This window comes from Robertkochia sediminum, assembly GCF_016786255.1.
Lineage (GTDB): Bacteria > Bacteroidota > Bacteroidia > Flavobacteriales > Flavobacteriaceae > Robertkochia > Robertkochia sediminum.
Map to the genome: position 1 here is coordinate 115,344 of NZ_JADMKT010000062.1, position 57,671 is coordinate 173,014.

A 57,671-nucleotide genomic window follows, 5' to 3' on the forward strand; every position below is an offset into this window, starting at 1 on the left:
CATTGAGCACATGCAGGTCGGGAGCTGCAGCCATCATCTTTTCGACGATCTCCTGCGCACCTAATTGCTTGTTGGTCACCAAAACCTCATCGAGTTCGGTCACCTCTTCCTTAAGCACATACACTTGCTTAGTAAGATCCGTCAAAGGGATCTCCAGGGTGGCATACCCCAAATAGGAGATGGTCACAGGATCGGTTATGCCTTCCGGAAGGGTGAGGGTGAACTCCCCTTCGGTATTGGTCACTACCCCGGTATGATCGCCCAACTGAACGGTAGCATAGGGTATTGGTTGCTGCTGTTCGTCGACCACCTTGCCCGAAACAGTTTGTCCGAAAGCATAAAAACAGGAAAAAATAAAAAATATAAAGGTGAAGGATAACTTGTTCAAAGTCGTGATTTTGATTGATTTGTGTAAATATACTCCTACTTATACCAATGTCCGGGTTAAGTATTTGTGAAAATTTCAGGATTCGAAGGGGTAAACAAGAAAGAGTGAGTTGTTATAATAATAAGAGGCACTCATGAATAATCATGATAGCGTCCAAAATAAGCAATGAGTGAACTTAGTCAAGCTGTGGACTTGTTCACCACCGACCACGAAACTCAAGTGGTTTTTTCCTTGTTAAAGGGGAATAGTTACATGTTGATCGTCCTTTCATCTTACCCATGGAGGACATAAACCGCAGGCCGGACACCTGCGGTTTTTTTTTTGCGCGCTCTTTGCGTTTCGCGCAACAGGGCTCAAAAAGCAAAAAAGGTCGCCTACGGATTGCTTGCTACGCAAGCCTTCCGATGCAACCCCAACCTGAAAATACAGCACCGACTCCTTCAACACAACAACTCAGAAACAAAAAAGGTCGCCTACGGATTGCTTGCTACGCAAGCCTTCCGATGCAACCCCAACCTGAAAATACAGCACGCCCCCTTTGCGCTCCGCGCAAGAGGGCTCAAAAACAAAAAAGTCCTTTCAAGTAAACTTGAAGGACTTTCTTTTTGTTTTTTCGCACCGGCTACGCCGTGGCGCGCTTTACTTATGTGTGGAGAAGATCGGATTCGAACCGACGACCTCTTGACTGCCAGTCAAGCGCTCTAGCCAACTGAGCTACATCCCCATGATTTCGGCAGCGAATATAATTATTTTTTTTGACTTAAAACCAATAAAGGAATCGAACATCTGAATTCCTGCTTCAAAATAATATCTTTTTCCCAAAGCTTCTTAAAGAATCCGCGTTTCCTTCTGAATACCACAAGCAGATCAGGGTTATTTTTCTGGAAATGTTCCAGCACCCCCTCAAAGGTGGTCGAGTTCACCGTGCGCTGCACATCATCACCCAACGCATCAAGAGCAGGGTCGATCACCCCATCAGGCTCTGTGAACATCGGCGTCTTTACGAACAACAGGGACAGCTTGGTCTTGAATTTCTCCTTGAACAAGGCCAGGGTATCTAAAAGTGAGTTATCTTCTACGATCCCCGACTTAAAAGCTACGAGTCCGCTCTCATACGGACTAAACGTATTGCCTTCCGGAACGATGAGCGCAGGGATATGCGATTTTTTAACGATACGCCCTGAGGTATTACCCAGGAAAACCTCTTCCCTGATATCGGTACTCTTAGGTTCGAGAACGATCAGATCGATACCGTATTCCTTATCGATCGCATTCACCCCTTCTTCAACAGTCCCCTTATAGGTCGCCACCCGTACCTGCACCCCTTTCGTATCAACCTTTTTGATAAGGTCTTTCAGAGACGACATACTACTTTGAGCTACCTTACCCTCGACATTCCCAAAAGAGCCTGCCCGCGAAATAAGTGTATACGCCTGCATCAGGTAGATATCGCTGCCAAAGACATCGGCAAGGTCGATAGCATACTGCAGGGTATTCACGGCATTCGGGTTGATTCCAATAGGTACAAGGATATTTTTCATAACTTCCGGCTTCAGATTTAAACCTTAAAAATACAGAAAAAGACTAATTAAACGTGAAGATCAGGCTGGCAGTTTCTAATGACATTCCCGAAATACTGAAGATCACCCGCGCATGCGCTCAGAAAATGCGCCTACAGGGTATCTATCAATGGAACGGATATTACCCATCTAAAGAGGCCTTCGAGCAAGACCTCGCCAGGGAAGAACTCTACGTATTGCAACAGGGACGCTCCCTTAACGGATGCATCGCGATCTCTACGCATTACGACGATTTTTACAAAGAAGTATCCTGGCTCACCCCGGACGGGGAGCACTTTTTTATTCATCGCCTTGCCGTTCATCCGAATCACCAGGGCAAGGGCTACGCCCAAAAGCTGATGGATTTTGCCGAAAATATGGCCCGGGAGCGCAAGCTCACCTCCATCCGCCTGGACACCTTCAGCAAGAACGAACGCAATCAGCGGTTCTATGAAGCCCGCGGATACCAACGACTGGGAGAGGTGTTTTTCCCCCGTCAGAGCAAGTTCCCGTTTTACTGCTATGAACTACCTTTGCAGCCCTAATTCCAACTGTCTATGTCAAGGGTAAGCTTTAAAGAGATCAATCGCCTGGCCATTCCGGCCATCGTCGCCGGGATCGCTGAACCCCTGATCTCCCTTACCGATATTGCCGTGATCGGAAATGTAGACGAAAATCCGGTGGAAGCCCTCGCTGCTGCCGGGATCGTAGGCTCCTTTCTGTCGGCCATCATCTGGATCGTGGCCCAGACCAAGACGGCTATTTCTGCTATAGTATCCCGTCACCTCGGCGCCAACAGGCTTACTGCCGTAAAGACCCTGGTGCCCCAGGCCCTGGCCTTTAACTTTGTCTTTAGCCTGGTGATCTATTTCACCACGGCCTTTGCGGCCGAAGCTATTTTCAAGCTCTACAACGCCGACGGACTCATCCTGAACTACACGGCGTCTTATTATAGGATTCGCGCCTTAGGCTACCCGCTCACCCTGGTAACCTTTGCTATTTTCGGGGTCTTCCGGGGCATGCAAAATACCGTCTGGGCTATGAAATGCAGCCTTACCGGCGCGGCCATTAACGTGGTGCTCGACTACCTTTTGGTGTACGGCTGGGGCGATGTGATCCCTCCCTTTCACCTGGAAGGGGCCGGCTGGGCCAGTGTGATCGCCCAATTGGTCATGTTGCTCATGGCTTTCTGGTTCTACTTTAAGAAAACCCCTTTCGGCCTTAAAATAAGCACGAATATCAATCCGCGAATGAGAGAACTCCTCCTCATGAGCGCCAACCTTTTCGTGCGTACTGCCGCCCTGAATTTTGCGATCTACCTCGCCAATGCTTATGCTACCGACTACGGAAAGAACTATATCGCCGCCCAGAGTATCCTGATGAACATCTGGCTGTTCTTCTCCTTTTTTATCGACGGTTACGCCAGTGCCGGAAATGCCATTTCAGGAAAGCTACTGGGAGCCAGAGACTATACCCGTCTATGGAATCTCAGCAAGGATATTAGCAAATACGCCATAATCGTAGCCCTCATCCTGATGGGCGTTTGTGCCCTTTTCTACGACCGTATAGGATGGATTTTCAATAAAGATCCGGAAGTACTGGCCCTTTTCGGCACCGTATTCTGGATCGTTTTGATCATGCAACCCGTAAATGCCATCGCCTTCATGTTCGACGGTATCTTCAAGGGACTGGGCGAAGCGGCATACCTGCGTAATGTACTGCTGGCCGCCACCTTCCTTGGCTTCACCCCGGCACTATTACTTGGCGATGCGGGCGGATTAAAACTCCACGCGATCTGGATCGCCTTCTTTATCTGGATGCTCATCCGGTCTTCTGCCCTGGTCATCAGGTTCCGCCAAAAGTACCTTCAGGGGAAGGGATAGAATACGTACATTTGAATAAAACTACCGAGTTATGACCACAGACAGAGCAGACGGAAGCCTATACACCCATGTACAAAACGGGGTCGCCACCATAGAATTTGGCCATCCGGCGAGCAATTCCTTTCCGGGAGTACTCCTGGAAAGACTTTGCAAAGCCCTCGACGAATGTTCTGAAAACCCTGAGGCCAGGATAGTGATCTTAAAGAGTGAAGGGGAAAAGGCCTTTTGTGCCGGGGCTTCTTTTGATGAGCTGCTCGCAGTAACCGATGCTGAAAGCGGCAAAGCCTTTTTTAGCGGATTCGCCAATGTGCTTTTAGCCATGCGCCGTTGTAAAAAACCCATTGTAGGGCGCGTTCAGGGAAAAACCGTCGGTGGTGGCGTAGGGATCATTGCGGCCTGCGATTACGCGCTCGCTACTGAAGCGGCCAGCGTAAAGCTGTCGGAACTAAGCATTGGGATAGGTCCCTTTGTGATCGCCCCGGCAATTGAACGCAAAGCGGGGGTTGGCGCCCTTGCCGAGATGAGCCTGGCACCCACCGAATGGAAAACCGCCTACTGGGCACAGGAGAAAGGACTCTTCGCCAAGGTACTGCCCAATATTGCCGAACTGGATAAGGAAATGGAACTTTTTACCGAAAAACTAGCCTCCTGTAATCCGGAAGCCCTGGTAGAAATGAAAAAAGCTCTATGGGAAGGCACTCCCAATTGGGATCCTTTGGTATATGACCGCGCCGCAGTATCCGGAAGGCTCGTCCTCTCCGATTTTACCAAAAACGCCCTGGAGAAGTTACGCAATAAATAGCCTATCGTGTTTTTAACCACCCGGTAATACTATAGCGTTCACCGGCCTTTACAGGTTTCACCTCATGTTCGAGAACCTGGCTTTCAAAGATAACCACCCGACCCGGAAGCGGATAAATATCCATTGCGACCTCCCCATCTTCTCCCGGTAAGTACAGGGTTAATTCCCCTCCGTTAGCAGGATCCCAGGAGTCGTCGTTCAGGTAACAAACGATCGAAAGCTTCCTTCGGTCATCATTGCGAAAGGTATCGAGGTGACGCAGATAAAAAGTACCCTTAGGGTAAACGGCATAGTGAAATTCCCGTTCCAGGATCCCCATAAAACAGGTGCGGTTCAGATAGGTGATCAACTCCCCTATGCGGTCAAAAAAGATTTGCTCTGCAGGCCCGGCCTGGCCTTCCGGTATCCAGTGAATAAAATCGCCCCTTACCGATTTGATCACCTGTTCGTTGAAATGGTCGCCAATAGCCGACTTACGAAACTTATCGTCTTCGTATTTTTCAAGCAAGGAATCCCGTAGTAAGGTTACCGCCTGGTCGTTAAAAAAATGATCTGAAATACTGTATCGTTGAACACTAAGGTCTTCGATGATCCTCTCGAACAGCGGCTCCTCCCGAAACCCACTCTGTTCCAACACCTTACCGGATAACATCTCGCTGAGAATAAGTGGCCCCAAGATAGTTCAAAAACTCACGTGCAGGCGAAAAAAATACAAACCGGTGAAATAGCGTATCTTTGCCAAAAATTATCACAAACCATGTCGAAGATCCGTATCACCAAGATGTTCAATTTCGAAACCGGTCATGCCCTTTATGGCTACGACGGAAAATGCCGTAATGTACACGGGCATAGTTATAAGCTTTCGGTTACCGTGATTGGGGAGCCCATTCAGGACAAGAGCCATGTAAAGTACGGGATGGTGATCGATTTTGGCGACTTGAAAAAGATCGTAAAAGAAGAGATCGTCGACGTTTTTGACCACGCTACGGTCTTTAACCGCAACACGCCTCATATCGAGCTCGCCAGGGAACTGGAAGAACGCGGTCACAATATCATCCTCGTCGATTACCAGCCTACGAGCGAGGAAATGATCATGGACTTCGCCCAAAAGATCAAAGTACGCCTCCCTGAAAATATCGCGCTGTTCTCCCTGAAGCTCCAGGAAACAGAAAGCTCTTTTGCCGAATGGCATGCTGCCGACCAGCAAGCATAGGGCGCACCGCTATTAATTTTCTATATTTATACTTCAATCTAACCTATGGAAGTACCTCACGGAAAGAAGGTATATTTTGCCTCCGACAATCACCTGGGAGCTCCGACCACGGCCGAAAGTGCCGGGCGTGAACGCAAATTCGTGACCTGGCTGGATCAGGTCAAAGACGATGCTGCTGCTATTTTCCTTTTAGGTGATCTTTTCGATTTCTGGTTCGAATACAAAACGGTAGTCCCCAAGGGATTTACACGTACCCTGGGAAAACTCGCTGAGATCACCGATGCGGGCATTCCGGTATATTTCTTTGTGGGCAACCACGACCTTTGGATGGATGGCTATTTTGAAGAAGAACTGAACATTCCGGTATACCACGAACCGCAGGAATTCGAATTCAACGGCAAGAAGTTCTTTATTGGTCATGGTGACGGATTAGGCCCCGGGGACAAGGGCTATAAGCGCATGAAAAAGGTATTTACCAATCCGTTTTCCAAATGGCTATTCCGATGGCTACACCCCGATCTGGGGGTACGCCTTGCGCAATACCTGTCGGTAAAGAACAAGCTTATTTCCGGAGATGACGACGTGCATTTTCTGGGAGAAGACAACGAATGGCTGGTACAGTATTGCAAGCGCAAGCTCGAACAGGAACACCGAGATTATTTTGTCTTTGGCCACCGCCACCTGCCTATGGAGATCGACCTGGGATCGGGATCCCAATACATCAACCTGGGCGACTGGATAGGGTATTACACCTACGGCGAATTCGATGGCCAACAGTTAGAATTAAAAAAATACACCCCCGAAAAAGAAAAAGAGGCTTAAAAAGCCTCTTTCTTCTTTACTGCCGGTTTCAACCGGTATACATTGCCTTGCATTGAAGTCTGCCACACTTGACAGCGCGCATTTTTCAGATCGCGCTTATTTCTTTATGATGCTTATCGCAGCTCCGCCTCCGGGTGCGAGTTTAAGCGACAGCATGGTTTCACTGTTCACCTCCTCTATTCGTATCTCGTAAGCTTCCGGATTCATATCCCAATGCGCATCGCGGGCATCGGCATAGATCGTTGCCTCATAGGTAGCACCGGGTTCCAGGAAGTCGAGGGTAATATTCATAGCCCTGCTCTCCTCATCGGTGATACTCCCCACGAACCAATTTCCGGTTTCTCTTTCCTGGCGGGCGATGGTCACAAAATCTCCGGGTTCCCCGTTGAGCACTTCGGTACGCTGCCAGTCTACCCCAACATCGCGAATAAACTGCATGGCGGGTTTCCCTTCATAATATTCCGGCAGATCGGCTGCCATTTGTATCGGACTATAGATCACTACGTATAGCGCCAGCTGGTGTGCGAGGGTCGTATTCACCTGGTTGTTCTCCTTCCAGGGTTTCAGTTTAATATTAAAGATTCCCGGGGTATAGTCAATAGGCCCTGAAAGCATACGGGTAAAGGCCACCAGTGGCAGGTGTTCCGGCGGATTCCCTCCGTCTGAAGCCCAGGCATTAAATTCTTGTCCGCGAAGCCCTTCCCTGGCGATCATATTCGGATATGTTCTGCGCAACCCGGTGGCTTTAATAGGCTCATGAGCATTCACCGCTACCTCGTATTCGGCCGCCTTGATCACAGCATTGTTATAATGGTTCACCATCCATTGTCCGTGGTGGTATTCCCCTTTCGGGATCAATCGGCCAACATAACCCGATTTTACCGAATGGATCCCCAGCGATTTCATCAGGGCATAGGCGGTATCCATTTGCTGGTCGTAGGTACGGGGTGCCGCAGAGGTTTCGTGGTGCATGATGATCTCCACACCTTTTTCCTTTCCGTAGCGCACCACCTCTTTTAGGTCGTAATCGGGATAGGGCGTCACGAAATCAAACACCCCTTCACGATCTTCAAAGCCGATCCAATGCTCCCAACCTGTATTCCAACCTTCCACCAATACACCTCCAATATTGTTCTTAGCAGAAAAATCAATGAACGCCTTGGTGTTTTTTGTGGTTGCCCCATGGGTACCTTTGGCATCTTCGAGGGTTAGGGTTTCCCCGCCCTTTTGGGTATTGGCAAAATCCCATGACGATTTCCCCAGATGCATCTCCCACCAGATACCGGTGTATTTCATAGGCTTGAACCAGGACACATCACCAATGGCATTAGGCTCGTTAAGATTCAGAATGAGTTTTGAAGCGATAAGCTCCTTAGCCTCATCGGCGATCTGAATGGTGCGCCATGGTGTCGTAAATGGCAATGTGCGTTTCACTTTATGATCGGTGTTATCACTACCAACGAGTCCGCTGGTCAGCTTAAGCGAGGTAGTATCTACCCTCAGGGTCATTCCGGCGTAATCTACGAGAGCGGCCTCATGAAAACTAAGGTAGTATTTTACATCCCCTTCGGCCCTCATGGTCACCGGGGTATTCACCGAATTCTCCGGAATATAGGTAGCCGCAAGGTTGGGGTGGTTTTGTTTTTCCAATGCATTGATCTCAGAGACCTTACTGGTATTGTACAGGTGTTCATAGATATCCCAATCTCCGGGGATCCACCAGGTGGTATGGTCACCGGTAAGCTGAAATTCGGTAAGCTCATCGGCAATAAGGGCTTCTTTCATACCTTCCTGCTCCGGAAACTCATACCGAAATCCGAGTCCGTCGTCATACATCCTGAATCGCAACACCAGGGTTCTTGTCGGAGCCTCCTTTTCTTTAAGCACGACTTCCAGCTCATTGTAATGGTTGCGCACTTCCAGTTGTTCACCCCAAGGCATAGGCCAGGTCTCATCGAAGGTGCTTTCATTCACAGACATGATCTCCATCCCCGTTTTCAGGGGCGGCATATCGACAAATTCAAATCCGAAGCCCGAAGTATCGATCACGACTGTTCCGCTATGTACTGCGGTATAGGCGGGTTGCCCATCGGGTAACAAGAAAAAATTCAGGGTATTTTCTCCCGAAGGTGAATTCACCACAGCCTGCTGTGGTGTCGTTTCCTCCGTAGCACATGACCCTGCCAGCACTCCGGCGATCAAGGCAATGGCTACAAATAAGATACGTTTCATATGTTCTGGTTTTTGGTTATTCTGTTTTCGATCTGACGTCCTTTACTTTGAGTTGCAGGGACACATTGCCCTGCCATTCATTCTCATCGATAGCAAAGACGGCGTCAAATTCTTTTGCTGTTTTAATGTCGTCAAGTTTATGCCCCAGGGAGAATCCGATCCCGTCGATCCGCTTCCCTCCGTTTTGGGAAACGCTGAATTTAAGGTGTTTGTTCTTTTCGCCCACTGCACGGGAGCCGGCATCTTTAAGTCCTTCAGCCATAAACACCGGCGACAGGTTACCGGGACCAAAGGGCGCGAATTGCTTGAGTATGCGGTAGAGTTTAGGGGTAATATCTTTAAGGGCAATACGGGCATCGACGGCGATCTCCGGGGTAAGCATTTGCGGATCGATGGTCTGAGCCACCACCGCTTCGAACTTACGCTTAAAATCTTCATACTGCTCCTCCAGCAGGGTGAGTCCCGCTGCGTATTTATGGCCTCCGAACTGCTCAATATGATCCTTACAGGCTTCCAGGGCATTATAGACATCGAACCCCTTCACCGAACGGGCAGAGGCCGCGAGCTTCTCCCCGCTTTTGGTAAACACCAGGGTAGGCCTGTAGTAGGTCTCGGTAAGTCGTGATGCTACGATCCCAATAACTCCCTTATGCCATACCTCATCGTATACTACGGTGGTAAAGCGCTCTTCTTCTCTATTGAGACGGATCTGCTCAAGGGCACATTCGGTGATCTCCTCGTCCAGCTGACGGCGATCGCTGTTGTAGGCTTCAATATCTTCAGCCAGCTGGGCGGCGATATTAATATCGTCAGAAGTAAGCAGGTTCACCGCATGCTGGCCGTGCTTCATGCGTCCGGCCGCATTGATACGGGGAGCAATGGTAAAAACTGCATCGGTAAGGGTGAGCTTTCCTTTCTTACGCGCCGCCAGGGCACGCAGTCCCGGTCGTGGAGCGCTGTTGAGCACTTTCATGCCGTGAAAGGCGAGAATGCGGTTCTCCCCGGTAACGGGAACAATATCGGCACCGATGGCTACGGCCACCAGGTCGAGATAGGGCTTAAAGTGCGTAAGTCCTTGCCCCTTTCGCGACCCCAGGGCCTGAATAAGTTTAAATCCGACGCCGCATCCGCACAGTTCTTTATACGGATAGGCGCAATCCTCTTGTTTGGCATCGAGTACGGCCACTGCATCGGGCACCGTATCGCCGGGGCGGTGGTGATCGCAGATCACAAAATCGATCCCCTTTTCTTTGGCATAAGCCACCTTTTCGATAGCCTTGATCCCACAGTCCAGCGCAATGATCAGGGTCATATCGTTATCGGCAGCAAAATCGATCCCCTGGTAAGACACCCCGTATCCTTCGGCATAACGATCCGGGATATAGGTCGCCACCTGATCGTAATCTTCCATCAGGTAAGACGACACCAGGGATACTGCAGTGGTCCCGTCAACATCGTAATCGCCATATACCAGGATATTCTCCCCATTGGCTATAGCTTTTTCGATGCGCTCCACTGCCGGCTTCATATCTTTCATAAGCCACGGATCGTGAAGTTCATCCAGGGAAGGTCGAAAAAAGCGCCTGGCCTCCTCAAAGGTCGTCACCCCGCGCTGCACTAAAAGCCCGGCAATAATAGGGTCTACCCCCAGGGCTTCAGCAAGCGGAATTACCAAATGTTCTTCAGGTTCCTGTTTCAGGGTCCAGCGCATAGAAAACTAATTTATGATTCAGGTTCGTTGTGTGATCAGGCAGGTGTTATTATCGGTCTATTGATGGTGAAAAACCGTTTCCACCTCCACATCGGCAAATTTTTTAAACATGGCCATCACCCCGCAGTATTTTTCTATGGAAAGGTCTACCGCCTTTTGCAGTTTTGCCTCATTCAGGGCACTGCCGTAAAAGTTAAACACCATATATACCTTATGGTAATACCTGGGATGCTCATCGGTAAGCTCGGCTTTGATATCGATATTGAAGTCGGCTACGTCCAGCTTCATTTTCTTCATCAGGGAAGCGACATCCAGGGCCGAACAACCGGTCAGGGAAGACAGCATCAGGGCTTTAGGACGCAATCCTGTTCCTTCACCTCCGTGTTCAGGAGACGTTTCGATATAAAGTTCACCCGCCGGATTGGTCGTGTGAAAAAGCATATTTTTTTTCCAGGTAGTTACAACGTGATCTGTTTGCATGATATCCTTAATTTATGAATCTCAAAATTACCAATAAAAATATTCAGTACCCTTCCGCTCATCGATTAATGGAAAGGGAAAACCAAAGATAATGGCGATTGTTGTATTTTGAAGGCACCAAAAATTATCCAACCATGCCATTAGTACATCCTTTAAGTGCCGATCATGATAAGCAAACTGCAGAGCTCGCCGAATTTTTCAATGAAACCCTCGGATTTTGTCCGAATTCGGTACTCACCATGCAGATCAGGCCCGAGATCGCACGCTCATTCATTAACCTCAACAAGGCCGTAATGGCCAATCACGGTCGTGTTACTTCGGCCCTAAAACGTCTTATTGCCTGGGTGAGCAGTAACGCCACCGGTTGCCGATATTGCCAGGCCCACGCCATTCGCGCTGCCGAGCGTTACGGGGCGAGCAACGAACAACTGGAACATATCTGGGACTACCGAACCCACCCTTCTTTTAGTGAGGCCGAAAGGGCGGCCCTTGATTTTGCATTAGCTGCATCGGTGATCCCCAACCAGGTGAATGAGACCATCAAAAAACACCTTCATGAACACTGGGACGAAGGCGAGATCGTAGAAATGCTGGGGGTGATCTCCCTGTTCGGATACCTCAACCGATGGAACGACTCCATGGGTACCACTTTGGAAGAAGGCGCTATTGAAAGCGGAGAGAAACACCTGGCCGAAGGTGGCTGGGAAGTGGGGAAGCATCAATAAAAAAGAACCACTCCTTTTGGGAGTGGTTTAGTTAAACATGCACCGTGTAGCGGTCGGTCCCGTCTTGCGGGATATATCATGAATTCTGTTTTTTCAGCTCGTCTCTGATCTCCATAAGCAGCTCTTCCTGGGTGGGCCCCTTTGGCGCTGCAGGTGCCTCCTCTTTTTTCTTCTGTGTCTTTTCGTAGGCTTTGAGCACTGCAAAGATACAGAAACCAATGATAATGAAGTCGATAATGGTTTGCAGGAAGCTTCCGTAGTTAATGGTTACCGCTTCGGCTACGACCTCCCCGTTATCGACAACGGCATCTTTAAGGACAAATTTTAAAGCGGCAAAATCGACCCCTCCGATCAGGAGCCCGATAGGCGGCATAAGCACATCATTGGTAAATGAGGTTACGATCTTACCAAAAGCCCCACCAACGATCACCGCAGTGGCCAGGCTTACGATATCTCCTTTGAGGAGAAACTTCTTAAAATCAGCGAAAAATCCCATGAGGTATTGTTTTAGTTCAACCTCTAATGTAAGAAATTTATTGATGTAAACCACTAGTAATGAACACCCTGTAGAAATCAGCCCCTTTTAAGATAGCTACTTAGTCTACGATCACGCGCTTCACGCGTTGAGAGATCGCGGTAATAAGCTCATAACTTATGGTACCGGCAGCTGCGGCCAGGGTGGCAGCAGTAGTTTCTTTGCCAAATACCAGCACCTCATCACCTTCCTCACAATCGATGCCGGTAATATCGACCATAAGCATATCCATGCACACGTTCCCGATGATCGGGGCGCGCTTTCCTTTTATGGTGAGAAATCCTTTTTTATTTCCGTAGATCCTTGAGATCCCATCGGCGTGCCCCAGGGGAATGGTTGCGGTCTTTACCGGGGCATGAGCCTGGTACTTTCGGTTATACCCCACCGACTGCCCTTCCGGCACGTGGTGAATCTGAGAGATCACACTTTTAAGGCTTACCACCGGCTGAAGGTCCAGGTCGTATTGCAGTTCATTCCCAAAGCCGTAGAGTCCGATGCCACTGCGCACCATCTCATACTGCGCCCTTTTGGCGTAGTTAAGAATGCCCGAAGTATTCAGCATATGGCGCATGGGTGTATACCCAAGAGCCTTTGTCATTTGTCGGGCTGCAAGCTCAAAGGTATCGATCTGCTGCAGGGTAAATGCCTCCTCTGCGAGATCTTCTGAAGCTGCCAGATGAGAGAATACCGACCTCACCTTAATGGCAGATTGCCCGAGAATGACCTCGGCGAGGGCTTCAGCACCTTCCTGGTCAAATCCCAATCGGTTGAGTCCGGTGTTAAACTTAATATGTACGGGGTAATCTTTCGTATTCTTTTGGGTGGCTACCTCGGCAAACTCACCAAGTACCTTATGATTGTACAAGGCCGGCTCCAGGCAGTTATCGATGATCTCCTCAAAATGCACGGGTAGCGGATGCAGCACCAGGATGGGTTTGGTGATCCCGGCCGCTCTGAGGGCCATACCTTCTTTGGTATAGGCCACCGCGAAATAATCGGCGCCGAGCTCTTGTAGCTTCAGGGCTACCTGCTGGGACGAACTGCCATAGGCATAGGCTTTGACCACGGCCAGAAATTTGGTGTCTGCAGCAATTCTGGACCTCAGGTAGCGGTAATTGGCTTCCAAAGCTCCGAGATCGATCTCGAGAACAGTTTCCCGAACCTTACTCATTATCTTGGGGAGTTGTTGTTCGCTTGTTGACCTCCTGAGGGGCATTTACCTCCAGGGATTTGGCCTTCTCACGCTGCATGGCGCGAAAAAAAGCAGCCCTGCTCAGAGGTTCATATTCGGCCGTTTCACCCAGCATCACCAGGTCGTCGTTGGTCGACTTCCTGAAGCTGTAATTGGCCAGGTTCCCGGTACGTGTACAAACGGCGTGTACTTTGGTAACATACTCGGCAGTAGCCATCAGGGCAGGCATGGGCCCGAAAGGATTGCCTTTAAAGTCCATATCAAGACCGGCAACGATCACACGAACTCCTTTATTGGCCAGGTCGTTACATACCGATACGATCTCGTCGTCAAAGAACTGGGCCTCATCGATCCCGATCACATCGCAACCATCGGCCAGCAGCCTGATATTGGCAGCGGCAGGCACCGGGGTTGATCGGATCTCGTTCTCGTCGTGAGAAACCACCTTTTCCTCATCGTATCGAATGTCGATAGCGGGCTTGAAGATCTCCACGCGCTGACGCGCGAACTGAGCTCTTTTAAGTCGGCGAATGAGTTCCTCGGTCTTACCCGAGAACATGGAACCGCAGATCACTTCGATCCATCCAAACTGTTCTTCATGGTTGACTGTATTCTCGAGAAACATGGTGTATGACTTAAAAAAATAGCGGAGAAAAAAGCTTCTCCTTCAAGACGCAAACTTAAGGAATTATTTCTTGCGGGAATCCCGGGACCTTCATTTTTAGCAGGAAGAGATCGGCAAAGCAGGGCCTTTAAAGGCACGATAAAGTTTTAACAAGATCATAAGCGTATTTAAAACAAATTCTTGCAAATATTTTTTACCTTTTTGCATAAGTTTGACAAACACAACCCTCCCCGTTTCGGGAGACACCAAAAGCAATAATGATGAAAAAGAAAGTTGAATCGGAACTGGTAAAGATCGCTCACCGAATCCTCTCACTCCAGGGTCAGGAAGACCTTGTAGCCTTGCAAAGGGAAGCCCGCCTGGCCTATGAGAATCTTACCCTTTTGCGATTTATGGAAACGCATTTCGGCGCCAGCAAGCAGGAGGAGATACGTCATGAGATCGCAGACCGGTTCGAGGCCCTTGCAGGAAATGTGCTACGAGGCAATTCCAACGTTCCGGAAACCAATCCGCATGAGAACGACCTGGTAACCCCCGGCATGCAAACCATTCGCGATATGGTTAAAGAAATGCCCGATGAAGAAACCCTGGACGATATCCTGGCAGGTTTTGGAGTGGAACCCGATTTTGTAAAACGCGACAAGGAGGTGCTTACACCCGAAGTAGACACCAAACCAAAAAGAAAAGAAGCCCAGGCCCCTCCCGCCCAGCACTCGCTAAACACCCGACTGACCAACAGCCTGAACTTGGGACTTAACGATAAGATCGCATTTATCAAGAACCTGTTCGACGGCAGTGATGAAGATTTTAACCGCGTGATCTCCATGCTCAATACGAAGACCAGCTTTGAAGATGCCAGGGAATTTCTCGATGAGATGGTAAAACCCGACTACAACCATTGGGAAGGTAAAGAGATCTACGAGGTCCGTCTATTAAAAATTCTGGAGGCGCGTTTTTCGTAACTCCCGGTAAAGTTATATATCTCCGGCCGTAGCTTTATTGCTGCGGCTTTTTTAATTTTATAGTATGGCAAAACTGTACATTGTTCCCACGCCCATCGGGAATCTCGAAGATATCACCCTGAGAGCGATCAGGGTATTAAAGGAGGCCGACCTCATCCTGGCCGAAGATACGCGCAACAGCGGCAAGCTCTTAAACCACCTGGAGGTAGACACCCCCATGCAGAGCCATCATATGCACAATGAACACAAAACCGTAGAAACCATCGTGAAGCGTATTGCTTCGGGGGAGACCATCGCCCTCATAAGCGATGCCGGAACACCGGCCATTTCCGATCCCGGATTTCTCCTTACGCGAGCCTGCCTGGCCGAGGGGCTGGAGGTAGAATGCCTGCCCGGAGCCACGGCCTTTGTACCTGCATTGGTGAATAGCGGACTCCCGAACGATAAATTCGTATTTGAAGGATTCCTTCCGGTGAAGAAAGGACGACAAACCCGCCTGAAATTGCTGGCAGAAGAACCACGAACCATGGTGTTCTACGAATCGCCACATAAGATCCTGAAAACCCTGAAAGATATTATCGAACACTTCGGTGCCGACCGCCAGGTAAGTCTGTCCAGGGAACTCACCAAACTCCACGAAGAAACGGTTCGGGGTACTGCAGAAGAAGTGCTCGCCCACTACGAAAAACACCCTCCTAAGGGAGAGATCGTCCTCATTGTTGGAGGGAAGAAGTGATTTTAGGGAATGGGGAATAGAGAATCGGGAATCGAAAGTCAAAGTCCCATGGCATAAATGGCGTTGTCGCAACCTTAAACAAACCCCTTCCGCTTTTGCTCCGCAAAACCACCTTCCCCTGCAAGTGGAAGGAGAACGTTGTCTTAGTAAATATTGAACGTTATTTTGATTCTAACCTCTTCACCGAATCACTGCATCACCGTCTCACCCTTCGTAGCTTTAGCGAAGGAGGGCATAACTGCATAACAAAAAAAGGGACAGCCCCTGAGGTCCATCCCTTTATTACATTTTTATTTTTTCCGTTCGCTTTACACCAGCTTATGCTCCATGAGGTATTCTGCGATCTGCACTGCATTAGTCGCGGCTCCCTTTCTCAGGTTATCGGCAACGATCCACATGTTGAGGGTATTGGGTTGTGATTCGTCACGGCGAATACGCCCAACGAACACCTCGTTCTTACCTTCGGCGAAGGCCGGCATCGGATACGTATTGGTGTCGGGATTATCTTGTACGGTGATCCCCGGGGTATCGTTTAACAATCCGCGAACCTCATTGAGTTTAAAATCGTTTTCAAACTGAATGTTCACCGCCTCACTGTGCCCTCCCACTACGGGAATACGCACCGCAGTTGCGGTTACTGCGATATGCTTATCTACGATCTTCTGGGTTTCGCGAACCAGCTTCATCTCTTCTTTGGTATATCCGTTCTCTTCGAACACATCACAATGCGGAAGGGCATTACGGTGTATCGGATAGGGATAAGCCATTTCGTCTTTTACACCCGCGTACTCATTCTCCAATTGCCTTACCGCTTTCACCCCGGTTCCGGTAATACTCTGGTAGGTAGAAACCACCACGCGTTTAGCGCCGTACTTTTTGTGCAGGGGCGCCAGGGCCATCACCATTTGTATGGTTGAACAGTTCGGATTCGCAATGATCTTATCGTTTGCAGTGAGGTCGGTCGCATTGATCTCCGGCACTACCAGTTTTTTGGTGGAATCCATACGCCATGCCGATGAATTATCGATAACGGTGGTGCCCGCTTCAGCGAACTTAGGAGCCCACTCCAGAGAAGTGCCTCCCCCGGCAGAAAACAGGGCGATATCCGGTCGTGCAGCAACGGCATCCTCCAGACTAATGACCTTATAGGTACTTCCGTTAAATTCGATCTCTTTGCCTACCGAACGCTCTGAAGCAACCGGTAGCAGCTCGCTCACGGGGAACTGGCGCTCGGCCAATACCCTGAGCATTACCTGGCCAACCATTCCGGTGGCACCAACTACTGCTATTCTCATATGTAGGGGTTCAATTATTCATGAACAAATGTATGCTATTCCGACTTGAAAACAAGCACTTAAAATGATAATTGCAGAATTATAACATTTTGTTTCAAATATGACAAAGCTGTAAGGAAAGAGGGAAGTGGGGAAAGAGGGAAGTGGGGAAAGGGGGAAAGGGGGAAGTGGAGAATCGAGAAGCAAGAGTCAAGAGTCAAGAGGAAAGAGTCAAGAGGAAAGAGTCAAGAGGAAAGAGCAAAGAGCAAAGAGCAAAGAGGCAGGTAGACAGGTAGGTAGGCAGTTAGGGAAAGTTAAAAAGGCCACCCGAAGGCGACCTTTTTCTCATCATGCTCATTCAATATGCTTAAGCTCCATTACCATTCACGATTATAGGGTCTGCGTTACCATCGGGATCTCCGGCTACCGTACCATCGGTAGTGGCATTCCCCAGTAGCAATACTCCGGCGGCGTGTGGCGATGCCATGGAGGTACCACTTATGGTATTGTATCCACCGCTTTTCCAGGTAGACTTAATACCCACTCCCGGCGCACAGTAGTCAACCGGCGGATTCGCATAGTTGGAAAAGCTCGCCCATGAATCGTTAATATCCATGGCCGAAATGGTAAATACATTAGGCCCTTCGGCCCTTGCCGGCGAATAGTTATTGGCATTGGCACCACTATTTCCCGCTGCGATCACGAACTTCACCCCTTGGGATGCGGCGTTGATCACAGCATCATCAACCGCCTGAGAAGCACCGCCTCCAAGACTCATATTGGCCACATCTCCCGGCGAACCGTTGGCAGCCACATGATCGATCCCGGCGATCACCCCGGAATACGAACCGCTTCCGCGGGAGTCGAGTACTTTAACAGGGATCACAGTAGCTCCGGGAGCTACGCCTACCACGCCAATATCGTTATTAAGTGCCGCAATGGTTCCAGCTACATGCGTACCATGACCATCCCCATCGTCCAGGCTTTTACTATCCCTTCCGGAAGTAAAGGCATTGAATCCGCGGGAAGCATCTACATTAAGGTCCGGATGATCAAGGTCAATACCTGAATCCAATACCCAGGCCACCCCGGATCCGGTATAGGCACTCACCCCATTAACACGGGCGATCCCATAAGGCGTTTCTTGTCCGGTCGATCCACCCCCGTCATCACCTCCTCCGCCGGGACCTCTTCCAGGAGGTGGGGCCAGGGCGATCATTTGGTCTTTTTCGATATAGGCTACCCTTGGGTCATTCTCGAGTATGGCCACTTCGGCAGCATTCATACGAACTGAAAACCCATTTAAAGCCCGGGCGTACACCTGCTCTACAGAAGCATCGGTGATCTGCGCATCAGACATTAGTCGTTGAGCGACATTGCTTACCGCATTCTTGGCAGCCGAATAATCGGTGAACTTCTGCCCGAGATTCCCGGTCTCTTTGGTGTTAAAAACCACGATATAAGATTCCGGTGATGCTGCTGTTAATTCGGTTTCCGGATTGAGGGAATCGATCTCACTGGTGGTGTCGTGAGAACAGGAGATCATAAAGGTGGCAGCACACCCAAAGACCATCCATTTTGTTGCGTTCAAATAATTCATCATAAACTAATTGGTTAATGTTAAAGACTTTAAATTATATCCTTAACACCTTTTTAACAAATTTGAGGGTGTTATTTTCGATGAAATGACATTTCAAATGTTGAGTGTTTAATTTTATGAGGTGTTTGTTGTGATGATCTCAATTGTAAAAACCATAAACCCTTTCCGATTTTGCTTCGCAAAACCACCTTCCCCTGGCAGGAGAAGGAGAACGTTATCATAGTAAATACTGAACGAAATTTTAATTCAAACCCCAGCTTCTTCCTACCATGGGGAACCACCCTGTCCTATGCCAGAGCGCCGGCTGGCTCCCCTGTCTACCATCAGGCAGGTTCGATAAAAAGGTCCACCGGACCTTTTCTTTACGCTTGGCCCTCCTTAGAAAGTAGGGGAGAAATTCCGACCTTCAAAAGATTGCCGCGTCGACCTTCGCCCTCCTCGCAAAGACATAGGTTACCAACCTCACGATACGATTGCTGCGCAATCACCATACCTTCAGTATGCGAGCATATTTTCGGTAGACAAGCTCGAGATGACAATTCCCAATTTCCCCACTTCCCATATACCCACATACCCCTTTACCCCACATACCCATATCCCTACATAACCCTTTTACCTACTCCCTACTCCCTACTCCCTTAACCAAATCCCCCTTTAACGAAACCCTAACATAGTTTTCTGTATTTTTGGTGGAAACTTTTTATTCCATGTACCAACGAATTAGCATTTTTGCCGGAGCGTTACTCGCTTTAACCTCCTGCAAGCAGGAATCAACATCAGAAATAACTTTGAATTATCCTGAAACCAAGAAAGTAGACACCGTAGACACCTACTTCGGCACCGAGGTAAAAGACCCGTACCGATGGCTAGAAGACGACCTCTCAGAAGAGACCGCTCAATGGGTAAAGGCCCAGAACGAGGTTACCGGTTCTTACCTCGAAGAGATCCCTTACCGCAAGCAGCTCGAAGAGCGCCTCAAGGAGATCTGGAACTACGAAAAGATAGGCGCCCCATACAAGGAAGGCGACTACACCTATTTCAGTAAGAACGACGGACTCCAGAACCAGTCAGTGATCTACCGCAAAAAGAACGACTCAGAAGTCGAAGAGGTATTCCTCGACCCGAACACCTTCTCTGAAGACGGAACCACTTCGCTTGGCGGACTCAGTTTCTCCAAAAGCGGGAACCTCGCCGCTTATTCCATCTCTGAAGGCGGAAGTGACTGGCGTAAGGTGATCGTGATGGATGCCGCAACTAAAGAGATCGTAGAAGACACCCTGGTAGACGTGAAGTTTAGCGGGATCTCCTGGAAGGGGGATGAAGGCTTCTTCTACAGCAGCTACGACAAGCCTGAGGGTAGTGAGCTTTCAGCAAAGACCGACCAGCACAAACTGTACTACCACAAGATCGGAGCTCCTCAAAATGAAGACCAGCTCATCTTTGGAGGTACCGATGCCGAAAAGCACCGCTATGTTGGGGGTTATGTTACCGAAGACGACAGCTACCTGATGATCTCGGCGGCAGTTTCAACCAACGGAAACAAGCTTTTCCTCAAAGATCTTAACGATGCCAACGGCAAGCTCGTTACCATCGTAGACCATACCGACAGCAATACCAACCTGCTCACCAACGAAGGGAGCACTCTTTACCTGGTGACCGATCTCGACGCACCGAACCAGCGTGTGGTGAAGACCGATGCCGCCAACCCTACTCCCGACAACTGGGAAGACTTTATCGCAGAGACCGAGAATGTACTGTCTCCTTCCACCGGAGCCGGATACTTCTTTGCCGAGTATATGGTAGACGCTGTATCTAAAGTAATGCAGTACGACTATGACGGTAACCTGGTTCGCGAAGTAGATCTTCCGGGGATCGGAAGCGTAGGCCGTATCGGTGGAAAGAAAGAAGACACCACCCTGTACTATTCCTTCACGAACTACAAAACACCGGGAAGCAGCTACGCCTTCAACCCTGAAGACGGAACTTCTGAGGTGTATTTCAGTCCGGAGATCAGCTTTAACCCTGACGACTATGTGTCAGAACAGGTATTCTACACCTCTAAGGACGGTACAAAAGTACCTATGATCATCACGCATAAAAAAGGTCTTGAGAAGAACGGAAAGAATCCAACCATGCTTTATGGTTACGGCGGATTCAACATCAGCCTGACTCCTTCGTTCAGTACTGCCATGGCCGTATGGATGGAGCAGGGAGGTATCTATGCCGTTCCTAACCTTCGCGGGGGTGGAGAGTACGGAAAAGCATGGCACGATGCCGGGACAAAGATGCAGAAGCAGAACGTATTTGACGATTTTATCGCTGCAGGAGAATACCTGATCAAAGAGGGCTACACCTCATCAGACTACCTGTCGATTCGCGGTGGGTCTAATGGCGGACTCCTCGTTGGAGCGGTGATGACCCAAAGACCCGACCTTATGAAGGTAGCGCTTCCAGCCGTTGGAGTACTGGATATGCTGCGTTACCACACCTTTACTGCAGGAGCAGGATGGGCTTACGATTACGGTACTGCAGAAGACAGCCAGGAAATGTTCGACTACCTGAAAGGGTACTCTCCGGTACACAATGTAAAAGCAGGCACTCAATATCCTGCGACCATGGTAACCACCGGGGATCATGACGACAGGGTGGTACCTGCACACAGCTTTAAGTTTGCTGCAGAGCTTCAGGACAAGCAAACGGGAAGTAATCCTACCCTGATACGTATTGAGACCAATGCAGGTCACGGTGCCGGAACCCCGGTAAGCAAGACCATCGAGCTGTATTCAGACATCTTTAGTTTTGCCCTGTACAACATGGGCTTCAAAGAACTTCCTAATCCGGAAGTAACCAAGAAAGAGATCAAGGGATAATTCCCGATCGCACATATCATCCTAAGAACCCGGGGCATGGCTCCGGGTTTTTTTGTTTTATAGTATCTTCGCAACCCGGAAAGGTTCATAATTCACAAACCAATATTGTTATGCTTCAGGTCCACAAACTTACTTTTGCCTATCGTGAAACTCCCGTTCTTCAGGACATCAGCTTTACCCTTGCCCCCGGGGAGCAACTTTCTGTGATCGGAGAAAGCGGCTCCGGAAAAAGCACCCTGCTCAAGTTGATCTACGGACTCCTGCAGCCTAAGAGCGGTAACATGCACTGGAAACACCAGCCCATGCTTGGCCCCGACTACAACCTGGTTCCCGGGGAAGATTTCATCAAATACCAGGCGCAGGATTACGACCTGATGGCACCCCTTACCGTAGCCCAGAACGTTGGTAAATACCTTTCGAATTTTTATCCGAGACGCAAAAAGCAGCGTATTGCCGAGCTGCTCGAACTCGTAGGCATGAGCGACTATGCCGACCGTCGCCCCGATGAGCTCAGCGGCGGCCAGCAACAACGTGTGGCCATGGCGAGGGTACTGGCCAGGGAGCCGGAACTCTTACTTCTGGACGAGCCCTTTAGCAATATCGATAACTTTAAGAAGAGTCAATTAAGACGCAGGCTTTTCGAATACCTTAAAGAAAAGAACATTGCCTGTATCGTAGCTACCCACGACAATGCCGACAGCCTTTCCTTCTCAGACCAGACCCTGGTCATGAAGAACGGCAAGGTGGTACAAAGAGGCACGCCGGATACGCTTTACCAGCACCCGCGCACCAAATACATCGCCCGGCTTTTCGGGGAAGTCAATCAGCTGCCTTTCTCCTGGTTCGATCCTGAGCTAAAAGGCCTTGCCCTGATCTATCCGCACGAACTCGTTCCGGATCCTGATGGGCCGCTAAAAGCTATTGTAACGGCCTCTTATTTCGAAGGTCACTCCTACCTGGTCAAAAGCCGTATCGGGCGAAGAGAAGTGTATTTCAGAAGTGAGCACCCGGTGAAGAACGAATATGCGATAAGCCTGCAACTCAAAGCGGGCGTTTTGGAGAAGCGTCTTAAACGATAGTGGGATAACATGCCAACAAACACTAAGTCGGCAATTTAAGGAAGGTATATCAGGGCAGCGCACTAAACAATGGCGGTAATACGCGCGGGGTTGCCTTTAAACTCAAAGACCTCCCCTACCTTTTTGCCTTTGAGCAACTGCCCTATGGGCGACATGGGAGAAAGTACCGGCACCATATGCCCCAGCACTGCGACAGGCCCCAGGGACACCGCGATAAAATACATACCCTTATCGGTAACTACAAGACAACCCGGAGCTACGATAGCCCCATGATCATTTCTTGCAGCAACCTGGCGTTCGAACACCTGCAACTGGTTTTCCTGCTGCTCCATACGTGAAGCCGTGCGTTCCATCTCCAGTTGTATCATGGCGCGCCCGGTCTCATGCTTATCTCCCGCAGAGCTCTTTACCTCACTCCCCAATGCGGTTCGTAAGGACTCCATCTGAGCATTGCTTTTTTGATAAGCCTCGTGTAAACGCTCCCGGCAAATACCAATGAGCGCTTCCTTAATTTCCTGAGGGCTGTTTTCCATAGACCCTAAAAATAAAAAAAGCCTTCGTCTGAAGGCTTTTTTAAGAACAAATTAATTTGATCGTTCTGTTTGATCTGTATAGGTATAGGTGACCTGCATGGCCACGACATCGCCTTTAAAATTCACCACCTGCTCGTAAACCGTATACGAAAAACTTCGGGCCTCCTCATCAAGATCGAGCTCGAATCCGCCAACGGTACAACCGGAAACGATACTTACGATATTCCCTTCCAGCCTCCAGGTACCACCAAACAGCAGTTCCTCTTCGCATACATCTTCTACCTCGCGGGAACCGAAATACGCCAATTCGCGGTTTTCAGAGAACACATAACGCGCCTCGCGAATGCATTCACTTATCTGTCCGTATAGATCGGTAGTGGCATTATCCATTTCATCGTCGGTAAGGTCTATGGCAATAGATCCTTCCAGGCCTGATAACTTCCAGTCACCTACCAATATTTCTTCATCGGCACTAAGCGCACCGGTATAGGCTCCAGGGCATTCAAAATCGTCGTTCGGGGTACATCCGGCCAATAAAAGCACTCCGGCTAAGGCCATCCATAACATTTGTCTCATGATATCAACAGGTATATTTTTTAACCCGGCAATAGTAGACAAAAAAAAGAAATGAAAAGTTGTAAAAAATCAGTTTTTTAAAGGATTTTCAGAATAAATGGCTGAGTTCCTTTCCGGTATGGCTGCCAATGGCCACTCCCATACCACCAAGGCGTACACCACAGGCCACATGATCAGAAAGCAACCTGATCACAGGTGCTTTAGAGTCGCCTACCCCCATGATACCACTCCATCGGGCTTCGATCCCAACCGGGGTCCCCGGAAGTATCACTTTTTGCAGCAGTTCTTCCAGTTTATCCTGAATAAGGGGGGTGGTACCGAAGGCTGTGGTTTCTTCTCCGGAAAGATCCAAATTGCGGCCGCCACCAAACAGAATACGGCCGTTGATATTGCGAAAGTAGTAATAGCCGCGATCCATATGAAAGGTCCCTTTGAACGGAAGATCTTTAATAGGTTCGGTAATGAGCACCTGGGCACGGGCCGGAGTCACCGACTCTCCCATGACCTCTCCGGCAAAGGCATTGGTAGCCAGCAGAAGCTTACCGCAATCAAATTCCCCCACATTGGTTTTGAGCGTCACCTTATCGTTACCCTGGGTATAGGACTCAAGCTGCACACCGTAAAGTATATTTATCCGCTTCTTTACACATTTCGTATACAAGGCCTGCATCATCTTGCCGGTGTCGATCTGACCCTCATAGCGATTAAGCATCATATGGTCCTGAATACCTTCGAATCCGAAATCATTACGCACCACCTCAAAGACCTTCTTACCCAACACAGGTTTCAGGAGCTTATTAACGCGTTTGCGATGTTCCAAACAGGCCATAAAAAAATCGGGGTCGCCCTTGAGAAAAACTTCATATCCTCCATGAGACTTATACCCGATCGCCTTATCACCTAAGGTAGAACGCAAGAGCCTAATGCCTTTATAGCGCTTTTCCACCAGGGCGAGGAGCTCTTCTTCGGTCATGGTATTCATATCGTCAAGCAGTTCAGAAATACTACCAAAGCATGCGAAACCGGCATTCTTGGTACTGGCGCCCTGTGGCATGAGTCCGCGTTCCAATACCAACACCGAGGCTTTCGGGAATCGCTTTCGCAGGGAAAGCGCACAACTAAGTCCTACGATACCGGCCCCCACGACCACAAAATCGGGGGTATTAAAGAACTGTTTGAGCTCCCAATAAGAAAACCCCGAAGTATGGGGGGTTTGAACCGGAATCTCCGGCAGGGAAATGGTGTCGTGGTTGGCATTCATATTTTAAAGATATAGAAATCAGCTGACTGACAATGGAAAATTAAAATTATTTTCACCTATGTTATTGCATTTCAGCGAATTAAGAGGATATAGATCACGCCATAGGTTATATCACCACTTGCTGTAATTTCAGTCATTATCGCTTTCAAATCTATAACAATGATCACCAGGTGTATACCTTTGGGAAGGTATTATTCGAATGAGCTATCATCTGGTTTACAGCGGCAATAATGAGATCTCCATCCCTACTCTTCCAGCCGTATGGCAGCGATCTCCAGGCAGAAGTCCTGTTCTTTCTTATTCCCTACAAGGATCCCGAACTCTGCCATTTGCTGTCCGGGATAATCAGGCAGATCCAGCTGACGCCCTCTGTAAACAGGGCTCATCTTATCCAAAGACAATATGACATCCTGCCAGGTACCATCGGCCTCGAACCAGGCCACATAACTCTGCGGTTCGTTAATCTCAGAACGGCACCGCACCTGATAGCGTCCCGGTGTTCCTTTTACCTTAAGATACAGCACGCTGTAGGCCGAAACCGCTATTGGAGCGAATCGCAAGCGAACTGAGGCGAATCCGCCATTATTCGCAAGAGATACGTGTCCGCAGAATTCGCCATAGCCTTCCTTATTGATCTCCAGGGACGATCGGGACCGGCCACCCATGACCCCATCGTTTATAATGAGCCAGTCGCTTGTGTCGCCATGTGCTTTAAAATCGTAGAGGGTGAATGATGATTGTGCGTTCATAATGGTGATGCATAAGGTGAATAAAAGAGTTAGTGGTTTCATAGCTATAAGATACGGGGAAATGGGGAAAGGGGAAGTGGGGAAATGGGGAAGTGGGGAAATGGGGAAATGGGGAAATGGGGAAATGGGGAAGTGGGGAAGTGGGGAAAGGGGGAAGTGGGGAAATGGGGAAAGGGGGAAGTGGGGAAGTGGGGAAAGGGGGAAGTGGGGAAGTGGGGAAGTGGGGAAGGTAAACCGGTAGGCTGGTAGGCTGGTAGGCTGGCAGGCTGGTAGGTGGGTAGGTGGGTAGGTGGGTAGGTGGGTAGGTGAAAAAAAGAAAAAGCCCCGCTACAATAGCGGGGCTTTTTATATTATTCCATTTCCTCTTCAGGTTTCATCTCGAAGTCCTCCATGAACTTAGTGGTGTAGTTCCCAGCGATATAATCAGGGTGATCCATAAGTTGACGGTGGAAAGGGATCGTAGTCTTGATTCCTTCGATCACGAACTCATCGAGGGCACGCTTCATCTTGTGAATCGCTTCCTCTCTGGTTTGTGCGGTGGTAATAAGCTTAGCGATCATCGAGTCGTAGTTGGGCGGGATAATATATCCGCTGTACACGTGGGTATCGAGACGCACTCCATGTCCGCCCGGAGCATGAAGGGTTGTGATCTTCCCCGGTGACGGACGAAAATCGTTGTACGGATCTTCGGCGTTGATACGACATTCGATAGAATGCAGCTTAGGGAAATAGTTCTTTCCGGAGATCGGCACACCTGCTGCCACGAGGATCTGCTCGCGGATCAGGTCATAATCGACCACCTGCTCGGTGATCGGGTGTTCTACCTGGATACGGGTATTCATCTCCATAAAGTAGAAGTTGCGGTGCTTATCTACGAGGAATTCAACCGTTCCCGCACCTTCGTACTTGATGTACTCAGCAGCCTTAACAGCAGCCTCACCCATAGCCTCGCGAAGTTCTTCGGTCATAAAAGGCGAAGGGGTCTCTTCGGTAAGCTTCTGGTGACGACGCTGTACAGAACAGTCTCTTTCAGAAAGGTGACATGCTTTCCCGAACTGGTCGCCCACGATCTGGATCTCGATATGGCGAGGCTCTTCAATAAGCTTCTCCATATACATACCGTCATTCCCGAAGGCCGCACCCGCTTCCTGCTGGGCACTTTCGAGGGCTTTCTGAAGGTCTTCTTCTTTCCAAACGGCGCGCATTCCTTTTCCTCCACCCCCTGCAGTAGCTTTCAGCATTACGGGATATCCCATTTCTGCAGCGAGTTTCTTAGCTTGCTTATAATCTTTTAGCAGTCCGTCACTTCCCGGAACGGTAGGTACTCCGGCCTCTTTCATGGTTAACTTGGCCGTAGCCTTGTCTCCCATACGATTGATCTGCTCGGGAGAAGCCCCGATAAATTTTATTCCGTGTTCTTCACAGATCCTTGAGAAGTTCGCATTCTCAGAAAGGAATCCGTAACCCGGGTGAATAGCATCGGCATTGGTGATCTCTGCCGCTGCAATAATATTAGCGATCTTGAGGTAAGAATCCTTAGAAGGAGCAGGGCCAATACACACGGCCTCGTCTGCAAAACGCACGTGCAAACTCTCCTCATCGGCTTTTGAATACACAGCCACGGTCTTAATGCCCATCTCCTTACAGGTTCGGATCACACGAAGGGCGATCTCTCCTCTGTTAGCAATCAGTATCTTTTTAAACATATGATTTTAAGCTTTAGATTGGTACTTACAACCTTATTGTCCGCTGTACACCTCTTGATGCAGTGCCACGGGACAACGGGTTAAAAGCGCTTATTTATGATGGGTCTACCAGGAATAATGGCTGATCGAACTCAACGGGAGACGAATCGTCTACCAGTACTTTTACGATCTTACCACTTACCTCACTTTCGATCTCATTGAAAAGCTTCATTGCTTCGATCACACAAAGCACATCACCTTGAGAGATGGTAGAACCAACCTCAACGAATACCGGCTTATCAGGAGACGGCTTGCGGTAGAAAGTTCCGATGATCGGCGATTTAATAGTGATGTATTTACTGTCGTCTTCCTGAGCAGCAGGTGCAGCAGCTTCAGTTGCAGCAGGCGCCGAAGGAGCAGGAGCTGCAGCAGCAGGAGCCTGAGCCATAGGGATCTGTTGAACAAAAGTGGTGGTTTCACCCTTCTTCTCGTCAGAAGCCGTTTTGATCGTGATCTTCACGTCCTCCATCTCGAGACTAACTTCGCTAGCTCCGGATTTCGCCACGAATTTGATCAAACTTTGAATTTCTTTTAAATCCATGATTACTCTGTTAGATTAGTGTGTTTGTTATGCGTTATATGCCCATTTCAGGTAGATCGACCCCCAGGTAAATCCACCGCCAAATGCAGCAAATATTAAGTTATCTCCTTTTTTGAGTTGTTTCTCGTAATCGGCCAATAGTAAAGGTAGGGTAGCCGAAGTAGTGTTTCCGTATTTATGGATGTTGATCATGACCTTGTCATCATCTACACCCATTCTTCTTGCGGTGGCATCGATAATACGCTTATTGGCCTGGTGAGGTACCAGCCATTGCACATCGTCTTTGGTCAGGTCGTTGCGCTCCATGATACGCGCCGATACATCGGCCATATTCGAAACGGCATATTTAAACACGTTCTTTCCGTCCTGGAAAACATAGTGTTTCTTGTTTTTCACGGTCTCTTCGCTTGCCGGCATGATAGACCCTCCGGCTTCGATCTTCAGGAATTCCCTTCCGACCCCGTCGCTTCTCAGGTATTCATCCTGCAGTCCGAGTCCTTCTTCATTAGGTTCAAAGAGCACAGCACCGGCACCATCACCAAAGATGATACAGGTGGTACGGTCGGTGTAGTCAATAATAGACGACATCTTATCGGCTCCGATAAGCAACACCTTTTTATAGCGCCCGCTTTGGATGTAAGCCGCCGCAGTAGACATCCCGTATAAGAAGCTTGAACAAGCTGCTTGCAGGTCGTAAGAAAAAGCATTTACTGCTCCGATCTCACTCGCCACATAGGTAGCTGTAGCTGCTACGGGCATATCGGGAGTAGCCGAAGCTACAATGACCATATCGATCTCTTCGGGGTTGAGTCCGCTTTTAGCGATCAGATCCTCGGCCGCTTTGATGGCCATAAAGGAGGTCCCTTTTCCTTCTCCCTTGAGAATGTGCCTTTGCTTGATCCCCGTTCTGGTGGTGATCCACTCATCATTCGTGTCAACCATGGTTTCCAGTTCCTTATTGGTTAACACATAGTCGGGAAGGTAACTCCCCACAGCAGTGATCGCTGCATTAAGTTCACTCATAATCCGCTGGTTTTGATCATAAAAACACGCAAAGCCGATAAAAATTTGTTGAAATTACTAATTTTTATCTGAAACAGGCCGCAAAATAAACGTTTTGTGACCGATAGAAAAATTTTGATAAAAAAAACTCTCACGTGCGTGAGAGTTATAAATATCGTATGATATGTGTTCCTTAAGCTACTTCTTCGGCAGCGTTATCGATAAGGACCTGGCCTCTGTAATAAAGCTTACCTTCGTGCCAGTGAGCTCTGTGATATACGTGCGCCTCTCCGGTAGTAGGATCAACAGCAATCTGAGGAGCAGTCGCTTTGTAATGCGTTCTTCTCTTATCTCTTCTGGTGCTGGACTGTCTTCTTTTAGGATGTGCCATCTTTAATTCTTATTTATCCGTTAATAGTTTCTTCAGTGTATCCCAACGCGGATCTGTATCCCCGTCATTATTGTTATTCTCTTCTTTTGGTTGAAATTCTTCAAGCCTTTCCAATACATCGCTTGACAAACTTCCGTCTTCGACCCCGGGATGAACCCTTTTGGCCGGCACCGCCAATACGATCATTTCATAAACGTATTGTGCGATGTTGATCTGGTGCTCGCCGTGAGGAATAATGAGCATTTCTTCATTCTCATCGTTATACTCCTCCCCGAATTTTACTACCAGGTGTAAATCGCCTTCCACAGGAAGATCGAACGGTTCATCCGTAAGATCACAAGGCACATTTACGCTCCCTTCCGTAGAAAAACTCAGTTCCAACATATTGTTTTTCTTCTCCAGAACGACGTCTACCTGCAGGCTGGCTGCGGCAAACTCGTCATAGTTAAAAGCTTCAAAGAACGACTTATCTAACTGATAAGCAAACTGGTGTTTTCCGAGCTTCAACCCAACAAAAGGAATATCAAACTCCTTTAACTGCTTCATTTTAAACATCAGTTTTAATAGCCATCTCCTTAAGGATAAGGCGGGTGCAAAGATATAAATTTTTTAGAATCATGGTAATGTTATCAACTTTTTTTTGTTCATAACTTGCCTTTGGACTTTTTTAGCACATTCGCATGCAGCGATTCCCAGTCTTTTCGGTTCCTGTACATGGATATGGCAGCAAAAACAGCCTCCTCGAAAGAGCTGTGATCGGCCTTGCCCTGACCGGCGATCTCATAGGCCGTACCATGGTCCGGAGAGGTACGCACCTTATTGAGTCCGGCAGTAAAGTTCACCCCCTTACCAAAGCTCAGGGTCTTGAACGGGATAAGCCCCTGGTCGTGATAGGCCGCAACCACGGCATCAAACTGCTTATGGGTGCCACTACCAAAGAAACTATCGGCAGAATACGGCCCATAGACCAGCACGCCTTCATCGTGAATAGCCTTAAGTGTTGGACGAAGCACCTCGTCGTCTTCCTTACCTATAACCCCCTGATCGCCCGAGTGCGGATTGATACCCAGCACGGCGATACGCGGCCTGCGAATACAAAAGTCCTTTTGAAGGGATTCGTTAATGATCCCGATCTTTTTTCTAATGAGCTCCGGTGTAATATGAGAAGCCACATCTTTAACCGGCACATGGTCGGTAAGGAGACCCACACGCAGGTCGTCGCTCACCATGAACATAAGCGCTTCTCCCTCCAGCTGTTGGGCGAGGAAATCGGTATGCCCGGGAAACTTAAAATCGTCACGCTGGATATTGGCCTTATTAATAGGAGCGGTAACCAGCACATCGATATGCCCTTGCTTCAGGGCATCTACTGCAGCCTTGAGCGACTCCAACGCGAACTCTCCGCCCTCTTCGGTTTCTTTACCGGGTTCTATATTAGGCGCATTCTTCCATACGTTCACCACATTACACTTTCCGGGAACCGCCTTATCGGCACTATCGACACCCTGGTACGTCAGGTTGTTCTTCAAAGCCTTGCGATAGTAAGACATCACCTTGGTAGACCCGAAGATCACCGGGGTGCAGAAATCGAGCATACGATTATCTTCAAAAGTTTTGAGAATGATCTCGGTACCGATCCCGTTAAGGTCGCCCATGGAGATCCCCAAAATTATCTGTGATTCACTTTTCATGTCAGGTAGTAGTTTTTCTATTGTTCAGGTCTGCGACCGTGGTGAGTTCTTGACAGCATTCCTTATCTTTACACCATATTCTCAAACACGCTGCCACCATAGGCAAATTTAACCAAATTATATAAGAATGTTCACAGGTATCATCGAAGAATTGGGCACCATCACTGCATTAGAAAAGGAACGCGAAAACCTGCACATCCACGTAAAAAGCGGCATTACCCACGAGCTGAAGATCGACCAGAGCGTTGCCCACAACGGGGTTTGCCTAACTGTGGTAGCCATAGAAGGCGACACCTACACCGTCACAGCCATCAAAGAAACCCTGGACAAGACCTCCCTTGATCATTGGAAGGTTGGAGATGAAGTGAACCTGGAGCGTGGTATGAAAATGGGCGCCCGTCTCGACGGACATATCGTTCAGGGGCACGTAGACCAAACCGGAACCTGCACTGCCATTGCTGAAGAAGACGGCAGCTGGCGCTATACCTTTACTTACGACCCTGCGCAGAATAACGTTACCATAGAAAAAGGATCTATTACCATAGACGGCACCAGCCTGACGGTAGTCGACTCCGGAAAAGACCACTTTAGCGTAGCCATTATTCCTTATACCTACGAGCATACCATTTTTCACACCTATAAGGAAGGTACTACGGTTAACCTGGAATTTGATGTGGTTGGGAAGTATGTGGCAAGGATTATGGGGAATAGGGAGTAGTTAGTAGGGAGTAGTTAGTGGGGAGTAGGGAGTAGTTAGTGGGGAGTAGGGAGTAGTTAGTGGGGAGTAAGGAGTAGGGAGTAGGGAGTAAGGAGTGAAATCATGTAGATTATTTTCTATATATTTATAAGAAAATACAATACATGTTGCATAAAGACTTAAACGTATGGAAGCAGAGCATGGATATGGTTACCCATGTTTACCTGATTACAAAAAAACTTTCAACAGAGGAAACCTATGGATTGATCTCTCAAATTCAACGAGCCGCTGTATCCGTCCCTTCAAACATAGCTGAGGGCGCTGCCAGAAAAAGCACAAAAGATTACATTAAATTCTTAAATATCGCCAATGCGTCTCTAACAGAGCTGGAGACACTTTTGATCCTATCAGAACGAATCTATGGAGTCACTACAAAAGGATTGATAGAAAAGGACATTACCGCTATAAAGAAAATGCTTAATCGTATGCAAAGCGTCCTAAAGCAAAAGATTTTATAAGCTACTCTCTACTCTCCTACTCCCTACTCCCTAAATTACGGCATCGTCCCTGCAGGAGCGAGGGTTTTCACGAACCCGGCATAGCCGCGTTTTTTGAGGTCTTTAAGGTGGGCTTTGGCAGCTCCGGCATCCTGGAAGATCCCTGAAAGCAGACGGGTATAGCCGTCGTTACCTTTTTCGAGCACCAGGTCGTCAACTCCGGAGAAGCGATCGAGATCAATATTATCCTGGGCCCTGTATGCTGCAAGCTGCACGGCATAAGCTTCCTGTGTTCCGGTATTGGAGATCGCGTCGATCTCGGGGATCATAGCCCCGCGGGTCGGCAAGCCGGAAGCAGCAGGGCTGCGACCGGAACTACCCGATACGGCAGCAGAAGATTCATCGTCGTCATAGAAGTCATCTTCCGCCATGAGGTATTCAATACTCTCGCGATCAGGATCGCTGGAGATAAAGAATTCTGAACGGCGGTTAAGCTGATGCTCCTCGAGGGTACACTTGGCACCATCCGGACAATCGGTTACCAGGTGGCGCTCACCAAGACCAAGGGCCTTAATACGCTCTGCGCTCACCCCTCTCGATATGAGGTAATTTGCGGTACTCTGAGCGCGGCGCTCCGAAAGCTTTTGATTGTAGGCACGGCTACCACGACTATCGGTAAACGACAGGATCTCTATCGTAAGTTCACTATTCTTCAGCAGGTATTCGGCGATCTTATCGAGTTCGACCTGGGCATCCGGACGAATATTCGAACGGTCAAAATCAAAATAGATATCGTTAAAGTCGAGCACCTCAAGAAGGTCGCGTTTTACAAGGTTTTCAAGGGCAGGCTTCAGGGTAATATCGTAGAACTTATCATCGGTATCAACATCAACCAGCTCGGTGGCGTAGTTCTCCTTATCGGCTTCCACCCAAACTTCCCCATCGTTCACTACATCTTCGAAAAGATAAGCTCCCTTATGGTCGGTTTGCATGGAATCAATGGCTACACCATCTTTATATAAGGTTACGGTAGCATCATCTACCGGCTCTCCACTTTCCAGGTCCACCACGATACCCTCGACATCGATCAGGTCGTCATTAGCGGTGATGGCATAAATATCATCTCCCCCTCTTCCGCCCCAGCGGTTACTGGCAATATATCCTATTTGGCCGGTAGTATCCACCAGCATGCTAAAGTCGTCTCTTCTACTGTTTACAGGAGCACCGAGGTTATTGACACGCCCTACAATAAAGGGATCCAGCAATTCGGCCTCGTAAATATCGAGACCTCCAAGTCCGGGATGTCCGTCACTGGCAAAGTACAATTTCCCGTTAGCCACATAGGGGAAAGTTTCGCGGCCCTCGGTATTGATCACCCCCTGAAGTGGTTGTGGAATTCCATAGGTGCCGTCATCCTTAATGGCAACAGCAAAAATATCAGACCCCCCTTTGGTACCCGGCATATCACTGGCAAAATACAGGGTGCGGCCGTCTTCACTCATGGCAGGGTGGGCGATCGACCAGTTATCGTCACCAAAAGGCACAGGTTCCGGTGGCAGCCATCCGCCTTGCGGTTTTCTTTCAGCAGTAAATATTTTTAAACGGGTAATTCCGTCCTTGTCCTTTTTCAGTTTCTTACCGTCGGAATTATTTCGGGTAAACCACATGCGCGAACCATCGGGCGCAAAGGTGGCCGTACTCTCATGGTAGCGGGAATTGATCTGGGCATCGAACTTTTTAATTCCGCTCAAGTTCCCTGAAGTATCGCGATCGGCGCGGTAGATCTCCTGAAAGTACTGCAAGTCCCAACCATGGCGGTTCTTTGCTGCACCCCCGGTATCACGAGTGGAGGTAAACACCACCTCATCGCCATACCATACGGGGCCAAATTCCGAATAGCGGGTATTCCCCTTTATCGGCTTTACGTCATAACGATCTTTTTGACGGCGTATCTCCTGGCGGTAATTCCGTTGCATCTGCAACAATCTGGCTCGGGTATCTCTGGCATTGCGCTGATATAATTGCGTCATCAGGTCGTCTGCACGGCCATAATCCCCAAGGGTTTTAAGACATTGCGCATAGCGAAAGTACAATTCAGAATCCGGCTCAGAGATCAGAGCAAACAGTTTTTGATAATAGGAGGCCGCATTTTCGTAATCGGCAATAAAATAGAAGGAATTTGCGAGCTTGGTATACACATCGGCATTCACAGTTCCGCGGTCTACCACCCCTTTGTAGAGTCGGGTGGCTTTAGAGTAGTTGAGCTCGTCGTAGGATTCAGCTGCTTTTTGCAGACGCTTATCTTGTGCGTTCAGCGCGAACACACTTAATAAGAACAATAAAGCAAGCTTTTTTACGCCCATATATGAAAAGCTCTGTTGAAAATTAATTGCTAAAAATCAGTCCCCGGATCGCGAAAAAATACAGCAATCCAACTACAAATTGCCATTATTAACACTAACTATACATTCAGGCGGGTAAAATACATATTTTATAGACGAAATGCACTTTAACATGAATTTATTCACAATTCAATAAAGCGATATCTAACTGTGATTCAATCGGCTCTTACAGAAAATACAGCACTTGTGTTGCCCATTGTTGAAAACATGATTTGGAGGGAATTCCGCCACCCTATGTTTAGAAAAAAATCGCTAACTTGAACCTCCCATAACCACCATCAATGCTGCGTAACTTTCTTGTCATCATTATAGTTCTCGTCATGCACAGCTGCTCTGATCCTTCCGGACCTTCAGAGCACAATCAAGACCCTATTTACACCGCCTATCTGGAAAATGACTCTATAGTTACAAAGGCTCGAAAAGCATACGATAAAAAAACCCTCCAAAAAACCTGGGAAACCAATACCGAACTCCTCCGGAACAACACCACAGACACCTTAGCAATTGCACTCTATAAGCAGCGAATGAAGATCGCAAGCAGATTATATCCGCGTGACAGCAGCATCGCTATCGCTCATGAGTATGAAAGGTGGGCTATGGCAAAAAAAGACAGCAGTTCGTTAGTCGATGCGTGGTTTCGACTGGCCTTTTATTACAAAAAATCGGGAGAGGTCAATACCTCCAGAAATTACGACTACAAGTCTATTCGTCTGGCCAGGGACATCAACGATACCTTGACGTTTGCCAAGGCATCGATCAACCTGGCTAACAGCCTTAATGATATTCAGAATTACGGAGGATCTCAAAAAATTGCCACAGAAGCCCTCGTCCTTGACCCACCTGACGCACAAAAGTTAAAGTTATATTCTGCCCTGGGTAACGCCAGCGCAGGACAAGAGAACTATAAGGACAAACTCTATTGGCTGGATAAGTCGATCGAACTCCTTCAGGCGACGTATCCGGACAGCATGTCTACCCCAAAGCGCATAGACCTGTACGTACTCAAGAACAACAAGGCCATGGGCTTTTTCAGGATGGGCGAAAACCGCAAAGCATTAGAAGTCCTGGAAGACCTGGTAGAGGATACGCTTTGGCTGCCGGAGATCGCCAATAAGAACAAGAGAGCCATCACCGAATACGCTCGGATGCTCCTGAACCTCGCTAAGGTAAAATACCAGCTGGAAATGGACGGACCTCAAGAGCTTACCAGGCAGTCGGAAGCCCTGCTCACCGCCATAGACAACAAAAAAGAACTCGCCGGACTATACGCCGAAATGTCGGAATTCTATCGCTATAGAGATGCGGTTACGGCCCGGAAAATCGCCCTTAGAGCGCTCGATTACGCCAGAGCCACCTCCCAAACCGACACCGAGCTCAAAGCCCTGAGACTGCTCACCGAACTCTCACCGAGGCCAAAGGCTTATGCCATGGCATACCAGGAGCTCACCGACAGCATACAGTCTGAAATGACCCAGGCCAGGGATGCTTACGCCCGCTACCAATACGATGTAGACCGCACACGAGCCCGGAATCTGCAGCTTGCCGATCAGACCAGGATCCAGCAGCTGGAGCTCAGAGACAGTCGGATACGCTCTATTTTCCTTGCCATTACGGTAGTTATTCTTCTAATGGTTGGCTCCCTTGGATATCGTCTGCTTCGCGCACGTGCACGGCTCAAACAGGCAGAGGAGGTGAGAAAAACAGAATCGGCCATTTCCAAACGCATCCACGACGAGCTGGCCAACGACCTGTACAATACCATGACCTTTGCAGAGCTCAACGCCCTGAATACCCCCGAACACAAAGAATACCTGCTCAACACCCTGGATGACATCTACAAGCGCACCCGAAACGTGTCCCGGGAAAATGCCGGACTTCCCCAGGGGGCCGAATTCGGAGAAGCCGTATCGTCACTTATTAGTCAGTACCGAAGTAGGGATACCAACATCCTCGTTCGCGGACTCAACACCGTGAAATGGGAATTATTAGAAGACTACCGCCAGCAAACCTTATACCGCGTGCTTCAGGAATTACTGGTGAACATGCGCAAACACAGCGGCGCTTCACTGGTGGTGATCACCTTCAAGCAGGAAGGAAAAAAACTGCAGGTCAGCTATAAGGACAACGGCAAAGGACTGCCCGGCAATCGCATTCCCGGCGGAGGCGGTATCGAGAATATGGAAAGCCGACTCAAACAAACCGGCGGGCATTTCAAACTGGAAAGCGCCGAAGGCAAAGGAGTTAATGTGGCGATGATCTATGGGTAAAGAGGTAAAGGGGTAAAGGAGTAAAGAGGTGAAGAATTAAAACTCCATACCTAAACCCAACTAACCACCCCATTTACAATTCATCATTCACCATTTATAATTTATCATCTATAATCGCTCCGAGCGACAGCGAGCAGCCCTATTCACGACTCCCTACTCCCTACTCCCTAATCCCTACTCACGATTCCCTAATACCCTATCCGATCCTCCTTCTCCAACCACTCCTTCATCATCTCGAGGGCTTCTTCGCGCATTTTATTTTCGGTAGTGATCTTTCGGGCGCTTATGGGTACATTGATCTCCTTATAGATAAAATCATCATCGAATCCCACCCCGGCGGCATCCTCCCGCGTACAGGCAAAAACGATACGATCGGGACGTGCCCAGTAGATCGCCCCTAAACACATGGGGCAGGGCTCGCAGCTGGTATAGAGGGTGCATCCGGAAAGGTCACCGTTATTGAGGTACCTGCACGCCTCCCTGATGGCCACCACCTCGGCATGAGCGGTAGGATCAACGGTAGACAATACCTGATTGAAGCCGCGGCCGATCACCTCATCGTCTTTGACGATCACGCAACCAAAGGGTCCGCCACTATTGTTATGCATCCCCTTGCGGCCAAGGGCGATGGCTTGTTGTAAGAATTTGATGTCTTTTTCCATGGTTAATCGGTTATACGGTTATGCCCACCTTCGCTAAAGCTACTTTGGGTGATACGCCACCTTCGCTAAAGCTACTTTGGGTGATACAGTTAAGCGGTTATACAAACCACCCTGTCTGCCGACAGGCAGGCTCGCCCTTTTGCCCTCGCGCCAGCTGGCTCCTTGGGAGAACCACCCCGTCAGCACTAAAGCACTGCCAACCCTCCTTGGGAAGGAGGGGAGAAATCCCAACTTCTAAAAAAGTGAGACAATAGCCCTTCCAACTTATTAAAAATGAACGTTCCTCTTCCCCTCTCAGGGGAAGGTGTCTGCACGAAAGTGCAGACGGAAGGGGTTGACGGAAGCTCATACTCATCATTTGAGAACGATAGCAATTAGTACTGAAACCGGAAGGGGTTAATCCCTACTAACTACTCCCCACTCCATTTAAAATTCATAATTCACCATTTATAATTTATAATTGCTCCGAGCGAAAGCGAGAAGCCCTACTCCCTACTCCCCATTCATCAACTCCTCCCTCATCTTCCTTCGCTCTTCCATCAAGGAATCTTTCAATCGCAGGAAGCGGGTATTATCTTTCAAGGCCCCGAACACGGGATCGGGCACCGAGGTGTCGCTTATCAGGTGGTAGATCCACCATTGTTTTCCCAGTCCGGTTTGCACGGCCCGTTCCAGGTAATCCATAGCAACAGCCGTATCTTTCTTAATCGCATGCACTTCCGCCAGTTCGAACAGGGCATCGGTATCGACAGGATCCTTCAGCAATATGAGGGTGAGTCCTTTTCCGGCTTCCTCGAGAATAGGATGGGCACTGGCACTATCACCTTCCTCTAAATACAAAAAAGCCATGTTTATAGGCTTCTGCTCCGGCTCTCCATAGGCTACGAAACGATCCAGATGCGCCATAGCCCGGTCATAGTCCTTCAGAAACACCTCATTAAAGGCCGCATTGCGATACGGACTCGGATAGGTGTGAAAGGCGTAAAAAAGAATGGAATCGGTATAGGTACGCAACAAGGTGGTATCTCCGGCAAAGATCGACCAGTTGGCATAATGGCGAAATTTAGAAAGCCGGCCCAGGGTATCCTGTGAATATGATGTAGCGTCGAGCATATCTTTCGCCTCCTTGAGCATTCCCAACCCAAGGTAGGCCCTGGACAGCACACGATGCACATAGGCACTATCGGGATATGCCCTATGCACCTTTCTGTAAGCGCGAATGGCATCGGCAAGATCACCGGCAGTATATACCGAATCGGCAGTACCGATCATTTCTTCATAGGGAGGAAAAACCGCAGTCTCTTGCTGCGGGGATCTACAGGAGACATACAGAGCAGTACAGGTGATCAAAAACAATATCAAGCCCTTCATCTTTGGTGGTCATCGGTTGACACGTTCAAAGTTATGGCTTTTAATTGATTTTCAATACAATAGCTTGCTATTCAGTGCGTTAGTCTGAATAAAGGTGATCAAGATCTTCCGGACGCCGCTTATCGAGTTCATCCTTGTAATCTTCGATCATATCCATGAGGTCTTCATACTTTTCGTTGAGCTCATGATTGTCTTCAGAAAGTTTGGATTGTTCAGCCACCAGGGTCTTGGTCTCCGAATAAAAGCTGATCATGATCACTCCGGTAAGCACCACGTAAAAGATAAACGCGATGATCACGATACGGGGTAAGGTTAGTTTAGGCATGGCTTCAGGTTTTTTGAACTGCGAAAGCCGGAGCCAGGGCCTCCACAACGATTTGGGACCTCTAATGTAAGAATTATTGTACGTTATTCGAGTTCAGCAGATTAAAATGTGGTGAATGATCAAAAAACGGCAGTAAGCGATAAGCATTACGCTGTAAGCTTCAGAGAACCACCCCGCCTACACCATTGGTGTAGGCACCCCTCCTTGGGAAACCACCCCGTCCACGACTATCGTCGTGGACACCCCTCCTTAGAAAGGAGGGGGGAAACTCCAACTTCTAAAAAGAATTTAAGACCAGCCGCCCCGACAGAACGCTCTCCTTCCCCTACCAGGGGAAGGTGGCTTCAGCGCAAGCTGAAGACGGAAGGGGTTCTCGCCCACTTACCCATCTACCTACCTACCCACTAAAAAAAAGAACATCCGATTCCTTTGGAATTTCGCATAAAAATCCACAACTTGCTTATTCTCAAAGTTTTACCCTCATCACGTCGGGGTCGTTTCCATCGATCTCACTGCGCCATCCATCCGGCGCCTTTAGTAGCCTCCTTATCGCTTTTACATAAAAAATGTAACCAACGCTTTTTCTTCAAAAGCAATCAATCGCGTTATCATGGCTAAAAAAGTAGTACGTAGTGACGAAAAGAAATCCGTGTTCGGCCTCGATGTCAACGGACCCGTATTCTTCACCTCATCCATTTTCATTATTATCAGTATTGTCCTCACCCTGGTGTTCCGGGAATCGGCCGAAGCCTTTTTTACCGACCTTCAGGATGTGGTATCCACCAATGCCGACTGGTTCTTTATCCTGGCGGTAAACATTATCCTGATCTTCCTCCTCTACCTCGCCTTCGGGAAGTTTGGCGGCATGCGCATCGGAGGGCCTTTGGCCAAACCCGAGTTCACCACCACCTCCTGGTTCGCCATGCTCTTTAGTGCGGGGATGGGTATCGGACTCCTGTTTTTCGGGGTGGGAGAACCCGTCATGCACTTTAACAATCCGCCCACTGCTGTACCGCAAACCGCCGAAGCAGCGACCGAGGCGATGAATTTCACCTTCCTCCACTACGGTCTCCATCCGTGGGCCGTTTACGCCCTGGTGGGACTCGCTATGTCGTATTTCACCTTTACCCGCGGACTCCCCCTTACTGTGCGATCGATCTTTTATCCCTTCCTGGGCGACCGCATCTACGGAAAGATCGGGGATGCTATCGATATCTTTGCGGTACTGGCTACCGTTTTCGGATTGGCAACCTCCCTGGGGTATGGCGTACAACAGATCGCCACCGGACTCAATTTCGTTTTCGGAATTCCCTCCGGCACCCTGACACAGATCATCCTGATCGGCTGCATCACCCTGATCGCCACGGTCTCGGTAGTGCTCGGGGTCGATAAAGGGGTAAAGGTGCTCAGTGAGTGGAATATGCGTATTGCGATCCTCCTGCTGGTACTGGCACTCATCCTGGGGCCAACGGTGTTTATCTTTCGCGCCTTTATCGAAAATACCGGTAGCTATATCTTCAACTTTGTTCACCTGGCCACGTGGAGTGAAACCTATACCGGGGGCAACTGGCAGAATTTCTGGACCGTACTCTATTGGGGTTGGTGGATCGGGTGGTCGCCCTTCGTCGGGATGTTCATCGCCCGGATCTCCAAGGGACGTACCGTTCGCGAATTCATCCTCGGGGTATTGCTGGCCCCTTCGCTGGTGACTTTTTTCTGGATGTCGACCTTTGGTAGTGCTGCCATCAAGCAGATCATGGGCGGGAAAGAAAAACTAGCCACCGCGATCGACAATGATATTGCCACCGCCCTGTTCGTATTCTTCGAAGACTATCCGATGGCCGCCGTGATCAACATCGTGGCCATCTTACTCATCGCCGGATTCTTTATCACCTCTTCCGACTCCGGATCCCTCGTGGTAGACAACCTCACCTCGGGAGGTAAGATCGACGCCCCTGTAGGACAGCGAATCTTCTGGGCCCTGACCGAGGGAAGTATTGCTGCAGTACTGCTGGGCGGAGGCGGACTCCTCGCCCTGCAAACCGCATCGATCATTACAGGGTTACCCTTTACGATCATCCTGCTCATCATGTGTTACTCCCTCTATAAGGGACTGAAGGAAGACTGGCTCAAACAGCAGGAGAAACAATCGAAGAAGACCATGGATAATTACGAGAAGATCGTATCCGACCTCATGGCCAAACGCAGGAATCCCGAAACTAAAAAAACTGAAGCCCAATGAAAAGCATCAAGAAAATACTCGTAGCCCTCGACCTCTCCGAGATCGATATCGACCTGATCGATTACGCCTCCTTCCTCTCCAATAACCTGGGAGTCGAAGAGGTGTATTTTGTGCACAATATGAAAAAGTTTGAGATCTCCGACCTCTTCAGGGAGCAGCTCGCAGATATCGACCTGGAGCAGATCATTAGTGATGAGCTCGACGAGAAGGTAGCGCAGCACTTTAAAGCTGATGCCAAAACGGAGGTGCTCATCGCCGAAGACCCGTATACAGAGACCCTCATCAATTACGTAGCCCAGAGCAATATGATCGACCTGGTGCTCATTGGCCATAAGGACAAACACATGGGTACGGGCATCATTTCCGACAAGCTCTTGCGCACCCTCAAGTGCGACATCCTGGTGATTCCCCAGCACCCCGAGCTCAGGCTGGACAAGGTATGGGCGGGAACCGATTTCTCTCCGGCCTCGCGAAAGATCTTCAGCAGGCTGCATTTGCTGCACGACAAGATGAATACCAATGTGGTGGCGGCCCACATATACCACGTACCGGTACAATTCTCCCCTTATTTAGACAAGGAAGAAATGGTGCCCAAGATCGAAAAACACATCAACCAGAAATTCGACAAGTTCCTGGCGCGCTCCCCCTTTCCGGATATCAGTAAAAAGATCATCAGAGGCCGTAATGCCACCATCCCTGAAAAACTCACAGAGATGGCACTGCGCGACGGCTCGGCCCTCCTCGTCACCGCCGACAAGGGAAGCAATGTCTTCTCCTCCCTGCTCGTAGGTAGTGTAACCGATGAGCTATTTAGAACGAAGTTGCCGTTTCCGTTGTGGGTGGTTAAATAGAGGAAAGAACCAAGAGGAAAGATGAAGGAGTAAAGACAACGACAGTAGATCTGATGCTGAATTGCAAAAGGGCTGTAGGCTGTAGGCTGTAGGCTGTAGGCTGTAGGCTGTAGGCTAAAAGCAATGCTATTTCCGGCACTTCGCAACTGCTTATCCATCTACCGGTCTACTCGTTTACCTTCCTACCTGTCTACCCGTTTCTACGGAAACCCGTAAGGAAATTGCGAAAATCATCTCTATATTGCCCTGCGTGTGAATCCCAAAAGCACACAGCACCAACCCATAAGTAACCATTGAGAAATCAATAGAACCATGAAACCTAAAAAGATCTTAACCCTACTTACCGAAGGCGGCACCCTGGGCATCGCCCAGATCGAGATCAAAGAACTTTGTTACTACTACGTTTACGATCAAAACGGAGACACCGAAGTACCCCGCCCGGAGCCCGATTTTCTTCACGCCTCTTTCGAGAGCCTGTGGGCATCATTCGAATGTGATCCCTTTCAATATTTTCCGGGTAGCGGACAAGCCCTTCCGGAGGCGGTGAACGATTTTCTGAGAGTGGAATTCCGCGAAAAAGAGCAATTGCGGGAGCTAAATGTGTTTTTGGTAGAGCGCTGGACGCAATGTTTGTACAGCACGGTGGCAGATGAGGTCAATGCCTTTAGTTATAAGGTGCATTAAGAAGGTGATGTGTGAAGTGTGGACCACCTCAGATCACGACAAAATACTTTGCTTGCCCTAGTTTACCCGGCTCAATTCATAGCCTAAAGGAAGAAGCAACATACCAAATACAATACTTCAAGAACACCCCCCTGAACACCAACGCTTGAACAAAACCATTCTCCTCCTTAGAAAGGGAAATGATTATATCGAATTTCAAAGGATCGTATTGGGCCTTCACAAACAATACTGGGCACAATGCAACATCTGGAATGAAAAAAACTATTACACGGGTAACTATGCTGTTTGCGCGACCTTTGCCAGTATGTGGCAAACGGTAGGCTTTACCTCGAACCCTTTTGAACATGTCCCTGAGTGTCCGGGAGAACTAAGGAAGGATGTAGCTGAAGTTATTGAAAAAGCCCTCAAGGAACAATGGGAACAAGGCACGCTTACTGAAGAGCAAAAGATCAAATGGTTACACTTTATAAAACCATAGATCACCCACTGACTACTCCCTACTCCCTATTTAACCAACCGTAGCTTTAGCGCAGGTTGGCTCCCTACTAACTAATCCTTATCCAACTTCCCCTGCACCTCAACCTTGGCGCGTTTGTTGGTGACGATACTGCCTTTGGAATCGTATTTCATTTCGATGGACTTCACCTTCTCATCCTTTTTTCCGGGTACGGCAAAGGGCACGGTAGCCATGCCTTTGGTGAGCAGTCCGGTGGCGGGATTAAAGGTCTTGCTTTCGCCCCCTTCCATCTTGATGGTCAACTCTTTGATCTGCACAGTACCCTGAATGCACTTAATGCGGATCCAGTTCGCGGTACGCTCCTTTCCGGTAAGGCTCACCTTATCGGTTTCACTTTTAAAGGCCACACTCTTCTCGGCCAGTTTTTTCCAGTTTCCGTCCTGGGCGTGCACCGAAGGAATCACAAATAAAAACAGCAACAGCATTCCGAATAGTTTCATTGCTTTCATCATTTAAATTTTATGCAATTTACTGATTTTTAGATTTTTATGTGTTGCTCGGAAGGTTTCTTAATTCACTCTGAACTGATGAAGCACTGTCTCCGAGAACTGATTGTTGGCATCTTGTGTTCTTACCTTCCAATAATACACCGTATCCTGTACCAGGTTGTTTACTACAGCCTCCTGCTCTTTTGTGGCGATCAACCGGGGTTGTTCTGAAGCATCTAATCCCAGAAACACCTCGTAATTAAGGTCTGCTGTGGGGGTTTCCACATCGCGACCTTCCCATTGCAAGGTCAATGAAGGCCCATCAACGACCTGCCCCATTTCCGGAAATACCAATGTTGCAGGAAAGGGAGCGTAATTACTCACCTGCTTCCCCTGGGTATAGAATACCCATACCGCACTTTTTGGGGTACTGAGATGCTCTTTATTCGAAGTCTCCACATACCACCGGTAAGGTGTACCCCTTTTCAGGGTAAGAGTCATACGCGTATCGGTAGTATTAAAGGAATAGGCATCACGAGACAATTCATCTGTAAGGTAAAGGGTATAAGTCTCTGCATTCTTAGCCGATTTCCATTCGAAATCAACCTCACAAAAGCTATTGTCAATAATAGCTCCGGGCTCACAGGGCGCACCGTCTTCGGGCAGCAATAATTGTGCTGCTGCAGGGGTCGTATCAATAGAAACGCCCTCATCATCGCCACCTTTGGAGCACGCCCATAATAAGGCTGCGAAACAAAATATCAAAGTAGTTCTTACCATCATGACTTTTTAATTTACGATCAATTTATAACGATATTTCACCCCATCGTACTGCATCTCTACTACATAAACCCCTGGGGTGAGGTTGGACACATCAACAGGCATATCGGCACCAACATCATAGCTTGATCCAAATACGCGTTCACCTGCAAGGGTAAACACGCCAACCTGTGCTTTCTCTCCGGCACCTCTTGTAACCGGAGAGGCCAGGTATACTACATTCCCGGAAGACGGATTCGGATAGAGTCCGGCATGACCGTTCACGGAGATCACCTCCTCGACTACTCCCTGACAGTTCTTATCGGTAAACACCTTCAGGTAATTATTGGTGCGTTCCAGGGGCAGGGTAAATTCCCCATTGGCACTGCTATACAGGGTACCATTCCACTCCGCATAATAGAGAGAGGCCCCCGTAGCCTTAAAAGCAAATGTCTTTCCGGAGTGATCCACCACCTTTTGTTGTACCGCAAGCTCGTGAGGTTCAGCGACCGACAGGTCATAACACTGCTGTAGCTCAGGCACTTCATCCGCAGTAATACAAACTGTATACCTTCCCTTTGACAAGGCCTCAAAAGCCACTGCTTCCGTAAAACCAAAACTTGCTCGTTCCTGCCCATAGCTGTACAGGGTAGCCGTATAATTGAGCGGTGCTACGGCTGTAATGCTAATACTTCCGTCTTCAGCATCCAAACAACTTACCGATAGCGACTGCACCGTAAAATTATCGGCAGGAAGCCCTGTATACTCACATCCGAAAGCAGTTACTGTAACTCCGGGAGGCGTATTGGGACACTGGTCTTTTTCGTTCAATATTCCGTCGTTGTCATTGTCTTCATCACAGATATCGCCAATGCCATCACCATCAACATCCTGCTGATCCGGGTTTGGAGTAAAAGGACAATTATCGTCCACGTCGGCAATACCGTCGTTATCGTCATCTTCATCACAGGGATCTCCGATACCATCATTGTCATTATCGAGCTGATCGCCGTTGGAGGTATACATACAATTGTCGAACTCATTATCGATCGTATCTCCGTCGATATCGGGATCACAAGCATCGCCAATACCGTCGCCATCAGTATCTTCCTGACTTCCGTTGGCGAGCGACGGACAATTATCTTCTGCATTCGCCACAAGATCATTGTCGTAATCAGGCTGGTCTATAAATGCCTGCAGGTCGATCTCCGTTAGGAATCCGCGTCGCCATTGATAATGAAAGTTCGTATACACCGAGGCACCAAAACCTCCATATTGCAAAAGCTTACCGTCACCTACGGGGAAAGCCTGCTTGTAGATCTCATCTTTTAGCTGGAGCACTACCTTCCCTGTTGCATCCAGAATAAAATTATCACCATAGTTATCGCCACCGACAAAATAATCGTTAAACCACACGCCATTAGGAAAGAAATAATCACTGGTAGTGCCCGGAAACTGAAAGGTATACAACAACTCAAACTGTTTGTTATACACCCACATATTTCGGAAAGGCTTCTTAATGACCACATTACCATTAGCGCTTACTTGGGTCAGAGCATCGTCATAGTTGATAACTTTGCGATATACTTCCCCGGTAAACGGATCATAGCGCTCCAGCCACTTGGTACATTGGTAGCAGGGCTCCCAGGTGTAATAAAGGTTTCCGGAGGCATCAAGCGATCCTGTCAGGTCTGTTGCCGGCATCATTACCGTATCAACCACCGAGCTCCCCTTGAGCACATAGACCTCCTTGTCGTATTCCTTTTGAATATAAGAGTACCCATCGACGGTAGCACCCAGTCCCAAAGCTACCGGCCGGGTCTTCGGGAATTGCTTCCTGAGGGTCTCCATGCCTGTTTCGGGGTTATAGCCGATCAGTTCGTGGCCAAAGAACACGCTGTTAAATTCATCGCGGGTGGTCATGCCTCTGAGCACCAAAAGATCGGTCTCTCCTTCCACAAACCCCATATAGGTACTGCTTCCGCCGGGAACCTTAAAAAGCAGGTCGCCCTGAGGGGAATATTTATAAAGAGTGTCTGTTGTATTCAGAAAAATATTGCCCGAAACATCGGTAGCTAGTGCCTTCCCACGCGAAAGGGAAACGTCAACAGTAAACTGGAGTTCCAGCTGCTTGTTGTACCCTGAGAGCTTTGTAATGGTAGGGGCTTTAGAACGTCCTCCACCGAGCGAAGTAGGCCCGGTATACTCATGGTACATCACCGCATAGCCATCGGGTACTTCTTTCACTACCGTTTCTCCGGTTCTGATGTGGGAGGTACCCTCCCCGTTAAATTCATGCTGTTGGATGGGCCCCGTTGGCGACAGGAGGGTATGGACGATATTGCGTTCACCAATAAAGTCAGAATCCTCATATTTCCGAGCCAACAACATGGAAACCTCCAAAAGTCGGTCTGTATCGAGTTTGATCACATCGTGCGGATAGAGTAGTTCGCTCACCGGGAAGGTGTTTTCTTCCTGAAGGTTTTCCTGTAATAGGCGGTGGGCAGTGTCGCTTTGCAGGGTCAGGGTGTGGTCGTTGTTCATGAGGTAGTACCCCAATTGCGGAAGCAGAAGGCTGTCGACAGGAACAGGTACCAGATCGACACCCACTGTTTCATTCTTGACCATTACGGTATCCACCTGAGGGTCTGGATGGTCATAAGCGGTATAGAGGTGAAGGTCACCATTATTACCGGTATAACTCTCCAGAATACCTACTGTACGCTGTGTGTCTGTAAGGATGTGTTGTTGCACGATACCCCCACTCTCATCCAGTTCGGTGATCGCAGATAGTGACTGGGAATAATCCTTTGATCTTGGGGTCACCAATAGCAAATGGCCGTTATCTTTTTTATAGATGGTGGTATTACCTACACCATTACCGATAAAGACATTAGATTCGAGCAGGGGATCTAAGGAAAGGGTCACCTCCAGCTCATCGTCCCTGGTAGTAGATCTTATCAGCCAGATGTATTCGACATTATCCACGAAGGTGACGTAAAAGGTGTAAAAGTGACGATCTATTTGATAGATCTTTCCGGACCAGCGGTCAAGCGCTTTCTTTCGGAAGTAGATCACCTGTCCGTAGGTGGCATCCACCTCAAAAAAATAGAGGCCCTCGCCATCGACGATCGCTGCAATATGCATAACGCCATTGTCTAGAAATAGCTCAATAGGGTTCAGATGAAACATATAATCCAGGGAGCTATCGAGGTTTTGCAGTGGTGTCTTCCAGAGCAGTTCTCCTGTGGGGGTGAACTTCCAGAGCCGCAGTGGCCCCCAGGCCGAGTTCGTTCGAGACACCCGTGAAACCACATAAATAGATTCGGAAGGGTCAATCAGAAGCTTAACCGGTGAATCATAAGAAATACCATTGGGATCACTAAAGCTGAACTCCCAAAGGAGGTTAAGCTGAGGGTCGAATTTCTGGAGGTGGAGGTCGATAAAGGTAGAATCGCGTTCGGTACCGCCAAGGGTGACGATAGCACCTGAAGGAGCTATTTCGGTAAACCAGGGTTCATCGCGGCTGGTGTGTTGATGATCGCCCCAGGAAACAGAAGTTTTAAAGCCTTCGGGGATATCAAGCTGGGCAAAGGCAAAACAGGAAGCTGCCAGAAAGAGCAGCAGGCTGAAGCAGGTGTGTTTGGTCATGGTTAGTCGATCTGAAAACGCCTGGCTCACAGGCAATCAAATCTACTAAAGAAAGTGTTTTTTGCCAAGGTTTTGATTACTATTTTCTATATTGGTGTCGCAATCAACTTACAGCGTCATGAGCGCCACCGGCAGTCTGATCACCAAATTCAACAGGGCCTTACGCCCCAGTAACCGCCGAACCTTTGGTGAGAGCCGTAGTAATGCTACCCTGAAATTCAAGGATCCTAAAAAGAAAAAAGGCACCCGGAAGACCGTTCCTGAGCTTCGGCTTAAAACCATCAAACGACAGATACAGGATCAAGCCAAAAGTGACCGCATTAAGTATTGGGTGCGGTTTACTGTGTTTATGGTGGTTATGGTGAGTTTGGCAGTGTGGGTTTTGGTGTTATTAACTTAGAAGCTTATTAAACTACTTTTTCTAATCTTTAAATAAGGTTCTCAAATAAAATTACAGGCCCAAAACTCAAGGAAATAAAACTATTACCTAAATTTGAACACCCCAGCCTTTAAACCTTCGCCAAGACCCTTATGATACCACACAACATCTCAAAAGTAGATCTTCAAAAAGCCGCAGACAAAATAATAAATGAAAGCATTCCTAAAGGAGCCCATTCAAGCACTTATGATGTGTTCTACAATGGTAAACTTCTCCCTCCAAAGCTAATTGTTTCTTACGCGAACATCTTTGCAAATGGAGAAGAGCTAGATCGCACTAGCTTTGAAGGAGGGGAAGGAACTCCGTGCTTTCAATTACTACGTGAAAACGGATTTACGATCGTAAAAAAAGATAGTGTCTACCCCCATTTGATCAACTTTCTGGAACAAACCGAAACAGACATTCTAAAAACTCAAGATTATCCCAAAACATTGAAGGGATATAAAATGCAAGTTAGCTTTGGCAAGGGAAACAAAGCTCGAATTCCATGGATATCATTCTTAAAACCTCCGAACACTACAAGCCACGGCATATATCCAGTTTACCTATATTTTAAGGAGCAACGTATTTTAATCCTTGCTTATGGAATAAGTGAAACTAATGAGCCCAATCACAGCTGGAACCTAACTCATCCGACAAGGATTTCAGACTATTTTAAAACGCAAAATCTAGGCGCTCCGGATCGCTATGGTGCTTCTTTTGTCTACAAAGTCTATGATGTAGAAAATTTGCCTGCCCCGTTAATCCTAGAAAAGGATCTTGAGCATCTTTTAAGCATTTACTCGGAAACACCTGTTTCAAAAAAAATAGAGCATGTACCCAAAGAGAAGATGCCTTTTGACATCAACTCCTTCTTAGCTGATCTAGAGTATTCCGGATTGCTTTACAGTTCTAAACTTATCAACAGGTTCGTCGCATCTTTAGGGACCAAACCATTTGTAATTCTAACCGGACTCTCTGGCTCGGGTAAGACCAAACTAGCACAATCCTTTGTGCAATGGATTTGCGCTTCTTCAGATCAATACAAAATCATTCCTGTGGGAGCCGATTGGACCAATCGGGAGCCTTTACTCGGTTACCCTAATGCACTCAACCCAAAGGAGTATGTAAAACCTGATAGCGGAGCGCTAGACATCATTCTAAGGGCTTTAAAACCTGAAAACGCGAATACCCCTCACTTTCTGATCCTTGACGAAATGAATCTGAGTCACGTGGAACGCTATTTCGCTGACTTCCTCAGCGCTATGGAATCAAAGGAAAGCATCCCTCTTTTCGCTGAAGGAAAAGTAAATAACGGAGTTCCTTCAGCTATAAAGCTACCCCCAAACCTCTTCCTTATTGGCACCGTAAATATTGATGAAACTACCAATATGTTTAGCCCGAAAGTACTTGACCGTGCAAACACCATTGAGTTCAGGGTTACAGCTGAAGAAATGATGACCTTTCTAAGCAACAGCAAGCCTATTGAAATATCAGTGCTTCAAGGCAATGGCGCTAGTATGAGCGAAAGCTTCTTGGAACTATGCAGGAAACAGGCAAGTGTTATCACCGATGCAAAAAACATCCATGAAACCCTGGTAAGATTTTTTGGCGAGTTGAAAAAAACAGGAGCAGAATTCGGCTATAGAAGTGCCTCAGAAATATTACGATTAATTGAAAAATTAGGAGAAGTAGATAACTCGCTTACAACTGAAGAGAAACTGGACTTTGCTATCATGCAGAAGTTATTGCCTAAGTTACATGGATCGCGAAGAAAACTATGCCCTATTCTTGAAACCCTGGGATCATTCTGTGTGACAGAAAAACTCGATATTTCCAAAGACATATTCGGCAACAAAGATTTCAACTTCCAGGAGGAAGCTTTGGTTAAATACCCATTGTCCCTGGAGAAAATCAGCCGGATGTACAATAGTGCAATTGATCACGGATTCGCCAGTTTCGCAGAGGCCTAATCATGACAACCCAATCAAGCATAGAAATACCTTTAGATGAGCTGAAGGAGGGCTTAATCCTGATCATCGACGCCCGAAAACGAAACACCCTCTTCGACTCATTGACAGATGCGGACCAGTATAATGAGGCCAGATTTCAAATCATTGAAGGTCACTTTTACGATTACACCTTTAACGATCCTGAGTTCCATTTCGCTGAGAGCACAAAACCAATAGTTCAGCCTCACAGCCGGTTAAAACATACAGGAGTAATTGCTCCTAACATCTATGTTGGAACCCTTAGACTACAGGTAGTCCACAAAGCAGAAAACCGGTCTCTCCATATCGAACTTGAGGTGCAGTCTGTCAAAGCCAATTACAGGCATGACTACCGCGATATGCTGGAGTTTATCACGGAGCAATGCACAGACATTCTTCTTCAGGCCAATGCCCCGGTCAGGCAGACTTTTGAAACAGATTTCACCAAAGACAGTGAAACACTTTACCAAAAATTTTCCTTTATAAAATCCATTCTAGGGTCTGATGAATTTGCAGAGTCCATTCACCGCATAGTCACTTCCCCGGTCACCCAATGGCAGGAAATTGCGGAGCAAAAAGATATTCGACGAGCAGGCAGAATCACCAATACCAACATAAGAGCGTTGCTAAGAGGAGGCAGTCGTACGCCACTATCCCAATCCCATCAATTACGGGAGCACGGACTTAATTCGCTACCTGAACGCATTTCCAGTATACGGAAAACAGATTCTGTTGATACTCCGGAAAACAGGTTTGTGAAACATGCTCTGGAAACCTTCCTGAAGTTTTGCGCTGACATTAACGCGAAATCGCAACCAGGGAGTCCCTTAAAAAGAGAGTCGGAACTCCTCATCCGGGATTTAGAGTCACAGCTTCACCATTCGATATTCAAGGAAATTTCAAGACCTCACTCTTTAAAACTAAACAGTCCTGTACTCCAACGCAAGGAGGGCTATCGCGAGGTGCTTCGCGCATGGCTTATGTTTGATCTCGCTGCAAAACTCATCTGGAGGGGTGGTGAAGACATCTACAAAGCGGGCAAAAAAGATATTGCCTCCCTCTACGAATACTGGGTGTTTTTTAAGCTCCTTGAACTATTCAAAGACCTGTTCAACATTGAACCAAAAGCGATTTCAGAACTGATAAAGACAACTTCTGATGGCCTGCATCTGGAACTAAAACAAGGGAAACAAACCGCTTTAAAAGGATTGTACAATTCGGGCTCAAGAAGATTAAAGATTCGCTTCAGCTACAACAGATCTTTTAGTGGAAAACAGCAATATCCCCAAGCAGGAAGCTGGACCACTACCCTAAGACCAGATTACACACTGTCCATTTGGCCTGAAGGAATTTCCGAAAGAGAAGCGGAACAGCAAGAGCTCATCACCCACATACATTTGGACGCTAAATACAAAGTTGCCAATCTACACGACTTTTTACCCGAGAGCAGTGATCAGCGCCTGGATGAAGAAAAAACAGAAAATAGGCAAGGTATTTACAAGAATGCCGACCTGTTAAAGATGCACGCATACAAAGACGCCATACGCCGAACGGGAGGGGCTTATGTACTATACCCCGGAGACGAAAGCCTGCGTCAAAAAGGCTTTCATGAAATCATACCCGGCTTAGGGGCCTTCCCGGTCAAGCCTTCAAAAACGGATGATGGCATCAACGAATTAAGGAGTTTTATCCTGGAGGTTATTGAACATTTCACCAACAGAAACTCCCAAAGAGAAAAAGTATCTTACCGAACCTATGATATCCATAGAAATCCACCGTCATCCAATAATGAAATAAAAGAACCACTCCCCGAAGCGTATAATGAGAATCGCAGCCTGATTCCTGATGAAACCTTTGTTTTGGTTGGGTACTATCAATCTGATGAACATTTACAATGGATTAAATCCAATAAACTTTACAATCTGCGGTTAGGTTTAATCAAGGGTTCACTTCGTTTAAATCCGCAAACCTTGGGTGCTAAATATCTCTTATTACACACCAAAGGCGATAAACGTTCGGGTGAACTGTGGCGAATCTCAGGAGATGGACCCAAGGTATTCTCAAAAAGGGATATGATGAAAAAGAAGTATCCTAAGGAAGAATCAAAGATCAGGGAGAATTATTTAATTTATGAAATTGAAGAGGTTTTAGATCCGGAGTTCTCAAGATTAGAATGGGACTTTAAAAACCTTAAAAACTACCCATCAGGCCGTGGTTCTGCCCTTCCATTCACTGCCACGCTTTCAGAATTGATGAAGCATGTAACTGACTAAAAAGTTTACAAACCAGAAGGCTCTTCAATATTATGCTTTCGTTCTTCAAGAAATCATATAAGGGTTAATTACTTAACCTTTTGCTCCTGCAAATACACTGCAGCCCTCCCTTCTAAACTTGCATGAAATCTATGTTATATGCGAGTTCTTATTTATGCCATCATTCTGATCTTACTTTCCATCATTATGACGTCCTGTACGCCGGAACCTACAGCCGCCCTGGACGCCCTATACGCCCCTGCTGCCCATGGCGGTGATGATGGCAACCTGGAGGAAGATCCGGATGCGTGATCATACCATTAAAAAGCACCAATAACATCAATAACTATCACCGCATGAGTAAATCAAAAAAACGTCCTTCCGGCCTAAGTGTTTTCACCTCCCTGTTCATCGTTATAGCGGTCATCGCCTTGGTCTGCCACATTGCTATCAACGGATTTGATCCGGTCGATCTGGCACTAACCTTTTTAAAGTGGGCAGGCATTATTATCCTGGCCCTGATCGCACTCATTTTCTATATTTTTTACCTTGATGCAAAATCACCACCTAAACCGATCGAGAAATCCCCACCACCCTTTGAACCGGATGAAAGGCACTATCCTGAATTCCCCTGGGAGGATGTGTTTGACAGCTATCGGCCTATCGAAAAACCAGGGCGTATTGAGCACCCAAAGCCATGCCCGAAATGCCATAAAAACGGTGAAAACCTGATATGGACCGATTTCAGTAGTCCGCCATGGACATGGGAGAATATGTGCGGCAGAGGCGGCCCTTTATCACTGTGTGCCGATTGTAGGGTACAAGTACAGTTTGTATGTGAAGTGATGAACTAGAATGCCAGGGTCATCCAACAACATGATAGCATCTTGATACAATTGATTTTCAAGACTGTTAAGGCCTACTGAGTGAAACTCACAACAAAACCTTGGCAGTATCCTGAACTTTCCGGAAATTCAATACGCAATAACCTTTTCATTATGCGCACACTTCTTTTCATTGCCCTGTGCATGCTACCCCTGCTCACCTATTCAGAATTTAACGCAGGGGCATCAGTTCAGGAACCCACGAGCGGTCCTGAACACCAATATTACCCAATTAAAAAGTTCGTAGACGGAGACACTTTTTGGATTGACAATGGGACGGAAAAAGGTGAAAAGATCAGACTTATTGGGATCGACGCCCCGGAATCCCGAAACATGTTCAACATAAAAAAAGAAGCATTCGGGAAAGAATCTTCCGATTATGTAAAGCAACTGCTCCAAGGAAAAAAGGTCCGACTGGAATACGATGTGGATAGAACTGATCGCTACGGACGAACCCTGGCGTATGTGTATCTGGAAGACGGTACTTTTTTAAATGCACACATGGTACAGCAAGGGTACGCAATGGTTTATACAGTCCCGCCTAATGTGAAGTATGCGGAGTTGTTCCTGAAACTTCAGAGAAAGGCGAGAGAGAATGAGGCAGGATTGTGGGGGTCTTATGAGTGACATTATGGAAATCCTCAATGGCGCATCACGGAATAAGTATTATCTTACATTTCATAAATTAACATTACCCAATCAACCACCATGGAAGTTATCATATTCCAATTAGGCGTTTTTGCTGCCATCTTTATAGGAGCTCTTTTTGGAAGAGGCGGCCGAAACCTAGCCATCATTGCATTATCAATTTTTACCATTGTCATGGTTTTTACCACATGGCTTATGATCCTGCAATTTATTACCATTTATATGGCTTACGAATTTACCGAAGGAATTCTTGACCGAATGGAAACCACCGCTTCAGATAATCAAAATCACACTTTCAAAGAAAACAATCAAAAGAGTCACCAACAGCCAAATCCATATCCTGGTTATGAAAATTCCAGCTTTGTTAAAGGTAGAGCAGTAACACGGAAGTCAGTTGAGAGAATTCTTGAAGAAGCAAATAGAAGTAAAGCGGTTGACGATGTAGTTAAAAATTTCCCAGATCTTTTGGCAGGTGCCTTGAATAATTCAGTTTACGACAAGAATGAAAACCCCAACCTGAAAACTAAATCTACCTTTAATACAAAAAGGAAGAATCCGAATGAGCTTGCCATTAAGCATATCCGGAAACTTTATAAAAATGATCCAGAAAAGGGCGAAGAGATCATACGAAACAGGTATGGCAAGGTAAATTTCTAAATGTTATGAACACTCTAAGCCTTACCACAAGTCAGCAAAACGAATTCGCTCGTATCTTTGAAGAATTAAAGTTTGCACTGAAGCATGCTTATACCAAAGAGAGCTTGGTCATATTATGTTATAAGTTGGCTTTAGAACCTGCTCATGACACCGCGGTATCAAAGGCCAGGTCAATGAAAAGCTTAGGTAAAGGGTTAATTCACTTTTCAAAAAGAACAGTCAGAGTTACTCAGGAAAAGCTCACAAAATACCAGAACAATGGGTGGAACAAGGAGTTCAAAAGTGACTTTAATTATCTCAATAAAAAACTCCACGATTCACCAGCGTACCTCTCCAAACAATATGATCGCATTAGCAGTAGTGCCAATACCTTATTAGTCGAATTACGAAATAAGTCGAAGGAAGAACTCATCGAAATGATCTGCGTGGCTGTCTTAGCAGTCCTGATCTTCTTTGCCTCTGCTGGTGGGTAGGATCTGGAAGGAGGTATTCCAGATTCAGACCTCAATCTCGGGATAGGTGTACACAGGCATATTCTTAGCCACTCCATTATCACTGGATTGATCGTAGAATTCGTTATGCGTTCCGGCATTGGATTAATTCAACAGACCTATGATCATCTTCCTGAAGAGCATCATCCATTTTGGGACAAGGCTTATTACTACATCAATAAGCACAAGGGTATTGCCATAGGTGCCATGTGGGCCGGATTGAGTGCGCATCTCTTAAAAGACTCCGGTATATTTGGACATGGAGTTAAACCCTACACTGGAATCCCTTTTGAAATGAGTATGGAAACGCATCAGGGCGTTTTTGCTGCCAATGGAATTGCCTCTTCTTTGTTTACATTGAGCAAGAACAAACCCTAAGATAGTCGGGTTTTAGAACTTCTCTCCCGAACCTCTAAGTCTATTTTTGATACGTCATCTCGATCCAAAACGTCAGAGTCGGTAGTAAATTCCATATGGATATAGTCGAAAACATCGTTATCCAAAGCTTCACGAAAAGAGCTGTAAGGACCGTAGCATTCCTCTTCAGTGATTACCAGAAACCAGCCCTTGTACTCATTGATACCGACCCAGCCACTGGCGCCGGGGAAATCTCCATCTAGGTCCAGTGACAAATGATTGGTTCCGTATTCTATGAATTCCTCGTGTTCGGGTGCATTTTGCATAAGTATTGGGTTTTAAATGACTAATTACATCACAAATGTCTTTATTTACTGTGCAGCTTATTTGCACTAACCAAAAGTTAATAGAAAAACCCGCTTAAAAACGCTTTTGTTTTAAGCCTTATGCGTGCATTTCTCATCTGCATTGAATTAATCAATCACAAATAATAGATTCAATAATTACATGTTCGTTCTTTGATCCTATATAAACTTCACTTCCTACGGTCTTACCTAATATCGCCTTAGCCACCGGAGCATCAAGGGCAACATAATTTAACTCCCCCTCTCGCTTTTTCTTCGAAGAGTATTTACGTTCTACGATTTTTATATTTACCCACCTATGATAATCCTTGTAAAAGAGCTTAACTTCACAATTTTGCTTAACAACCAATTCTCTGGGCTCCAGTTCATTTTGACTACCCTTCGTTTCGGATGAGTCCATTTCATTGTCAAGCCCCAATAATTTTATTTCATCTTTAACGTAAGCTTGATCAATTTTATACCCCATAGCCGTAAGGTGATTGCAATTCAACTTCTCGACACCATGTTGTTCAGATTTACTTATTTTTCGATAATCTATATCAGAAAAGGACACGTGGACGACTTTATCGCCCAGATGGGAGAGGGTTCGACGAGACTCTAATAGTCTTGTGCTATGGGTTTTAAAATAAACCTCTCCTTGATAAGCATACTTAATTCCGATAACCCCCTCTGCCTTATAACTTAAGATGCGTTTTAACCCTATTGGTTTTCCTAAATACAAGGCATTCTTAACTCCTACTTCCTTTTCAAATAGGGCCTTCATAGCCACCTTGTTGATTTGTCCATTCTCAAAACACAGTAAGAGAAAACCATGTTCCCAGTTCGACTTTAACTTTATCTTCTTCCTGGCGTTCTTAGCCTGATGCTCATAGTGGGTAAACTTATATTTCCCATTCCCGAAGTAGTTAAAATACCTTATTTCTGTAATCGATCCCGCACCAATACGATCCCTTTGCTCTTCTTTGTTGGCATTCTTTACTGGTTTTGGCTTATCCTCCTTTATACGATCCTCCCTTTCGATCACTGAGCCAAGAAAGGCACTCAACGGATCAAAAAGCGTAGGATCTTCCTGGCGAGG

The 57,671-nt window shown here is 47.6% G+C and carries 57 protein-coding genes and 1 tRNA gene (2 of these 58 cut by a window edge); 27 read left to right on the forward strand and 31 right to left on the reverse strand.

The window, feature by feature from the left end; all coding sequences use genetic code 11:
* From IS446_RS00785 to IS446_RS00795, 3 genes are all read right to left on the reverse strand, one after another.
* A protein-coding gene (locus IS446_RS00785; RefSeq protein ID WP_203057258.1) for a carboxypeptidase-like regulatory domain-containing protein crosses the window boundary here: on the reverse strand, positions 1–388 show its beginning. 1,100 nt of this gene lie to the left of the window's left edge; 388 of the gene's 1,488 nt are visible here — the first part of the coding sequence; its start codon is at positions 386–388; the stop codon falls past the left edge of the window.
* Between the two features lie 650 nt (positions 389–1,038).
* A tRNA-Ala gene (locus IS446_RS00790) sits at positions 1,039–1,112 on the reverse strand.
* Positions 1,113–1,134: 22 nt separating this feature from the next.
* On the reverse strand, positions 1,135–1,929 hold the full coding sequence (locus IS446_RS00795) for a universal stress protein (RefSeq protein ID WP_203057259.1): 795 nt from the start codon (positions 1,927–1,929) through the stop codon (positions 1,135–1,137).
* A 53-nt stretch (positions 1,930–1,982) separates the two neighbouring features.
* Here IS446_RS00795 and IS446_RS00800 point away from each other — a divergent pair, with 53 nt between their 5' ends.
* Genes IS446_RS00800 through IS446_RS00810 form a run of 3 tightly spaced genes read left to right on the forward strand, consistent with a single transcriptional unit; the run spans position 1,983 to position 4,632 of the window.
* Positions 1,983–2,492 (forward strand): GNAT family N-acetyltransferase, encoded by a 510-nt coding sequence (locus IS446_RS00800; protein WP_317192148.1) that lies wholly within the window; start codon positions 1,983–1,985, stop codon positions 2,490–2,492.
* A 12-nt stretch (positions 2,493–2,504) separates the two neighbouring features.
* A complete protein-coding gene (locus tag IS446_RS00805; protein WP_203057260.1) occupies positions 2,505–3,830 on the forward strand; it encodes an MATE family efflux transporter in 1,326 nt (441 codons plus the stop codon).
* Positions 3,831–3,861: 31 nt separating this feature from the next.
* Positions 3,862–4,632 (forward strand): enoyl-CoA hydratase/isomerase family protein, encoded by a 771-nt coding sequence (locus tag IS446_RS00810; RefSeq protein ID WP_203057261.1) that lies wholly within the window; start codon positions 3,862–3,864, stop codon positions 4,630–4,632.
* 1 nt (position 4,633) lies between these two features.
* On the opposite strand, the gene IS446_RS00815 is transcribed toward IS446_RS00810, so the two are convergent.
* Entirely contained in the window at positions 4,634–5,284 is a 651-nt protein-coding gene (locus IS446_RS00815; protein WP_203057262.1) for a 2OG-Fe(II) oxygenase, read from the reverse strand.
* Between the two features lie 105 nt (positions 5,285–5,389).
* Here IS446_RS00815 and IS446_RS00820 point away from each other — a divergent pair, with 105 nt between their 5' ends.
* Both IS446_RS00820 and IS446_RS00825 read left to right on the forward strand, forming a co-directional pair.
* A complete protein-coding gene (locus tag IS446_RS00820) occupies positions 5,390–5,845 on the forward strand; it encodes a 6-pyruvoyl trahydropterin synthase family protein (protein WP_203057263.1) in 456 nt (151 codons plus the stop codon).
* A 45-nt stretch (positions 5,846–5,890) separates the two neighbouring features.
* Positions 5,891–6,667 (forward strand): UDP-2,3-diacylglucosamine diphosphatase, encoded by a 777-nt coding sequence (locus IS446_RS00825; protein WP_203057265.1) that lies wholly within the window; start codon positions 5,891–5,893, stop codon positions 6,665–6,667.
* Positions 6,668–6,763: 96 nt separating this feature from the next.
* On the opposite strand, the gene IS446_RS00830 is transcribed toward IS446_RS00825, so the two are convergent.
* Genes IS446_RS00830 through IS446_RS00840 form a run of 3 tightly spaced genes read right to left on the reverse strand, consistent with a single transcriptional unit; the run spans position 6,764 to position 11,090 of the window.
* Positions 6,764–8,899, reverse strand: a complete 2,136-nt coding sequence (locus IS446_RS00830) for a glycoside hydrolase family 97 protein (RefSeq protein WP_203057268.1) — start codon at positions 8,897–8,899, stop codon at positions 6,764–6,766.
* 16 nt (positions 8,900–8,915) lie between these two features.
* Positions 8,916–10,610: a single-stranded-DNA-specific exonuclease RecJ gene (gene recJ / locus IS446_RS00835; protein ID WP_203057270.1), complete on the reverse strand. Its 1,695-nt coding sequence runs from the start codon at positions 10,608–10,610 to the stop codon at positions 8,916–8,918.
* A gap of 57 nt (positions 10,611–10,667) precedes the next feature.
* Positions 10,668–11,090, reverse strand: a complete 423-nt coding sequence (locus IS446_RS00840; protein WP_203057272.1) for an OsmC family protein — start codon at positions 11,088–11,090, stop codon at positions 10,668–10,670.
* Positions 11,091–11,224: 134 nt separating this feature from the next.
* Here IS446_RS00840 and IS446_RS00845 point away from each other — a divergent pair, with 134 nt between their 5' ends.
* Positions 11,225–11,815 carry a carboxymuconolactone decarboxylase family protein gene (locus tag IS446_RS00845; RefSeq protein WP_203057280.1) on the forward strand — a complete coding sequence of 197 codons (591 nt, stop codon included), beginning with the start codon at positions 11,225–11,227 and terminating at the stop codon, positions 11,813–11,815.
* Between the two features lie 76 nt (positions 11,816–11,891).
* Here the strand turns inward: IS446_RS00845 and mscL are convergent, their stop codons facing one another.
* From mscL to IS446_RS00860, 3 genes are all read right to left on the reverse strand, one after another.
* Positions 11,892–12,311 carry a large-conductance mechanosensitive channel protein MscL gene (mscL, locus tag IS446_RS00850; protein WP_203057282.1) on the reverse strand — a complete coding sequence of 140 codons (420 nt, stop codon included), beginning with the start codon at positions 12,309–12,311 and terminating at the stop codon, positions 11,892–11,894.
* A 100-nt stretch (positions 12,312–12,411) separates the two neighbouring features.
* A complete protein-coding gene (gene alr / locus IS446_RS00855; protein WP_203057284.1) occupies positions 12,412–13,521 on the reverse strand; it encodes an alanine racemase in 1,110 nt (369 codons plus the stop codon).
* On the reverse strand, positions 13,514–14,167 hold the full coding sequence (locus tag IS446_RS00860) for a thymidine kinase (protein ID WP_203057286.1): 654 nt from the start codon (positions 14,165–14,167) through the stop codon (positions 13,514–13,516). The genes alr and IS446_RS00860 overlap by 8 nt, the downstream gene beginning before the upstream one ends.
* A gap of 260 nt (positions 14,168–14,427) precedes the next feature.
* Here IS446_RS00860 and IS446_RS00865 point away from each other — a divergent pair, with 260 nt between their 5' ends.
* Entirely contained in the window at positions 14,428–15,129 is a 702-nt protein-coding gene (locus tag IS446_RS00865; protein ID WP_203057288.1) for a hypothetical protein, read from the forward strand.
* A gap of 64 nt (positions 15,130–15,193) precedes the next feature.
* The gene (gene rsmI / locus IS446_RS00870; protein ID WP_203057290.1) at positions 15,194–15,865 is read left to right on the forward strand and encodes a 16S rRNA (cytidine(1402)-2'-O)-methyltransferase; all 672 of its coding nucleotides are present in this window, start codon (positions 15,194–15,196) and stop codon (positions 15,863–15,865) included.
* Between the two features lie 308 nt (positions 15,866–16,173).
* Here rsmI and IS446_RS00875 read toward each other — a convergent pair whose 3' ends face one another.
* Together IS446_RS00875 and IS446_RS00880 are read right to left on the reverse strand one after the other, a co-directional pair.
* A complete protein-coding gene (locus tag IS446_RS00875; protein WP_203057298.1) occupies positions 16,174–17,160 on the reverse strand; it encodes an aspartate-semialdehyde dehydrogenase in 987 nt (328 codons plus the stop codon).
* A gap of 346 nt (positions 17,161–17,506) precedes the next feature.
* Positions 17,507–18,742 (reverse strand): S8 family peptidase, encoded by a 1,236-nt coding sequence (locus IS446_RS00880; RefSeq protein ID WP_235996357.1) that lies wholly within the window; start codon positions 18,740–18,742, stop codon positions 17,507–17,509.
* 704 nt (positions 18,743–19,446) lie between these two features.
* Here IS446_RS00880 and IS446_RS00885 point away from each other — a divergent pair.
* Both IS446_RS00885 and IS446_RS00890 read left to right on the forward strand, forming a co-directional pair.
* On the forward strand, positions 19,447–21,609 hold the full coding sequence (locus tag IS446_RS00885) for a prolyl oligopeptidase family serine peptidase (protein ID WP_203057300.1): 2,163 nt from the start codon (positions 19,447–19,449) through the stop codon (positions 21,607–21,609).
* A 110-nt stretch (positions 21,610–21,719) separates the two neighbouring features.
* The gene (locus tag IS446_RS00890; protein WP_203057302.1) at positions 21,720–22,688 is read left to right on the forward strand and encodes an ABC transporter ATP-binding protein; all 969 of its coding nucleotides are present in this window, start codon (positions 21,720–21,722) and stop codon (positions 22,686–22,688) included.
* Between the two features lie 62 nt (positions 22,689–22,750).
* On the opposite strand, the gene IS446_RS00895 is transcribed toward IS446_RS00890, so the two are convergent.
* From IS446_RS00895 to IS446_RS00910, 4 genes are all read right to left on the reverse strand, one after another.
* Positions 22,751–23,221: a 3-oxoacyl-ACP synthase gene (locus IS446_RS00895; protein ID WP_203057304.1), complete on the reverse strand. Its 471-nt coding sequence runs from the start codon at positions 23,219–23,221 to the stop codon at positions 22,751–22,753.
* A 51-nt stretch (positions 23,222–23,272) separates the two neighbouring features.
* Complete coding sequence (locus tag IS446_RS00900; protein ID WP_203057306.1) at positions 23,273–23,797, reverse strand: DUF5004 domain-containing protein; 525 nt, start codon at positions 23,795–23,797, stop codon at positions 23,273–23,275.
* An 88-nt stretch (positions 23,798–23,885) separates the two neighbouring features.
* A complete protein-coding gene (locus IS446_RS00905; RefSeq protein ID WP_203057308.1) occupies positions 23,886–25,058 on the reverse strand; it encodes an NAD(P)/FAD-dependent oxidoreductase in 1,173 nt (390 codons plus the stop codon).
* Between the two features lie 245 nt (positions 25,059–25,303).
* Entirely contained in the window at positions 25,304–25,807 is a 504-nt protein-coding gene (locus tag IS446_RS00910; RefSeq protein ID WP_203057310.1) for a CIA30 family protein, read from the reverse strand.
* Between the two features lie 16 nt (positions 25,808–25,823).
* On the opposite strand from IS446_RS00910, the gene IS446_RS00915 reads away from it, so the two are divergent.
* Positions 25,824–26,048 carry a hypothetical protein gene (locus tag IS446_RS00915; RefSeq protein WP_203057312.1) on the forward strand — a complete coding sequence of 75 codons (225 nt, stop codon included), beginning with the start codon at positions 25,824–25,826 and terminating at the stop codon, positions 26,046–26,048.
* Positions 26,049–26,157: 109 nt separating this feature from the next.
* Here IS446_RS00915 and accC read toward each other — a convergent pair whose 3' ends face one another.
* The 6 genes from accC to pdxA all read right to left on the reverse strand — a co-directional run bounded on the left by accC (position 26,158) and on the right by pdxA (position 31,177).
* Positions 26,158–27,513, reverse strand: coding sequence for an acetyl-CoA carboxylase biotin carboxylase subunit (gene accC, locus IS446_RS00920; RefSeq protein ID WP_203057314.1), 1,356 nt, complete (start codon positions 27,511–27,513; stop codon positions 26,158–26,160).
* Between the two features lie 94 nt (positions 27,514–27,607).
* Complete coding sequence (gene accB, locus IS446_RS00925) at positions 27,608–28,093, reverse strand: acetyl-CoA carboxylase biotin carboxyl carrier protein (protein WP_203057316.1); 486 nt, start codon at positions 28,091–28,093, stop codon at positions 27,608–27,610.
* A gap of 27 nt (positions 28,094–28,120) precedes the next feature.
* A complete protein-coding gene (locus tag IS446_RS00930) occupies positions 28,121–29,116 on the reverse strand; it encodes a beta-ketoacyl-ACP synthase III (protein ID WP_203057325.1) in 996 nt (331 codons plus the stop codon).
* Positions 29,117–29,288: 172 nt separating this feature from the next.
* Positions 29,289–29,486 (reverse strand): 50S ribosomal protein L32, encoded by a 198-nt coding sequence (rpmF, locus tag IS446_RS00935; RefSeq protein ID WP_203057327.1) that lies wholly within the window; start codon positions 29,484–29,486, stop codon positions 29,289–29,291.
* 9 nt (positions 29,487–29,495) lie between these two features.
* Positions 29,496–30,032 carry a YceD family protein gene (locus IS446_RS00940; protein WP_203057329.1) on the reverse strand — a complete coding sequence of 179 codons (537 nt, stop codon included), beginning with the start codon at positions 30,030–30,032 and terminating at the stop codon, positions 29,496–29,498.
* A gap of 98 nt (positions 30,033–30,130) precedes the next feature.
* The gene (gene pdxA / locus IS446_RS00945; RefSeq protein ID WP_203057331.1) at positions 30,131–31,177 is read right to left on the reverse strand and encodes a 4-hydroxythreonine-4-phosphate dehydrogenase PdxA; all 1,047 of its coding nucleotides are present in this window, start codon (positions 31,175–31,177) and stop codon (positions 30,131–30,133) included.
* A gap of 127 nt (positions 31,178–31,304) precedes the next feature.
* Between pdxA and IS446_RS00950 the strand changes: the two genes are divergently transcribed.
* Entirely contained in the window at positions 31,305–31,895 is a 591-nt protein-coding gene (locus IS446_RS00950) for a riboflavin synthase (RefSeq protein WP_203057333.1), read from the forward strand.
* 143 nt (positions 31,896–32,038) lie between these two features.
* On the forward strand, positions 32,039–32,392 hold the full coding sequence (locus IS446_RS00955; RefSeq protein ID WP_203057335.1) for a four helix bundle protein: 354 nt from the start codon (positions 32,039–32,041) through the stop codon (positions 32,390–32,392).
* 35 nt (positions 32,393–32,427) lie between these two features.
* Here IS446_RS00955 and IS446_RS00960 read toward each other — a convergent pair whose 3' ends face one another.
* Positions 32,428–34,710 (reverse strand): OmpA family protein, encoded by a 2,283-nt coding sequence (locus IS446_RS00960; RefSeq protein ID WP_203057337.1) that lies wholly within the window; start codon positions 34,708–34,710, stop codon positions 32,428–32,430.
* 383 nt (positions 34,711–35,093) lie between these two features.
* Here IS446_RS00960 and IS446_RS00965 point away from each other — a divergent pair, with 383 nt between their 5' ends.
* A complete protein-coding gene (locus IS446_RS00965; RefSeq protein ID WP_203057338.1) occupies positions 35,094–37,040 on the forward strand; it encodes a sensor histidine kinase in 1,947 nt (648 codons plus the stop codon).
* 188 nt (positions 37,041–37,228) lie between these two features.
* Here IS446_RS00965 and IS446_RS00970 read toward each other — a convergent pair whose 3' ends face one another.
* The 3 genes from IS446_RS00970 to IS446_RS00980 all read right to left on the reverse strand — a co-directional run bounded on the left by IS446_RS00970 (position 37,229) and on the right by IS446_RS00980 (position 39,398).
* Complete coding sequence (locus tag IS446_RS00970; RefSeq protein ID WP_203057340.1) at positions 37,229–37,702, reverse strand: nucleoside deaminase; 474 nt, start codon at positions 37,700–37,702, stop codon at positions 37,229–37,231.
* 492 nt (positions 37,703–38,194) lie between these two features.
* A complete protein-coding gene (locus IS446_RS00975) occupies positions 38,195–39,073 on the reverse strand; it encodes a tetratricopeptide repeat protein (RefSeq protein WP_203057342.1) in 879 nt (292 codons plus the stop codon).
* A gap of 79 nt (positions 39,074–39,152) precedes the next feature.
* Entirely contained in the window at positions 39,153–39,398 is a 246-nt protein-coding gene (locus IS446_RS00980; protein ID WP_203057344.1) for a hypothetical protein, read from the reverse strand.
* A gap of 610 nt (positions 39,399–40,008) precedes the next feature.
* On the opposite strand from IS446_RS00980, the gene IS446_RS00985 reads away from it, so the two are divergent.
* The 4 genes from IS446_RS00985 to IS446_RS01000 all read left to right on the forward strand — a co-directional run bounded on the left by IS446_RS00985 (position 40,009) and on the right by IS446_RS01000 (position 43,653).
* Positions 40,009–41,640 carry a BCCT family transporter gene (locus IS446_RS00985; protein ID WP_203057346.1) on the forward strand — a complete coding sequence of 544 codons (1,632 nt, stop codon included), beginning with the start codon at positions 40,009–40,011 and terminating at the stop codon, positions 41,638–41,640.
* Positions 41,637–42,491, forward strand: a complete 855-nt coding sequence (locus tag IS446_RS00990; protein ID WP_203057348.1) for a universal stress protein — start codon at positions 41,637–41,639, stop codon at positions 42,489–42,491. Before IS446_RS00985 ends, IS446_RS00990 begins: the two co-directional genes overlap by 4 nt.
* A 312-nt stretch (positions 42,492–42,803) precedes the next feature.
* Positions 42,804–43,175, forward strand: a complete 372-nt coding sequence (locus IS446_RS00995; RefSeq protein WP_203057351.1) for a hypothetical protein — start codon at positions 42,804–42,806, stop codon at positions 43,173–43,175.
* A gap of 145 nt (positions 43,176–43,320) precedes the next feature.
* Entirely contained in the window at positions 43,321–43,653 is a 333-nt protein-coding gene (locus IS446_RS01000; protein WP_203057353.1) for a hypothetical protein, read from the forward strand.
* Between the two features lie 71 nt (positions 43,654–43,724).
* Here IS446_RS01000 and IS446_RS01005 read toward each other — a convergent pair whose 3' ends face one another.
* From IS446_RS01005 to IS446_RS01015, 3 genes are all read right to left on the reverse strand, one after another.
* Entirely contained in the window at positions 43,725–44,132 is a 408-nt protein-coding gene (locus IS446_RS01005) for a hypothetical protein (protein ID WP_203057355.1), read from the reverse strand.
* Positions 44,133–44,201: 69 nt separating this feature from the next.
* Positions 44,202–44,903: a fibronectin type III domain-containing protein gene (locus tag IS446_RS01010; RefSeq protein ID WP_203057357.1), complete on the reverse strand. Its 702-nt coding sequence runs from the start codon at positions 44,901–44,903 to the stop codon at positions 44,202–44,204.
* 6 nt (positions 44,904–44,909) lie between these two features.
* Complete coding sequence (locus IS446_RS01015) at positions 44,910–48,530, reverse strand: thrombospondin type 3 repeat-containing protein (protein ID WP_203057366.1); 3,621 nt, start codon at positions 48,528–48,530, stop codon at positions 44,910–44,912.
* Positions 48,531–48,648: 118 nt separating this feature from the next.
* Here IS446_RS01015 and IS446_RS01020 point away from each other — a divergent pair, with 118 nt between their 5' ends.
* The 9 genes from IS446_RS01020 to IS446_RS01060 all read left to right on the forward strand — a co-directional run bounded on the left by IS446_RS01020 (position 48,649) and on the right by IS446_RS01060 (position 56,249).
* On the forward strand, positions 48,649–48,930 hold the full coding sequence (locus tag IS446_RS01020; protein ID WP_203057368.1) for a hypothetical protein: 282 nt from the start codon (positions 48,649–48,651) through the stop codon (positions 48,928–48,930).
* Positions 48,931–49,061: 131 nt separating this feature from the next.
* A complete protein-coding gene (locus IS446_RS01025; protein WP_203057370.1) occupies positions 49,062–50,921 on the forward strand; it encodes an McrB family protein in 1,860 nt (619 codons plus the stop codon).
* Positions 50,922–50,923: 2 nt separating this feature from the next.
* On the forward strand, positions 50,924–53,212 hold the full coding sequence (locus IS446_RS01030) for a DUF2357 domain-containing protein (protein WP_203057372.1): 2,289 nt from the start codon (positions 50,924–50,926) through the stop codon (positions 53,210–53,212).
* A 138-nt stretch (positions 53,213–53,350) separates the two neighbouring features.
* The gene (locus IS446_RS01035) at positions 53,351–53,503 is read left to right on the forward strand and encodes a hypothetical protein (RefSeq protein WP_203057374.1); all 153 of its coding nucleotides are present in this window, start codon (positions 53,351–53,353) and stop codon (positions 53,501–53,503) included.
* Between the two features lie 44 nt (positions 53,504–53,547).
* On the forward strand, positions 53,548–54,045 hold the full coding sequence (locus tag IS446_RS01040) for a hypothetical protein (RefSeq protein ID WP_203057383.1): 498 nt from the start codon (positions 53,548–53,550) through the stop codon (positions 54,043–54,045).
* Positions 54,046–54,189: 144 nt separating this feature from the next.
* Positions 54,190–54,702 (forward strand): thermonuclease family protein, encoded by a 513-nt coding sequence (locus IS446_RS01045; RefSeq protein WP_203057393.1) that lies wholly within the window; start codon positions 54,190–54,192, stop codon positions 54,700–54,702.
* Positions 54,703–54,783: 81 nt separating this feature from the next.
* Positions 54,784–55,380, forward strand: a complete 597-nt coding sequence (locus IS446_RS01050) for a hypothetical protein (RefSeq protein WP_203057395.1) — start codon at positions 54,784–54,786, stop codon at positions 55,378–55,380.
* 5 nt (positions 55,381–55,385) lie between these two features.
* Entirely contained in the window at positions 55,386–55,853 is a 468-nt protein-coding gene (locus IS446_RS01055) for a hypothetical protein (protein ID WP_203057397.1), read from the forward strand.
* An 87-nt stretch (positions 55,854–55,940) separates the two neighbouring features.
* Entirely contained in the window at positions 55,941–56,249 is a 309-nt protein-coding gene (locus tag IS446_RS01060) for a hypothetical protein (RefSeq protein WP_203057399.1), read from the forward strand.
* On the opposite strand, the gene IS446_RS01065 is transcribed toward IS446_RS01060, so the two are convergent.
* Positions 56,246–56,554, reverse strand: coding sequence for a hypothetical protein (locus IS446_RS01065; RefSeq protein WP_203057401.1), 309 nt, complete (start codon positions 56,552–56,554; stop codon positions 56,246–56,248). The two genes, IS446_RS01060 and IS446_RS01065, sit on opposite strands and share 4 nt — an antisense overlap.
* Before the next feature lie 151 nt (positions 56,555–56,705).
* Positions 56,706–57,671, reverse strand: the final stretch of a protein-coding gene (locus IS446_RS01070; RefSeq protein ID WP_203057403.1) for an AAA domain-containing protein. Its footprint extends 4,413 nt past the window's final position; only the last 966 of its 5,379 coding nucleotides appear in the window; its start codon lies off the right edge, out of view; it ends in the stop codon at positions 56,706–56,708.

Excerpts from the sequence above, each read along its gene's own strand:
- IS446_RS00795 (WP_203057259.1), bottom strand. The coding sequence starts at position 1,929 with ATGAAAAATATCCTTGTACCTATTGGAATCAACCCGAATGCCGTGAAT.
- IS446_RS00805 (WP_203057260.1), top strand. The coding sequence starts at position 2,505 with ATGTCAAGGGTAAGCTTTAAAGAGATCAATCGCCTGGCCATTCCGGCC.
- IS446_RS00810 (WP_203057261.1), top strand. The coding sequence starts at position 3,862 with ATGACCACAGACAGAGCAGACGGAAGCCTATACACCCATGTACAAAAC.
- IS446_RS00815 (WP_203057262.1), bottom strand. The coding sequence starts at position 5,284 with ATGTTATCCGGTAAGGTGTTGGAACAGAGTGGGTTTCGGGAGGAGCCG.
- IS446_RS00820 (WP_203057263.1), top strand. The coding sequence starts at position 5,390 with ATGTCGAAGATCCGTATCACCAAGATGTTCAATTTCGAAACCGGTCAT.
- IS446_RS00825 (WP_203057265.1), top strand. The coding sequence starts at position 5,891 with ATGGAAGTACCTCACGGAAAGAAGGTATATTTTGCCTCCGACAATCAC.
- IS446_RS00830 (WP_203057268.1), bottom strand. The coding sequence starts at position 8,899 with ATGAAACGTATCTTATTTGTAGCCATTGCCTTGATCGCCGGAGTGCTG.
- recJ (WP_203057270.1), bottom strand. The coding sequence starts at position 10,610 with ATGCGCTGGACCCTGAAACAGGAACCTGAAGAACATTTGGTAATTCCG.
- IS446_RS00840 (WP_203057272.1), bottom strand. The coding sequence starts at position 11,090 with ATGCAAACAGATCACGTTGTAACTACCTGGAAAAAAAATATGCTTTTT.
- IS446_RS00845 (WP_203057280.1), top strand. The coding sequence starts at position 11,225 with ATGCCATTAGTACATCCTTTAAGTGCCGATCATGATAAGCAAACTGCA.
- mscL (WP_203057282.1), bottom strand. The coding sequence starts at position 12,311 with ATGGGATTTTTCGCTGATTTTAAGAAGTTTCTCCTCAAAGGAGATATC.
- alr (WP_203057284.1), bottom strand. The coding sequence starts at position 13,521 with ATGAGTAAGGTTCGGGAAACTGTTCTCGAGATCGATCTCGGAGCTTTG.
- IS446_RS00860 (WP_203057286.1), bottom strand. The coding sequence starts at position 14,167 with ATGTTTCTCGAGAATACAGTCAACCATGAAGAACAGTTTGGATGGATC.
- IS446_RS00865 (WP_203057288.1), top strand. The coding sequence starts at position 14,428 with ATGAAAAAGAAAGTTGAATCGGAACTGGTAAAGATCGCTCACCGAATC.
- rsmI (WP_203057290.1), top strand. The coding sequence starts at position 15,194 with ATGGCAAAACTGTACATTGTTCCCACGCCCATCGGGAATCTCGAAGAT.
- IS446_RS00875 (WP_203057298.1), bottom strand. The coding sequence starts at position 17,160 with ATGAGAATAGCAGTAGTTGGTGCCACCGGAATGGTTGGCCAGGTAATG.
- IS446_RS00880 (WP_235996357.1), bottom strand. The coding sequence starts at position 18,742 with ATGATGAATTATTTGAACGCAACAAAATGGATGGTCTTTGGGTGTGCT.
- IS446_RS00885 (WP_203057300.1), top strand. The coding sequence starts at position 19,447 with ATGTACCAACGAATTAGCATTTTTGCCGGAGCGTTACTCGCTTTAACC.
- IS446_RS00890 (WP_203057302.1), top strand. The coding sequence starts at position 21,720 with ATGCTTCAGGTCCACAAACTTACTTTTGCCTATCGTGAAACTCCCGTT.
- IS446_RS00895 (WP_203057304.1), bottom strand. The coding sequence starts at position 23,221 with ATGGAAAACAGCCCTCAGGAAATTAAGGAAGCGCTCATTGGTATTTGC.
- IS446_RS00900 (WP_203057306.1), bottom strand. The coding sequence starts at position 23,797 with ATGAGACAAATGTTATGGATGGCCTTAGCCGGAGTGCTTTTATTGGCC.
- IS446_RS00905 (WP_203057308.1), bottom strand. The coding sequence starts at position 25,058 with ATGAATGCCAACCACGACACCATTTCCCTGCCGGAGATTCCGGTTCAA.
- IS446_RS00910 (WP_203057310.1), bottom strand. The coding sequence starts at position 25,807 with ATGAACGCACAATCATCATTCACCCTCTACGATTTTAAAGCACATGGC.
- accC (WP_203057314.1), bottom strand. The coding sequence starts at position 27,513 with ATGTTTAAAAAGATACTGATTGCTAACAGAGGAGAGATCGCCCTTCGT.
- accB (WP_203057316.1), bottom strand. The coding sequence starts at position 28,093 with ATGGATTTAAAAGAAATTCAAAGTTTGATCAAATTCGTGGCGAAATCC.
- IS446_RS00930 (WP_203057325.1), bottom strand. The coding sequence starts at position 29,116 with ATGAGTGAACTTAATGCAGCGATCACTGCTGTGGGGAGTTACCTTCCC.
- rpmF (WP_203057327.1), bottom strand. The coding sequence starts at position 29,486 with ATGGCACATCCTAAAAGAAGACAGTCCAGCACCAGAAGAGATAAGAGA.
- IS446_RS00940 (WP_203057329.1), bottom strand. The coding sequence starts at position 30,032 with ATGAAGCAGTTAAAGGAGTTTGATATTCCTTTTGTTGGGTTGAAGCTC.
- pdxA (WP_203057331.1), bottom strand. The coding sequence starts at position 31,177 with ATGAAAAGTGAATCACAGATAATTTTGGGGATCTCCATGGGCGACCTT.
- IS446_RS00950 (WP_203057333.1), top strand. The coding sequence starts at position 31,305 with ATGTTCACAGGTATCATCGAAGAATTGGGCACCATCACTGCATTAGAA.
- IS446_RS00955 (WP_203057335.1), top strand. The coding sequence starts at position 32,039 with ATGTTGCATAAAGACTTAAACGTATGGAAGCAGAGCATGGATATGGTT.
- IS446_RS00965 (WP_203057338.1), top strand. The coding sequence starts at position 35,094 with ATGCACAGCTGCTCTGATCCTTCCGGACCTTCAGAGCACAATCAAGAC.
- IS446_RS00970 (WP_203057340.1), bottom strand. The coding sequence starts at position 37,702 with ATGGAAAAAGACATCAAATTCTTACAACAAGCCATCGCCCTTGGCCGC.
- IS446_RS00975 (WP_203057342.1), bottom strand. The coding sequence starts at position 39,073 with ATGAAGGGCTTGATATTGTTTTTGATCACCTGTACTGCTCTGTATGTC.
- IS446_RS00980 (WP_203057344.1), bottom strand. The coding sequence starts at position 39,398 with ATGCCTAAACTAACCTTACCCCGTATCGTGATCATCGCGTTTATCTTT.
- IS446_RS00985 (WP_203057346.1), top strand. The coding sequence starts at position 40,009 with ATGGCTAAAAAAGTAGTACGTAGTGACGAAAAGAAATCCGTGTTCGGC.
- IS446_RS00990 (WP_203057348.1), top strand. The coding sequence starts at position 41,637 with ATGAAAAGCATCAAGAAAATACTCGTAGCCCTCGACCTCTCCGAGATC.
- IS446_RS00995 (WP_203057351.1), top strand. The coding sequence starts at position 42,804 with ATGAAACCTAAAAAGATCTTAACCCTACTTACCGAAGGCGGCACCCTG.
- IS446_RS01005 (WP_203057355.1), bottom strand. The coding sequence starts at position 44,132 with ATGAAACTATTCGGAATGCTGTTGCTGTTTTTATTTGTGATTCCTTCG.
- IS446_RS01010 (WP_203057357.1), bottom strand. The coding sequence starts at position 44,903 with ATGATGGTAAGAACTACTTTGATATTTTGTTTCGCAGCCTTATTATGG.
- IS446_RS01015 (WP_203057366.1), bottom strand. The coding sequence starts at position 48,530 with ATGACCAAACACACCTGCTTCAGCCTGCTGCTCTTTCTGGCAGCTTCC.
- IS446_RS01020 (WP_203057368.1), top strand. The coding sequence starts at position 48,649 with ATGAGCGCCACCGGCAGTCTGATCACCAAATTCAACAGGGCCTTACGC.
- IS446_RS01025 (WP_203057370.1), top strand. The coding sequence starts at position 49,062 with ATGATACCACACAACATCTCAAAAGTAGATCTTCAAAAAGCCGCAGAC.
- IS446_RS01030 (WP_203057372.1), top strand. The coding sequence starts at position 50,924 with ATGACAACCCAATCAAGCATAGAAATACCTTTAGATGAGCTGAAGGAG.
- IS446_RS01035 (WP_203057374.1), top strand. The coding sequence starts at position 53,351 with ATGCGAGTTCTTATTTATGCCATCATTCTGATCTTACTTTCCATCATT.
- IS446_RS01040 (WP_203057383.1), top strand. The coding sequence starts at position 53,548 with ATGAGTAAATCAAAAAAACGTCCTTCCGGCCTAAGTGTTTTCACCTCC.
- IS446_RS01045 (WP_203057393.1), top strand. The coding sequence starts at position 54,190 with ATGCGCACACTTCTTTTCATTGCCCTGTGCATGCTACCCCTGCTCACC.
- IS446_RS01050 (WP_203057395.1), top strand. The coding sequence starts at position 54,784 with ATGGAAGTTATCATATTCCAATTAGGCGTTTTTGCTGCCATCTTTATA.
- IS446_RS01055 (WP_203057397.1), top strand. The coding sequence starts at position 55,386 with ATGAACACTCTAAGCCTTACCACAAGTCAGCAAAACGAATTCGCTCGT.
- IS446_RS01065 (WP_203057401.1), bottom strand. The coding sequence starts at position 56,554 with ATGCAAAATGCACCCGAACACGAGGAATTCATAGAATACGGAACCAAT.